Genomic DNA, 57,671 nt, shown 5'->3' on the forward strand with positions numbered 1-57,671 from the left:
GTATGGAAGGGCCATCGCTCAACGGATAAAAGGTACTCCGGGGATAACAGGCTGATACCGCCCAAGAGTTCATATCGACGGCGGTGTTTGGCACCTCGATGTCGGCTCATCACATCCTGGGGCTGAAGCCGGTCCCAAGGGTATGGCTGTTCGCCATTTAAAGTGGTACGCGAGCTGGGTTTAGAACGTCGTGAGACAGTTCGGTCCCTATCTGCCGTGGACGTTTGAGATTTGAGAGGGGCTGCTCCTAGTACGAGAGGACCGGAGTGGACGAACCTCTGGTGTTCCGGTTGTCACGCCAGTGGCATTGCCGGGTAGCTATGTTCGGAAAAGATAACCGCTGAAAGCATCTAAGCGGGAAACTTGCCTCAAGATGAGATCTCACTGGAACCTTGAGTTCCCTAAAGGGCCGTCGAAGACTACGACGTTGATAGGTTGGGTGTGTAAGCGCTGTGAGGCGTTGAGCTAACCAATACTAATTGCCCGTGAGGCTTGACCATATAACACCCAAGCAATTTGCGTCGAATGACCAGATTGCGGTGTTGTGAAGATGATACGCACCGAAAGTTTGCAGTTCACAAATACTGTCACATACCCGATTCGCTGGAATGCCTGTCAAAGGGCATCCTGGCTACAGAATTTCTTGACGACCATAGAGCATTGGAACCACCTGATCCCATCCCGAACTCAGCAGTGAAACGATGCATCGCCGATGGTAGTGTGGGGTTTCCCCATGTGAGAGTAGGTCATCGTCAAGATTAAATTCCGAAACCCCCAGTTGCGAAAGCAGCTGGGGGTTTTGTCTTTCTGGCATTCGTGACGGCCACACCGCGCACCATAAGGCTTACTGCACAGATCGCGCCCACAGCATTATCAGACCCTTCCGGATTCTGCCCCTCGCTCTACATCTGGTAAGGTTCCTACCTGTCCAAATACCCAGCCAAGGAATCGCCCATGTCGGCCCATCCCTCTCTTACCCCAGGCTTCATGGTGGTTCACGGCAACCGCCTTGATGAACTGCGCAGTCTGGTGGTCAGCTGGATGCGCCGCTACCCCCTGGCCCCGTTGGAAAACGAAATCGCCCTGGTGCAAAGCAACGGCATTGCCCAGTGGTTGAAGTTGGCCTTGGCTGAAGATGCGCTCGAAGACGACCAGGGTGGCTGCGGCATCGCTGCCGCCATCGACGTGCAGTTACCCGGCAGTTTCATGTGGCAGTTGTATCGCGGGGTGCTGGGCAAGGACGAAATTCCCCAGGCTTCGCTGCTCGACAAGGCCCCGTTGACGTGGCGCCTGATGCGCCTGCTGCCGCAACTGATCGATCAGCCCCATTTCGAGCCCCTGCAGCGCTTCCTGACTGACGACAAGGACCTGCGCAAGCGGTATCAGTTGGCCGAACGCCTTGCCGACCTGTACGACCAATACCAGGTGTACCGCGCCGACTGGCTGGAAGACTGGGCCGCCGGCCGTCATCAGCTGCGCAATGTCCGCGGTGAAGCGAAAGCGCTTCCCGAAGCCAATTGCTGGCAAGCCGAGTTGTGGCGCGCATTGCTGCACGACGTTGGCGAACGAGGCATGGCCCAGAGCCGTGCCGGCGTACACCAACGTTTCATCGAGTGCATCAACAGCCTGGAAGCTGCACCACCGGGGTTGCCCAACCGTGTCATCGTGTTCGGCATCTCTTCACTGCCTGCCCAGGCGCTGGAGGCTCTGGCTGGACTGGCGCGGTTCAGCCAAGTGCTGCTGTGCGTGCACAACCCTTGTCGCCACCATTGGTCTGACATCGTCGCCGACAAGGATCTGCTGCGCCATCAGTACAAGCGCCAGGCACGAAAGCAGGGGATGCCCGCCATCATCGACGGCGAAGCATTGCATCAGCATGCACATCCGTTGCTTGCGGCCTGGGGCAAGCAAGGTCGCGACTATATCAACCTGCTCGATAGCTACGATGACCCGAGCAGCTATCGCGCGGCGTTTCGCGAGGGGCGCATCGACCTGTTCAGCGAGAGCGAGCCCGACACCCTGCTGGCCCAATTGCAGGATGACATCCTCGAATTGCGCCCCCTGGCTGAAACCCGCGCCACCTGGCCTGCGGTCAATCCCACCAAGGATCGCTCGGTCCGCTTCCATGTGGCCCACAGCCCGCAACGTGAAGTGGAGATCCTCCATGACCAGTTGCTGGCCCGCTTCAGCGCCGACCCGCATCTGCGACCCCGTGACGTTATCGTCATGGTCCCCGACGTAGACAGCTACGCGCCGCATATTCGCGCCGTGTTTGGTCAGCTCGATCGCAACGATCCACGCTTCATTCCCTTCACGCTCACGGACCAGAACCAACGGGGTCGAGACCCCTTGCTGATTGCCATCGAGCATTTGCTCAAGTTGCCGGACAGCCGCTTTGCGGTCAGCGAGATCCTCGACCTCCTGGATGTTCCCGCTCTGCGAGCCCGCTTCGGTGTGCAGGAGGGGGACCTGCCGACGCTGCATCGCTGGATCGAAGGTGCTGGTATTCGCTGGGGGCTTCACGCCGCGCAGCGTGCCGGGCTGGGCCTGCCGGAACAACTGGAGCAGAACAGCTGGCGGTTCGGCTTGCGGCGCATGTTGCTGGGTTACGCCGTCGGGGGCGGCCAGGGGTATGGCGGCATCGAGCCGTATGATGAGATCGGTGGGTTGGACGCGGCCCTTATCGGGCCCCTGGTCGGCCTGCTCGACGCGCTCGAAGTGGCCCATCAGGTGCTGTCGCAATCGGCGCAGCCTCAGGAGTGGGGGAAGCGGCTTCAAGGCCTGACCCAGGTATTCTTCCAGGCCAGCAACGAACACGACGACTACCTGCTGGTACAACTCGAAGAACTGCGCGAGCAATGGCTGCAAACGTGCGAATCGGTCGGCCTCGATGATCCGTTACCGCTGACCGTGGTTCGCGAGGCGTGGCTGGCCGGGCTTGATCAGGGCAAGCTGTCCCAGCGCTTCCTGGCCGGTGCCGTGAACTTCTGCACGCTGATGCCCATGCGCGCCATTCCCTTCAAGGTTGTATGCCTGTTGGGCATGAACGATGGCGATTACCCGCGGGCCCAGCCACCGCTGGATTTCGACCTGATGGGCAGCGACTATCGCCCAGGTGACCGCTCACGCCGCGAAGACGACCGTTACCTGCTACTGGAGGCGGTGTTGTCGGCGCGTGAGCAGCTGTACATCAGTTGGGTCGGCCGCAGTATTCGAGACAACAGCGAACGCCCGGCGTCTGTGCTGATTGGCCAACTGCGCGACCATCTGGCCAGTGGCTGGCAGCTTCAGGGGGCCTCGCAGGGTACGTCGCTCAACCCTGGCGAGCAATTGGTGCATGGCTTGACCCTGGAGCACCCCCTGCAACCGTTCAGCAGCCGCTACTTCCACGAAGGCAGCGGCCTGTTCAGTTTCGCCTCCGAATGGCGGGTGCTGCACGCCGACCAGGAACCGTTGTTCCAGGACGACCCGCTGCCGCCCCACGAACAGGACGAGCCCTTGGCGCTCACCCAGTTGCAGGACTTCCTGCGCAACCCGGTGCGGCATTTCTTCAGTCAGCGTTTGAAGGTGTTCTTTGAAATGGCCGAAGCACCGTTGGCCGACGAAGAACCGTTCGTGCTGGACGCGCTGGAGCGCTACACCCTCAGCGACCAGTTGCTGAGCACTGCCATGGCCGAAGCCAGTGACGTCGATCGTGCATTACAGGAACAGGCACAACGCATGCAGGGCAGCGGCCTGCTGCCCATGGCCGGTTTTGGCGAAAGCCTCCAGCAGGAGTTGATCGAGCCTTTGCCCGACCTGCTGCAACGCTACCATCAGTTGCTGGTACTTTGGCCAACCCCCGTCATCGCTGCCAAGCCCGTCAACTTCGAATACCAGGGGTTGCGCCTGGACGGCTGGGTCAGTGGCCTGCACCTGCGTGCCGACGGCAATCTGCTGAGTGTCACGGCCATCGCCAACGCCATTGGCGGAGCCCGTTCGCGCAAATGGCACCGCCTCACCCGGGCCTGGGTCAACCACTTGGCCGCCTGCGCGGTAGGCCTGCCGCTGACCACCGCCGTGGTCGCCAGCGACGATACCCTGGTGCTGGCCAAGCTCGCGCCTGACCAGGCCCGCGAAGTATTGGGGCATCTGTTGCTGGCCTGGCAACAGGGCATGCGTCGGCCACTGCCGGTTGCGGTGAAGACCGCGTTCGCCTGGCTGGCACAAGGGGACCCGGTCAAGGCCGACGCGGCGGCGCGCAAAGCCTACGAAGGCGATGGCATCACCAGCGATGGGGAGCGCCGCGAAAGCGTGGCCCTGGCTCGCCAATTTCCCGATTTCAATGCGTTGGTCGACAGTGAAGAGTTCGAGGGCTGGTGCGATGCCCTGTATCGCCCGATGTTCGAAGCCGGCTGGCGTTCCATCGATGCCGACGAGGCCCGCTCATGAACGACGATCGCAAGATGCCCCTGGCACTGGCATTCCCCCTGCGTGGCAGCCAGCTGATCGAAGCCAGCGCCGGCACGGGCAAGACCTTCACCATTTCGGCGCTGTACCTGCGCCTGGTATTGGGCCACGGGGGCGAGAGCGCCGGCTTTGGCCGTGAACTGCTGCCGCCGCAGATTCTGGTGGTGACTTTCACCGACGCTGCCACCAAGGAGTTGCGCGACCGCATTCGTACCCGCCTGGCGCAAGCCGCGCGCTTTTTTCGCGATGAAATGCCCAGCCCCGATGGCCTGATCGGCCAATTGCGCGGCGAGTTCCCCGAGGAGCACTGGGGCGCGTGCGCCAATCGGCTGGATATCGCCGCGCAGTGGATGGACGAAGCCGCCGTCTCGACCATCCACAGTTGGTGCCAGCGCATGCTGCGAGAGCATGCGTTCGACAGCGGTAGCCTGTTCACCCAGACCCTGGAAACCGACCATAGCGACCTGCTCGGCGAAGTGGTGCGCGATTACTGGCGGCGCTTCTGCTACGTCATGGAGGGTGAAACCCTGGCCTGGGTGCGCAGCCATTGGGGCAGCCCGGCGTCGCTGCTACCGCGCGTGCGTGCTTTGTTCGGTACACCGCGGCGTGGTGACGACCAGCAGGAGCCGGCCGACCTCATTGCCGCAGCCCTGACGGAGCGCAAGCAGGTGTTGCAGCGACTCAAGGCCCCCTGGGCGCAATGGGCGCAGGAGTTGCGCGCCATCTGCCTGGAGGCGGTGGCGGCGAAAGCCGTGGACGGGCGCAAGATGCAGGCCCGCTATTTCGAACCCTGGTTCGACAAGCTGGCAGCCTGGGCCAGTGATGAAAGCCTGGTCGAACTCGACATAGGTACGGGCTTTACTCGCCTGACCCCCGACGGCATGGCCGAAGCCTGGAAGGGCGACCCGCCACGCCACCCCGCCCTTGAAGCCATGGTGGGTTTGGCTCACGCCCTGGGTAGCCTGCCCACCCCCGATGCCGCCGTGCTCGAGCATGCGGCCCGCTGGGTAGGGGCGCGCTTCGAGGAAGAGAAGCGCCGCCGCGCGGAGATGGGGTTCGACGACATGCTGCTGCGCCTGGATGCCGCGTTGCAGGGGCCTGGCGGTGAGCGCCTGGCCGGGCTGATCCGCGAGCAGTTTCCGGTGGCGCTGATCGACGAATTCCAGGACACGGACCCGGTGCAGTACCGGATTTTCGAGAGCATCTACCACATCGAGGCCAACCAGCCCGACAGTGGCCTGTTCCTGATCGGCGACCCCAAGCAGGCCATCTACGCTTTTCGGGGCGCCGACATTTTCACCTACCTGCGCGCCCGCCAGGCCACCACCGGCCGCCTGCATACCCTGGGCACCAACTTCCGTTCAAGCCACGCCATGGTCGAGGCGGTGAACCATGTCTTCAAGGTGGGAGAGCAGCGCGAACTGGGCCGCGGCGCCTTCCTGTTCCGCCAGGGCGACGACAACCCCGTGCCGTTCCTGCCGGTGCTGGCCCAGGGCCGCAAGGAGAGCCTGAGTGTCGACGGCCAGGTGCCGGCGGCACTCAACCTGTGGCAATTGCAGACTGAAGCACCGGTGTCCGGTGCGGTTTATCGCCAGCAGCTGGCAGCAGTGTGCGCCAGCGTCATCGTCGACTTGCTCAACGGCGGCCAGCAAGGCCGTGCGGGCTTCACCCAGGCCGGTGAGCTGATGCGCCCGGTGATGCCGGCCGACATCGCCATCCTGGTCCGTGACGGCAAGGAAGCCCAGGCGGTGCGTGGCGAACTGGCGGCCCGCGGGGTGCGCAGTGTGTACCTGTCCGACAAGGACTCGGTGTTCGCCGCCCAGGAAGCCCATGACCTGCTCAGCTGGCTCAAGGCCTGCGCCGAGCCGGACGCCGAGCGCCCGCTGCGCGGTGCGCTGGCCACCACCACCTTGAACCTGCCCCTGGCCGGCCTGGCGCAATTGAACCAGGACGAACTGGCCTGGGAGCAGCGGGTCATGCAGTTCCGTACCTACCGCCTGTTGTGGCGTACCCAGGGCGTGCTGCCGATGTTGCGCCGGCTGCTGCACGACTTCCGCCTGCCCCAGACCCTCATGCAGCGCAGTGACGGCGAGCGGGTACTGACCAACCTGCTGCACTTGTCCGAACTGTTGCAACAGGCGGCCGGCGAGCTGGACGGCGAGCAGGCGCTGATTCGTCATCTGTCCGAGCACCTGGCCACTTCCGGGCAGGCCGGCGAGGAGCAGATCCTGCGGCTGGAAAGCGACGAGCAACTGGTCAAGGTGGTGACCATCCACAAATCCAAGGGCCTGGAATACCCGCTGGTGTTCCTGCCCTTCATCTGCTCGGCCAAACCGGTGGATGGCAAGCGGCTGCCGCTATCCTTCCACGATGACCAGGGTAACGTGCACATGACGCTCAGCCCCACGGCCGAGCAAGTGGCGCAGGCGGATGACGAACGCCTGGCCGAGGACCTGCGCCTGCTGTACGTAGCCCTGACCCGGGCCCAGCACGCGTGCTGGCTGGGCGTTGCCGACCTCAAGCGGGGCAATACCAAGGAGTCGGTGCTGCACCGCTCGGCGCTGGGGTACCTGCTGGGCGGCGGTCAACCCCTGGGCGAATCCCAGGCGCTGGCTATCTGGCTGCGTGACCTGCAGGCCGGATGTTCAGCCATCAGCGCCCAGCCCATGCCTGAAGCAGATACGCGGCACTATGTGGCACCGCGCAACGAGGCCAGCCTCCTGGCCGCCAAAGTGCCCAAACGCCGCGCGGCGGAGAACTGGTGGATCGCTTCCTACAGCGCCCTGCGTATCAGTGATACCGTCACACCGGGCACCGAGCAGGCTCCGGACAGCCCCCAGGCGCAGAAGTTGTTCGACGATGAGCGCCTGGACCCCGCAGCGCCCCGTGAAGCACAGGCCACCAGCGGCGACATCCACCGTTTCCCCCGTGGCCCGAACCCCGGGACTTTCCTTCACGGGCTGTTAGAGTGGGCTGGGCGCGAGGGGTTCGGTACGGTCGGCGCGCAGCCCCAGCTGCTGGTCGATACGGTGGCGCGGCGCTGCAACCTGCGCGGCTGGAAAGGCTGGATTCCCACGCTGGATACCTGGCTGCGGCACCTGCTGCAGGTCCCGTTGCAACTGGCCGAGGATATCGCGCCGGTCCGCCTCGCCGACCTGCAGCAGTACCAGATCGAAATGGAATTCTGGTTCGCCAGCCATCGCGTGGACGTCACCCAACTCGATCACCTGGTGCGTGAGCACACCCACGCCGGTGCGGCCCGCGCGCCCGCCGAGGGGGCCATGCTCAATGGCATGTTCAAGGGCTTCATCGACCTGACGTTCGAGCACCAGGGCCGGTATTACGTGACCGATTACAAGTCCAACTGGTTGGGCCCCGACGAAAGCGCCTATACCCAGGCCGCCATGGCCCAGGCCATTCTCGACCACCGTTACGACTTGCAATATGTACTCTACCTGCTGGCGTTGCATCGCCAGCTCAAGGCACGTTTGCCCGAATACGATTACGACCAGCATGTAGGGGGTGCGGTGTTCATCTTCCTGCGTGGCGTCCATGCGCCCAGCCAGGGGCTGGTGTTCGCTCGCCCACCGCGGGCGTTGATCGAGCGGCTCGACGAGCTGTTTCGGGGCATCGTCCGCCAGCCCGAGCCCATGGGCGATCTGTTCGAAGGAGAACCGGCATGAGCCGCACATTTGCCGACCTGCTGCCCACGGCGCTGGAAGCCCGAACCCTCACTGATCTGGCGCCGCTGCAGCGCGTGGATGATTTGCTGGCACTGCTCGACCGCTGGGCCGAGCGCGGCTGGCTGAGGTCGCTGGACAAGGCCTTCGTGGCCTTTCTGGCTGAGCGCGAGCCGGGCACCGACCCACTGGTGCTGCTGGCGGCGGCGCTGACCAGCCATCAATTGGGGCACGGTCATGTTTGCCTTGACCTGGGGCGCACCCTGCAAGAGCCGGATTTCGCCTTGTCGCTGCCACCTGAAGGCGATGCGCTGGCTGGCCCGGTGCTGCTGCCTTCGCAGTTGCTCAAGGACCTGCACGCCGAGGCCTGGCAGGCCACCCTGGCCGCCAGCAGCCTGGTCGCCCTGGCTGCCGACGACAGCGGCGAGCGCCCGCTGGTCCTTGCCGGTGAACGCTTGTACCTGCGCCGCTACTGGGCCTATGAGCGGCGCATCGACATCGCCCTGCGCAAGCGCTTGGCCGAACAGGAGGTCACGCCCCCGGATCTGCGTGAGCGTCTCGAGCAGTTGTTCGGGGCGCCCTCGGGTGCGCGCATCGACTGGCAGAAGCTGGCCTGTGCCCTGGCCACCCGCAGCGCCTTCAGCATCGTCACCGGCGGGCCCGGTACTGGCAAGACCACCACGGTGGTGCGCCTGCTGGCGTTGTTGCAGGCCCCCGCAGTGGAGGCGGGCGCGCCCTTGCGCATTCGCTTGGCCGCGCCAACCGGCAAGGCTGCCGCGCGCCTCACCGAGTCGATCAGTGCCCAGGTCAAACAGCTGGAAGTCGAGGCTGGCGTGCGGGACAAGATCCCCACCGAAGTCACCACGGTGCACCGCCTGCTGGGCAGCCGCCCGGGCACCCGGCATTTTCGTCACAACGCCGCCAACCCGTTGCCACTGGATGTGCTGGTGGTGGACGAAGCATCGATGATCGACCTGGAAATGATGGCCAACCTGCTGGGCGCCATGCCCGCCCATGCGCGCCTGGTACTGTTGGGGGACAAGGACCAGTTGGCTTCCGTGGAAGCAGGGGCTGTGCTGGGTGATCTGTGCCGCGATGCCGAGCTGGGTTGCTACAGCCCACAGACCCTGGCCTGGCTGGAACAGGTCAGCGGCGAGCCGTTGTCGGAAAGCGGCCTGCAGGTTGGCAGCGCCGAGGCCAATCCGTTGGCGCAGCAGGTGGTCATGCTGCGCCATTCACGACGGTTTGGCGAAGGCAGTGGCATCGGTCAGTTGGCCTTGCGGGTCAACCGCCAGGATGCCGAACAAGCGCGGGAGTTGCTGGACAGCGGCCAGTATCAGGACATTTTCCACCTGCTTCAGCAAGGCGAGAAAAACACCCGGCTCGACCGTCTGTTGCTCAATGGCCACGGCAACGACGGCCCGCGAGGCTACCGGCACTACCTGGGTGTCCTGCAGTCCCGCCGGCCGGCTCCGCGCACCGCTCTGGACAGCCCCGAGTGGGCGCGCTGGGCCAATGAAGTGCTGCAGGCGTTCGAGTCGTTTCAGTTGTTATGTGCCGTGCGCAAGGGGCCCTGGGGTGTGGAGGGCCTGAATCAGCGCGCGACCCAGGCCCTGACGTCCGCGCGGCTGATCGAAGGCGACCAGCCCTGGTACGAGGGGCGCCCGGTGCTGATGACCCGCAACGACTATGGTCTGGGGCTGATGAACGGCGACATCGGTATTGCACTGCGCCTGCCTGAAGGCGGCGCCTGGGATCGCCAAGTGCTGCGCGTGGCATTCCCGCGCAATGACGGCCAAGGCGGCGTGCGTTTTGTGTTGCCCAGTCGCCTCAACGACGTGGAAACCGTCTTCGCCATGACCGTGCACAAGTCCCAGGGCTCGGAATTCGCCCATACCGCCTTGATCCTGCCCGACGCCTTGAACCCGGTGCTGACCAAGGAATTGATCTACACCGGCATCACCCGCGCCAAGCAGTGGTTCACCCTGATCGAAACCCGCAAGGGGGTGTTCGAGGAAGCGGTACAGCGCAAAGTCAAACGTCTCAGCGGGCTGATGCTGGAGTAGCCTGGTCATGTCGCAGGCCGGACGCGGCGCGCTGTTCCCGAGCTGCGCCCGGCCCCACAGCGTCAACCCCGCCGGCGCGGCGCTTCACGAATTGCTCGCCATCCGCGTTGGCGTGTCCTCCGCCATCCCCATGAACCGCCGTACCCGCTCGGCGTCCGGGCCGTGGCGGATACCCTCGGGTGTGGCGTCCAGTTGCACGACACCGTTCTCCATGAACACCACCCGGTCGGAAATGGACATCGCGAACTCCATCTCGTGGGTCACGATCACCATGGTCATGCCTTCCCTGGCCAGGTCGGCGATCACCTTCAGCACATCACCTACCAGCTCCGGGTCCAGCGCCGAGGTGGGTTCATCAAACAGCATCACTTGCGGCTCCATGGCCAGCGCCCGAGCGATCGCCACCCGTTGCTGTTGCCCACCGGATAGCTGGTGCGGGTATTTGTTGGCGTGCGCCAGTAACCCGACCTTGTCCAGCAGCACGAACGCCTGCTGGCGGGTCAGTTGCTTGTCGCCACCGTGGTAAAGCGGTGCCAGCGTGATGTTGTCCACCAGGTTCAGGTGCGGAAACAGGTTGAAACCCTGGAACACCATGCCAATGTGCCGCACGCCCCGGCGCATCTGCGGGTTGTTCGGGCTGTCGCCGGCATGGATGTAGCTTTCGCCGAACAGCACGATCTCGCCCTGGTCGATGCTCTCCAGGCCATTGATGGTGCGGATCAGCGACGTCTTGCCCGAGCCCGACGGGCCGATGATCGACACCACCTGGCCGCACGCGATGTTCAGGTCGATACCCTTGAGCACCAGATGATCACCGTAGCGTTTGTGCAGGTTCTGCAGCTGCAAGGCGGGTGCGGTGCCTGGCGGCAGCGGCGGGCGAGGCGATACGGAGCGAAGCGCCAGGTTCTGCCGAAGCTGCGCCAACGGGTTGGCCGCCAAGGTTTGAGGCGTGCGCTGGTTGAGGTCCAGGTACCGCTCCAGGCATTGCAACAGCCAGCCGAACACACTGACGATCAACACGTAATACACCGCCACCGCGGCCAGGGTTTCCATCACCAGGAAGTTCTGTGCGTACAGGCGCTGGCCTACGGTCAGCAGCTCGGTCAGGGAAATCACCGAAATCAGCGAAGTCAGTTTCACCACGGTGATGTATTCGTTGATCAGGGTGGGGAGCGAGATGCGAAAGGCCTGGGGAATGACGATCAACCGCTGCAGCCCTAACGTGCCGATACCCAAGGCCCGGCCTGCTTCTTTCTGCCCCTTGTGCACGGAAATCAGGCCGCCACGGTGGATCTCCGCCATGTAGGCCGCTTCCGTGACCACCAGGGCGAACAGCCCGCAGTAGAAGGGGTTGGACAGCACGCTGCCGGTGACCGGAAACAATTGCGGCAGGTTGTAGATGAACACCACCAGGACCAGCAGCGGAATACTGCGAAAAAACCAGATGTACACCCCGGCCGGCACCCTGAGCCAGCGTTGGCTGGAGAGCTTGGCGCTGGCGAGGCCGAACCCCAGCACCATGCCGATGGCCCAGGCCAGCGCACTCAGCTCCACCACGGTGATGCAGGCCTGCCAAAAGGCCGGCATGGAAAACAGCGAGATAAAGTAAGACCAGTCGAATTGCATGGGCACCTCCCGCAGCCAGCCCATGGGGCCGGCTGGCTTCAGGGTCAGTTGGAGGCTTCTTCCAGGTTGTACTTCTTCAGGATCGCTGCGTATTCACCCGATTGCTTGCTTTGCGCCACGGCCTTGAGCAGTGCCTGGTAGGTCTCCTCGTTACCCTTTTTCACGTAGATGCCCAGGGTTTGCGGATATACCAGGTCCTGGGAGGTCACCACCACGCGGCCCTTGGTTTTCTCGGCGATCATGTGCGCAGCCCCGGCAATCTCTACCTGTGCCTGAATGTTTTTCGACAGCAGCGCCTGGGTGACTTCGGGCGCGGAGGGGTATTCGCTTACGGTGATAGCCCCCTTGTTGTTCGGCACGCAGTAGTCGGTGGAGAGCTTCTGGAACTGCGCGACCCAGGTAGTGCCCTGTTCCAGGCCTATCTTCAGGCCGCACAAGTCTTCCGGCGCGCCGGGCTTGAGAGGGCTGCCGGCGGGTACCATGATTGCCGCGCCCGTGCGGGCATAAGGAATGGTCATGGCCTGGGCCTGGCGTTCGGGGGTGATGTACATGCCGGAAATGATCGCGTCGTAGTGCCCGGCATTCAGGCCCAGGATCAGATTGGGAAACTTGGTGTCGACGAACTCGGCCTTGGCGTCCAGTTGCTTGGCAAGGGCATGGGCCAACTCCGGGTCGGAGCCCACCACGTTCTTGTCATTGTCGTAGGACTCGAATGGCGGGTAGGTGATTTCCATGCCTACCTTCAGTTGGCCTGGGGTAGCGGTGGTCGAGGCCAGGGCGGCACCGGCGCTCATCAGGCAGGCGGCTAGCAAGGTCAGGCGGGTCAGGTTGAACATGTATGCGCTCCAGGGTGGGGGAAGAATGGGCCGGCAGCCGTGTCAGGACGGCTGAACCTGTTTTTTCAGATGACCGAAACTCGAAGGCTTGCGGGCCTTGGCGGGTAGCTGCAGCTCACCGCTTTGCACACGCTTGCGCAGGTACTGGTAGGTCTGCAGCGCCTGGCTGTACATGTGTTCGCCGATGGCGATCTCTTCGTAATCCTGGGTGCCTTTGGCGAAGCGCGGCAGGGGTTTGATCTGGGTGTGGTAGTCGCAGGCGTAGAACAACGGAAAGGAATAGCGCTCCTGGCCGACCTTGCGTACCCGGTGGGCGGTGGCCACGAACGTGCCGGCGGTCATCACTTCCAGCATGTCGCCGATGTTGACCACGAACGCATCAGGGACGGGCGGGGCGTCGACCCATTCACCCAGGTTATTCATCACTTCGAGGCCCGGCTGGTCGGCCTGCAAAATGGTGAAGCACTCGTAGTCGGTGTGGGCACCAATACCCGGTGCGTCCGCGGCCTCGGCGTCGAAGGGGTAGTGAATCAGGCGCAGCTTCGACGGTGGGCGTGTCACCAGTGGGTCGAAATAGCCTTCATCCAGGCCCAGCGCCAGGGCAAACCCGTCGAACAGCTTGCGGCCCAACGCGAACACTGCGGCGTAGTAGGCCTGAACCGCCGTCTTGAAGCCTGGCACCGCGGGCCAGTGGTTGGGCCCCAGCAGCGGGGTCCTGGCCAGTACCAGCGGATCATCGGCCGGCACCTCGAAGCCCACATCGAAGGCCTCCTTGTGGTCGGGCTTGCCCTTGGAATAGACCTCCTCGCCTTCGGGGACAAAACCCTTGTGGGTATCCGACGCGCCGATGTAGTGCTGCATCTTCGCGTCCAGCGGTTGGGCGAAATAGTCCTGGGCGGCCTGGCGCAGGTTGTGGATAAGTTCGCGGGCGATGCCGTGGCCGGTGATATACAGGAAGCCAACCTCACTGGCTGCCCGGCCCAGTTGCTCAGCGACCGCCAGGCGGTGCTCCAGTTCGACGCTGAACAGCCCGGCGATATTCACCACCGGAATACTCGTGAAATTGGCCTTGGGCTCGGTATTGTTCATCAGGATTCCTCAGCGATGGGCACTACGAAAACGCTCGAAGTGGGCCCGCTCGGTGTGGGCCATCCACACGTTGAGCGACCACAGGTCGGCGACCGGGACGTTGGTGAAAGGCAGGTGATGCAGGTAGCCGTCGGCGCCAAACTCCGGCGTCAGGGTGCTGACCGTGTACCCGCGCTGGCGCTGGGCCTGCCAGATGGCTTCCCAATGGGTTTGGTGGAAGGCGAGTTCGCGCGCGTATTCCGGCGCGCCAGGGTGGGGAACCTGGGGCCCCTGGTCATAGCCGACCCGCGCCTGGATATGGTGTACCCGTTCGACGAAGGCACTGAGGTCATCCGCGGGGTCGTCGAGCAGGCGCTCGCAGGTGACCACCCAGTGGCTGATATCGCTGGTGAAGCGAAGCGCCGGCAATTGCCGGATCAGTTCCAGAGTGATCCATGGGTTAAATAGCGAGCGCGAGCGGTGAGTTTCGAAACTGAGGAACTGGCCATGCTTGTGGCCCAGTTCCAACGCCTGACCGAAGAAGTCTACTTGCTGCGCCAGCGGCCAGCGGTCATTGCCGGCCAGCACGTTGATAAAGCGCGGCGCCAGTTCGCCCGCCCATGCCAGCTTGCGGTCCAGGTCGTTCAGGTGGTCGGCTGGCAGGGCGGACTGTTGGGGCAGTACGTCATAGGCGGTGAAAAGAGTACAAATGTAACCCAGCGAGTTGGCCCGCAAAAACGCGGCCAGTTCGCCACGCTCGCGGGCCGCCAGCGGCAACCGCGCTTCCAGGCCGTCGAAGCCGGCGGCCTGCAGTTCTTCCAGGGCCTGGGCCCTGCTCGCGGTGTAGCCCCACAGGGTGCGGAATACTTCCAGCTTCATCAATGCTCCTCGTGCTACTCACAGGGCCCCGACGGCACGGGCCGGGGCATCGTTGGTGTGGGCAGTAGCAAAAGGGCACGCGGGTGGCCGGTTCTCTGCTGGAACCGGTCCGGTTGGATGAGCTGATCTTATGCAGGTCGTCGCTGCGCGAAGAATAGGAAAGCTTAAATCGATAGTTCAGAATTTCCACAACCAATAGGCGACTATTGATGCCTGATCGTCACCAGGGGCCTTTGAACTCCGCAGGGGCTATCTTGGCGCTGAAGCGGGCGTCGTGCCCTGCACGGTCGCTCAGGTAGGGGAAACCGTCCTCGACCAGGCGTCGAACCTTGCCGCCGTCAGCGCTGACCAGCGAGAGGTTGTCCACCTGCGAACCCGGTTCGGGCCGGGTCGCCCCCAACCCGTGTATTTCCCACAGCGGCGCATTAAAGGGGTTGAGCGTGTAAAGCCCCAGGTAGCCGTTGCGGCTCTTGTCCAAGGTATGGAACTGGAAAGGGTTGTTGTGCGCTGGCGGCTGGAATACCCGCAGGTTATAGCGATATCGCGGCGCACCGCAGCCCGTATTGCTGCGGTGGCAGGCAAACCAGAAATACAGGCTCACCAGCCTGCCGGCCACCTCGTCGAGGCCTAGCGCGATGCGCTTCATGCCCGAAAAGGTATCGCCCGCACTGCAATAGACCCAGCCATTGTCCAGGGCGGTGGGGGCCTGATCCAGGTAGGTCGCGCTCAGGCCATGCGGCTCAGGTCGGCCGTTGGGCAGTGTCCAATGCAGCGATGCATAGAAACTGAGTTCGGGTATCAATTCTTCAGGCATGGAACGTTCCTTGTTCACGTTTGGGAGGCCCAGGCTAACGTAGGCAGCCGCAGCCGAAAGCCTAATTAGATATCCCGGTTCCTAGTCGGCAAACCGAAGCGTCGGGTTCTCCCCGAGCAGAAACGGTCCATTCAACTCAGTCACTTCCCGAATGTAATCCCACAACAGGTTGATCCGCTTCAACTTGCGCAGATCTTCCCGGCAATACATCCAGAACTGCCGCGTTACGCTGATCTCGCCCGCCAGCACGGGCACCAGTTCGTTGGCCTGGGCCGCCAGAAAGCACGGCAGTATCGCCATGCCCCGGCCCTGGCGTGCGGCGACGTACTGGGCGATGACGCTGGTGCTGCGCAGGTTGGCGCTGGCCTTGGGCAGCAGGTTGGCGAGGTACAGCAACTCGGCGCTGAACGCCAGGTCGTCGACATAACTGATGAAGCGGTGGCCCGCGAGGTCGCGGCTATGGCGGATCGGCGGGTGGCGGTCCAGGTAGTCCTGGGTGGCATACAGTTGCAGGCGGTAGTCGCACAGCTTGCAGCACACATAGGGGCCATGCTCTGGCCGTTCCAGGGCGATGACGATGTCTGCCTCGCGTTTGGACAGGCTGATGAAGTGCGGCAGCGGCAGGATATCGATGCTGATGGCTGGGTAGCGGTCGATGAAATGGCTCAGTTGCGGGGTAATGAAGAAGCTGCCAAAGCCTTCGGTGCAGCCCATGCGTATGTGCCCCGACAACGCTACCCCAGACCCCGAGACTTGTTCACAGGCCATGTGCAGGGTGCTTTCGATAGCCTCCGCGTAGCCCAACAGGCGCTGCCCTTCAGCCGTGAGAATGAAGCCGCTGGTGCGCGACTTCTCGAATAGCAGGGTGCCCAGCGCTGCCTCCAGCGAGGTGATGCGTCGCGACACGGTGGTGTAGTCCACGCCCAGGCGCTTGGCGGCATTGCTGGCTTTTCGGGTACGCGCCACTTCGAGGAAGAACTTCAGGTCATCCCAGTTCAGGGCGCCCAGGGAGGTGATGTTTTTTTGCATGTTGGACCGGCTTTTATCCGCGTTCTTGTTAGATGTTTGCACATCTATACTCCAAGACAGAGCCATCACGCCATGCACAAAAACAATTACGCGGAGGTCTTGATGAACGTTTCTGTAACTGCCGGTATCCAGACAGTCAAGCTGCTGATCGACGGCGAATGGGTTCAGTCCCAGGCCAGTGAATGGCGCGACATCGTCAACCCGGCCACCCAGCAGGTGCTGGCCAAGGTACCCTTCGCCACCCAGGCCGAAGTGGACGCGGCAGTGGCGGCGGCGCAAAAAGCCTACGTCGGTTGGCGCAATACCCCGGTGGGCGCGCGCATGCGCATCATGCTCAAGTTCCAGGCGCTGATCCGCGAGCACAGCAAGCGCATCGCCCAGACCCTCAGCGCTGAACAAGGCAAGACCCAGGCTGACGCCGAAGGCGATATTTTCCGCGGCCTGGAGGTGGTGGAGCACGCCTGCTCCATCGGCAGCTTGCAGATGGGCGAGTTCGTGGAGAACGTCGCTGGTGGTGTCGACACCTACACGCTGCGCCAGCCCATCGGCGTGTGCGCAGGGATCACGCCGTTCAATTTCCCGGCGATGATCCCGTTGTGGATGTTCCCCATGGCCATCGTCTGCGGCAACACCTTCGTGCTCAAGCCCTCCGAGCAAGACCCGCTGTCCACCGTGCAACTGGTGGAGCTGGCGCTGGAAGCCGGCGTCCCGCCGGGCGTGCTCAACGTGGTGCACGGCGGCAAGGATGTGGTGGATGCGCTGTGCACCCACGCCGACATCAAGGCGATTTCCTTTGTCGGTTCGACGGCGGTGGGCACCCACGTCTACAACCTGGCCGGCCAGCACGGCAAGCGCGTGCAGGCGATGATGGGGGCCAAGAACCATGCCGTGGTGCTGCCCGACGCCAACCGTGAACAAACCCTCAACGCGCTGGTGGGCGCGGCCTTCGGCGCGGCGGGCCAACGCTGCATGGCGACCTCGGTGGCGGTGCTGGTGGGTGCGGCCAAACAATGGTTGCCGGAGCTCAAGGCGCTGGCGCAGAAACTCAAGGTCAACGCTGGCAGTGAGCCGGGCACCGACGTCGGGCCGCTGATTTCACGCCAGGCCAAGCAGCGGGTGCTGGGCTTGATCGACAGCGGCGTGAAGGAGGGCGCCATTCTGGAGCTGGATGGCCGCGAGGTGAACGTACCGGGCTTCGAACACGGCAATTTTGTCGGGCCGACGCTGTTCTCGGGGGTGACCACGGACATGCAGATCTACACCCAGGAAATCTTCGGCCCAGTGCTGGTGGTGCTGACCGTCGATACCCTCGACGAGGCCATCGCCCTGGTCAACCGCAACCCCTTCGGCAACGGAACGGGTCTGTTCACCCAGAGCGGCGCCGCGGCGCGCAAGTTCCAGAGCGAGATCGATGTCGGCCAGGTGGGCATCAACATCCCGATTCCGGTGCCAGTACCGTTCTTCAGCTTTACCGGTTCGCGTGGCTCCAAGTTGGGCGACCTGGGCCCGTACGGCAAGCAGGTGGTGCAGTTCTACACCCAGACCAAGACGGTAACGGCGCGCTGGTTCGACGATGACAGCGTCAACGACGGCGTCAACACCACCATCAACCTGCGCTAGGAGTCGGCCATGAACATCGCATTTATCGGCCTGGGCAACATGGGCGCGCCCATGGCGCGCAACCTGCTCAAGGCAGGGCATCACCTGTACCTGTTCGACCTGAACAAGGCCGTGCTGGCGGAACTGGCCGCCATGGGCGGCACCATCAGCACCTCGCCCAAGGACGCCGCGCAAGCGGGGGACCTGGTCATCACCATGCTGCCGGCGGCCGCCCATGTGCGCAGCGTCTATCTGAATGAGGATGGCGTGCTGGCGGGGATCCGCGCCGGCACGCCAGCGGTGGATTGCAGCACCATCGACCCGCAGACAGCCCGCGATATCTCCACGGCGGCGGCGCAGCAGGGCGTGGACCTGGGCGATGCGCCGGTGTCCGGCGGCACCGGTGGCGCGGCGGCGGGCACGCTGACGTTCATGGTCGGTGCTTCGGCGGCGTTGTTCGACACCCTGCACCCGGTGCTGGCGCAAATGGGCCGCAACATCGTGCACTGTGGCGAAGTGGGCACGGGGCAGATCGCCAAGATCTGCAACAACCTGCTGCTGGGGATTTCGATGATCGGGGTGTCGGAGGCCATGGCCCTGGGCAATGCGCTGGGCATCGACACCGGCGTGCTGGCGGGGATCATCAACAGTTCTACGGGGCGGTGCTGGAGTTCGGACACCTATAACCCTTGGCCCGGCATCATCGACACCGCGCCGGCGGCACGGGGTTACACCGGGGGGTTCGGTGCCGAGTTGATGCTCAAGGACCTGGGCCTGGCCACTGAAGCCGCCCGCCAGGCCCACCAGCCGGTGATCCTCGGCGCGGTGGCCCAGCAGTTGTACCAGGCCATGAGCCTGCGCGGCGAAGGTGGCCTGGACTTCTCGGCCATCGTGAAGGGCTACCAGAAGCCCTCCTGAAACCCCTGTGATCCGTCAGGGCGCCAGGCAGTCCACCAGCGCCCGGGCATGGCCAGGCAACGTGTCGAAATCGGCGCTGCACAGTAACAACCGCCGCGCCGCCCAGGGTTCGCGCAGGGCCCGGCCGGAAAACCGCAGCGCCCCCTGACAGCGATGTACCGCCGCTTGCGGCACGATACCCACGCCGGCGCCGGCAGCAACCATGCGCACCACGCCATCGAAGCCTTCGGCGCGGACCCGCACCTGCAGGCGTCGGCCGCAGCGCAGCGCCTGCTCCTCGACCAGAATACCCAGGGCATTGGTCGCCGCCAGGGCCACATGGCCGTGGGCGAGGCTGTCGATGAAGGTGGCGTCGGGGCGCGCGGCCAGGGGGTGGTCGGGGGGCATGATCAGCATCAACGGGTCATCGCGAAACGGCCGGGTCTGCAAACCATCCGTGTTCACCGCGTCGGAGATGATGCCCAAGGGGGCGGCACCCTGGCGCAAGGCCTGGGTAATGCGCAGGCTGGGCCATTCCTCGACATCCAGGTCGACACTGGGGTGGCGCTTGAGGAAGTCGCCCAGCAGTTCGGGCAGGTATTCGGTCAAGGCGGCGGTGTTGCACAGCAGTCGGATCTGGCCTTGCAGGCCCTGGGCATACTGGGCCATGTCGAATTGAAGGTGGTCTACCTGGCGCAGCACCCGCCGGCTGTGTTCGCCCAGTGCCTGGCCGGCAGCGGTGGGCCGCACGCCACGGCGGTTGCGCTCGAACAGGGCGATGCCCAGCGACGCCTCCAGGGCACGAATACGCGCGCTGGCCGCGGCCAGGGACAGGTGGCTGCGCTGGGCACCGGCGGTCATGTTGCCGCTGTCCAGGGTATGCAGGAAAAGCCGCAGGTCAGTGAGGTCGAAGTGCATGTCAGGCTCCAGCCTCAATCCTTGCAAGAGGCTGAATCAGTATATGGCAGATTTTCAACCGCCTGGGCGCCGTGCACCATGACGGCATGAATACTTTGTTTGCGCTGTATCAGGAAATGGGCTGGGGCTTGTCGCTGCTGGTGCTGGCGACCTTCCTGCTGGCAGGCACCGTCAAGGGGGTGATAGGCCTGGGGCTGCCGACCGTGTCGATGGGTTTGCTCGGGCTGGCTATGGCTCCGGCGCAGGCTGCGGCCTTGCTCATCGTGCCGTCGACGTTCACCAACCTCTGGCAATTGATGCTGGGCGGCCACCTGCGCAGGCTGCTCCTGCGCCTATGGCCGATGCTGCTGGCGATATTCGTCGGCACTGCAGCGGGCAGCCTGTGGCTGGGCATCGATGGCGGCCCTTGGGTGGTTCGGGCGTTGGGCGCGGCGCTGGTCCTGTACTGCCTGTGCGGACTGTTCCTGCCCACCCTGCGGGTGCCGCGCAAGCATGAACGCTGGCTGGGACCGCTGTGCGGCGTGCTGACCGGTATCGTCACCGCTGCCACCGGGGTCTTCGTCATGCCGGCGGTGCCTTACCTTCAGGCCCTGGGCTTGAGCCGGGACGAACTGGTGCAGGCACTGGGCCTTTCCTTCACGGTCTCGACCGTGGCGCTGGCGCTGGGCTTGCTGTGGCACGGACAATTGGGTGGTGGCGCACTGGGCGCCTCGTTGCTGATGCTGCTGCCGGCCCTGCTGGGCATGCAGTTGGGGCAGTGGTTGCGCCAGCGCATCAGCGCCGTGGTATTCAAGCGGGTATTCTTCGTCGGTCTGGCGCTGCTGGGCACACACCTGCTCATCAATGGCTGAAGGCCTGCAGCGCCTGCCTGGGTGGTAGCGCTTACGCCACCGCGCTGGACGGGCTGAGCATTTCAATGCGCTGGAATTCGAAGTCCACTTCCAGGTATTCCATGCGCTGCTCGGCGAAGGCAGCCATGTGCGGCAGCGCCGAATGCACGTCCAGGTCCGCCTTGGTGGCCCAGATTTCATAGAACAGAAACAGGGTGGGGTCGTTCAGGTCGCGCAGCATGTGGTACTCGATGCAGCCGGGCTCACTCCGACTGGCCTGCACATGCCCCAGGAACAGTTGGTGGAAGGCGTCGGCCATGTGCGGCTTGGTCTTGGCCTTGACGATAAAACCATATTGCTCGGTCATGGGGTTTCTCCGGATAGGGTGGCCTATAGTCTACCGGCAATAATAAGTTCGCATTCGTGCATCCATGGCAAATGTATTTTGCCCTGGCGTGGCTTACTCCGCCCGCGTGAGGCCGGTAAAGTGCGCTCCATTCCTTTACCGAGACCTTTTCCATGAAAAAGATTCTGTTGCTCAATGGCGGCAAGCAATTCGCCCATTCCGCTGGCCGCTACAACACCACCCTGCACGAAGCCGCCGTGGCTGTGCTCGACCATGCCGGGTTCGACCTGAAGACCACTTTCATCGACGGTGGTTATGACGTTGGTGAAGAAGTGCAGAAATTCCTCTGGGCCGACGTGATCATCTATCAGATGCCGGGCTGGTGGATGGGCGCGCCGTGGACCGTGAAGAAGTACATCGACGAAGTCTTCACCGAAGGCCACGGCAGCCTGTACGCCAACGACGGCCGCACCCGCTCCGATGCCTCGCAAAAGTACGGCAGCGGTGGCCTGGTGCATGACAAGCGCTACATGCTGTCGCTGACCTGGAACGCCCCGCAGCAAGCGTTCGACGACCCTACCGACTTCTTCGAGGCCAAGGGCGTTGACGCGGTGTATTTCCCGTTCCACAAAGCCAACCAGTTCCTGGGCATGAGCGGCCTGCCGACCTTCCTGGCCGTGGACGTGATGAAGCGCCCGAACATCGAGGCCGACGTCGAGCGCTACAAGGCCCACTTGGCCCAAGTGCTGGGTTTCAACCTGTAAAAAGCCGGCCCACAGGGTAAAGTACATGACCAGTGTGGGCGCCGCCCTGTCGGCCAGCTTTTCAGGAAAAACCAGGTTGAAAGCCAGATCCGACGAACTCCAGGTATTCATCTCGGTCATCGAGTGCGGTTCCATCTCGGCGGCCGCCGAACAGGTCGGCCAGACCCCCTCGGCTATCAGCCGAACCCTGTCGCGGCTGGAAACCAAGCTCGATACCACCCTGATCAACCGAACGACCCGGCGCATGGACCTGACCGAAGAGGGCAAGTATTTCTTCGAGCGCGCCAAGCAGATCCTGCAGCAAATGGAATAGCTGGAAGAGCGCCTGGCCCTGCGTCATCAAACCCCTTCCGGCCGCCTGCGGGTCAATGCCGCCGCGCCGTTCATGCTGCATGCCATCGTTCCCCACATGGGGGAATTTCGCGCACGTTTCCCCGATATCAGCCTGGAGTTGAACACCGACGACCTGTTGATCGACCTGCTGGAGCAGAGCACGGACGTGGCCATCCGCATCGGCGTGCTGGCGGACTCCACCTTGCACGCTCGCCTGTTGGGCCGCAGCCCATTGAACATTCTCGCCAGCCCCGAGTACCTTCGCCGCCGAGGCACACCGCTGCAAGTAGAAGACCTTGATGAGCACAGCCTGCTGGGCTTCACCCAGCCCGACCACCTGAACCAGTGGCCGCTGCGCAATGCCGACGGCGACCGCTGGCCGGCCAGCCCGAGCCTGTCCGCTTCCAGCGGCGAGACCCTGCGCCAGCTGGCGCTGGCCGGCGAGGGCATCGCCTGCCTGTCCGACTTCATGACCCGCCATGACATCGACCAAGGCCGCCTGGTGCCGCTGCTGGCCCAAGCCAACAGTGGCTACCGCCAGCCGATCCACGCGGTGTACTACCGCAACTCGCAGTTGGCCCTGCGCATCCAGTGCTTCCTGGATTTCATGCAGGAAAAGCTGGCCCCCTATGCACACCCGCAAACGTGAACAGCGGTGCGTCTTTGCCAATGTAGGGGTTGAATCCTTGCCCTTCATGAGCCTAACTGTTGCCTCGAACCCATAACAACAGTAAGGACACCCGATGCGTATTGTGTTGTTCAAGACCCTTGCCCTGAGTGCCGCCATCTTCGCCAGCACCCCTTCCTGGGCCGCATTGCTGGACCATGGCGCGGTGGCGGCCCCCGACCAATACGGCGCCAAGGTAGCGGCGCAGATCCTCAAGAAAGGCGGTAACGCCGTCGACGCCGCGGTGGCCACGGCCTTCACGCTGGCCGTCACCTATCCCGAGGCCGGCAACCTGGGGGGCGGTGGGTTCATGACCCTCTACGTCAAGGGCAAACCCTACTTCCTCGACTACCGTGAGACCGCGCCAAAGGCCGCCAGCCGCGACATGTACCTGAACGAAAAAGGCGAGGTCATCGAAAACCTCAGCCTGGTGGGCGCCAAGGCCAGCGGCGTGCCCGGCACCGTGCTGGGGCTGTGGGAGGCGCACAAGCGCTTCGGCAAGTTGCCCTGGGCCGAGCTGCTGACCCCGGCCATCGGCTATGCCAAGGAAGGTTTCACCGTCGCCGACAAACAGTTCCAGTACCGCCAGGACGCGCTCAAGCTGTTCAGCGGCAAGACCAACTTCAACGACTACTTCGGCACCATGAAGCCCGGGCAGACCTTCCGCCAGCCAGAACTGGCGCAGACCCTGGAGCGTATCGCCGACCAGGGCGCCAAGGACTTCTACCAGGGCAAGACCGCCGACCTGCTGGTGGCGCAGATGCAGGCCGACCAAGGCCTGATTACCAAACAGGACCTGCAGGACTACAAGGTCAACTGGCGTGAGCCGCTGCACATCGATTGGCGCGGCAACATCATCTATACCGCGCCGCTGCCCAGTTCCGGCGGTATCGCCCTGGCCCAGTTGCTGGGCATCAAGGACATCCGCAAGGACGATTTCAAGGGCGTGGCCCTCAACTCCGCGCGCTATATCCACCTGCTGGCCGAAATCGAGAAGCGCGTATTCGCCGACCGCGCCAACTACCTGGGCGACCCGGACTTCAACGACGTCCCCGTCAACAAGCTGATCGCCCCGGCGTACCTGCTCAAGCGCGCGGATGAAGTCAATCCCACCGCCATCTCGGCCACCGATGACGTCAAGCCTGGCCTGGAAGCCCACCAGACCACGCACTTCTCCATCGTCGACCATGACGGCAACGCCGTCAGCAACACCTACACCCTCAACTGGGACTACGGCAGCGGCGTCGTGGTCAAGGGCGCGGGCTTCCTGCTCAACGACGAGATGGACGATTTCAGTTCCAAGCCAGGCGTGGCCAACTCGTTCGGTGTGGTAGGCGGCGACGCCAATGCCATCGAACCGGGCAAGCGCATGTTGTCCTCCATGAGCCCCACCCTGGTGACCCGTGACGGCCGGGTCACCCTGGTGGTCGGCACGCCGGGCGGCTCGCGGATCTTCACCTCCATTTTCCAGGTGCTCAACAACGTGTACGACTACCAGTTGCCGCTGACCAAGGCGGTGGCAGCCCAGCGCGTGCATCACCAGTTGTTGCCCAAGGACACCCTTTACTACGACAGCTTCGCGCCGTTGACCGGGCCGGTTGCCGATGAGCTCAAAGCCATGGGCTACACCCTGGAAGACCAGGGCTGGGAGATGGGCGACATCCAGGCCATCAAGGTCACCGGCAAGAAAGTCGAAACCGCGTCCGACCCGCGCGGCCGTGGCGTTGGCTTGCTGGCCAAGTAGGCAGCGGCTTCGCGCCGGGGCCGCGGCCCCGGCGGGAAGTTCATGAATTTCCCCCGGTACTAGCGGTAAGATGGCCCTTTTTCAGCCATTGGGCCGGGCAGTCAGCCGGCAAACCAGGAATGCCCATGAAACGCGTCGCCCTTGCCGTTGCCCTCGCAGCCATCGCTGCCTGCGCCCACCAGCCCGCGCCAGCGCCTGCTGCCCCCGTGGCCAAGGCCCAGCCGACGCTGAAGGTGCCCACACCCGTGGACAAAGGCAACCAGCTGATGTTCGACATGGTCAAGCGCACGCCGCTGAGCAACAGCGTGATGCGTGACGGCGACCAACTGAGCTTCATGGTGCTGCGCGCCAAGGACGATACCTTGCGCCAGGATATCGCCATGCAGATCCAGGCGTCTTGCGTCGAGCCATCGGCCAGGTTGATGTACATCGATGGCGGCAAGCGTTCCTACGTGAAAAGCCAGGACGGCCTGTACATGCCCGCTGTGCGGATGCGCAAGGACGTGGCCGAAGCGCTGCTGAAAAACCCTGATTTCGTCGAGGCCTGCCGCAACACGCCCAAGCCGGACTGGCGTGTGGTGCGCACCGCCGCCAACGGTCAGCAGACCCTGATCGACCGCAACAGTCTCAAACCCCAAGGCGACAGCCTGCGTTTCTGGACCGCCTGGGACGAGCCGGTGACCACCTTCGACCTGCCGTACTACGCGCCCATGGCGCAGAAACGTGAGTACGTGGCCGTGGACTGCAAGCAGCAGACCCTCAAGGTACTGTCCGGTTTTGACCTGGACGAGCGCAACCGCGTGACCGATGGCATCATCCACTTCGTGCCCCAGGCCGAACCGCTTGCCGGCGATGTGGATAACCGCGCCACCTACAAGGCCGTATGCGCCAGCCCCGAAGCGCTGGCGGAGCTACCCGTGTTCAGCCCGCGCCTGAAGGCGCCCCTGGCCGGTCCATACCCTGGCGTGATGGCCTTGCCGCTGGCCGCCATCAAAGCGCTGAACATGCCGGCCGCGCACAAGGCGCTGAACTACCTGGCCGAAACGGGTACCGCCAACGGCCCCAACGGCCCCGTGCCGCTGGACGTCGAAACCTTCCTGCAACGCGACGCTGCCAGCGGGCAGTTGGCCGTGCGCTCGCGCAGCGACAGCTTCGACAGTAGCGAGATTTCCTTTCGTGGCCTGTTCTCGTTGGCCAGCAAGACCACGTTCCATGGCCTGGACACCGTGTTTGAAAGCAGCGCAGTGATCGACGCGCAGTTCCATGGCGACTGGCGGGCGATGCCGGTGGGCGGCACCCTGGGCCTGAACCTGGACACCAGCGCCGTCAGTGCCAACGCCGGCGCCGTCATCACCCGCACCACGGTGCAATGCGCCATCAAGGGCGAGGGCAGCGCCAGCAAGGTCAACCCGCGCTTGAGCGGCCAGGCCAAACTGTTGCGCTGCACCGTGGACAGCGACAAGCATCAGAGCGTCGATACCCTTTACTACTTGGAAGACTACGGTTACTTCTATCAGTCGGGTACCGACAAGAACGACCATTACTACAGCGAGCGCCAACTGCGCACGGTGCATTGATCTGTAGCGGCCCCCACAGGTGCTTCATGGAGAGAATACCTATGCAACGTCTGCCCCTGGCGCTGCTCGTCACCCTCGTGGCCGGGTGCGCGCAGCAAGCGCCGCAACCTGAAGCGCCCAAGGCCCACGAGCCGAGCGAAGCGCAGAAAATGCTTAGCGACACCCTGGCCCTGCCGCCGGTGCCCGAATCGATAATGCGTGAAGGCGACACGCTCAGCTACCTGGTGGTACCACCGGTTACCGCGCAGCAGCCTTATCCATTCGCGACCCAGGTGGCGGCGTCGTGTACCACGTTCGACGCCAGCCTTGCCTACGTTCAAGGCGAGAAACGCGTGTACTTCGGCAGCAGCAATGGCCGCTACATGCCGGCGCGCAGTGTGCCCGAGGAGCTGGCCGAGCCGCTGAAAACCAATGCTGCCTTCAAGGCTGCCTGCCAGGCCACGGCCAAGCCCGATTGGAAGGTGGTCAAGGGCGGCACGGATGTGTTCTGGGTGTTGCTGGACCGCAACAGCCTCACGCCCCAGGGTAGCGAAATTCGCTTCTGGGCGGCGCTGGACGAACCTGCCATCACCCTGGGCCGGCCATACGGCGCGCCCAGCGCGCAAAAGCGCGAACACTATGCCGTGGATTGCGCCAAACAGAGCTATCGCCTGTTGATGGGCTATGACGTGGATGAGCGCAACCAGGTAACTGACGGCAAGCTGTTCAAGGACCCACAGCCCCAGCCCATCAGCAGCGGCGTGGCGCAATACCAGACGCTCTTTCGCACGGTGTGTGGCGGCACCGATGGCGTGGCTGCCCTTGCTGCCTACACCCCGCGCACCAAAGCGCCGCTTGACGCGCCCTTGCCAGCAGTAGGGGCGGTACCGCTCACGGCCATCAAGCACCTGAACCTGACGCCGCCGGCCAAGCAGCTCAAGCAAACCCTGGAAACCGGCATGGCCAATACGGCCAAGAGCAACCTGCCGATTCGCGAGGAACGCTTCATTCAGGTAGACAAGGCCAGCGGCCAACTGGGGGTGCGCGTGCGCGCCGACAGCTATGAAGGCAGCGAAGTGAGTTTTCGTGGGCTGATCTCGCTGGCGCAGAAAACCCGATTCTTCGGCAAGACGCCGATGAGCGAAGAAGCCATGCTCACCAACCTGACCTTCACCGGTGACTGGCAGCAGATGCCCGTTGGCAAGGAGCTGACCTACACCACCCAGGGCAAGCGCAAGAACTCGATGATGGGTGACCTGGGCGAAAGCCGGCAAGTGGTCAAGTGCCAGGTGGACAGCGAGGCACCGGCGGCGCAGATCAATGCCAGCCTCAGCGGGCAGGCGAAGAAACTGCGTTGCAGCGGCGAAGGGGACAAGTACAACCGCGTGGACACGGTGTGGTACCTGGAGGACTACGGGTATTTCTTCAAGCAGGGCACCGACAAGAATGCGCTCTACTACGATGAGCGCACGCTCGAGACGGTCCAGTAACCCCCTTCCCGCGCTTCGCCCGGCCGGGCGAAGCGCGGGAAAAGGCCGCCGCTGTCTACACGCGGAAGTGGCTGACCATCATCTGCAACTGCCCACCCAGGCGTGCCAGCTCGACGCTGGACGCTGCGGTTTCTTCGCTGGCCGCGGCGGTCTGTTCCGATACATCGCGCACGTTGATGATGCTGCGGCTGATCTCTTCGGCCACCGAGCTCTGTTGCTCGGCCGCCGCGGCGATCTGCTGGTTCATCAGCTGGATGTTGGACACGGTGCGGGTGATGTTTTCCAGTGATACACCGGCCTGGCGGGTCAGGGCCACGCTGCTGTCGGTCAGCTCGCGGCTGCTGAGCATCACGTTGGCGACTTGCTGGGTACCGGTCTGCAGGCCGGCTACCAGGCCTTCGATTTCCTCGGTGGACTTCTGCGTGCGCTGGGCCAGGCCCCGCACTTCGTCGGCCACCACGGCAAAGCCCCGGCCAGCCTCGCCGGCGCGGGCCGCTTCGATGGCGGCGTTCAACGCCAGCAGGTTGGTCTGCTCGGCCACGGCCTTGATCACGTCCATGACCTTGCCGATCTTGTCGCTTTCCTTCTGCAACTCCCCCATGGCTTCGGTGGAGCGCTTGACCTCACTGGCCAGGCGCTCGATCTGGTCGATGGCCTGGTTGACCACCTTGTCACCGTCACGGGCCTGGCCGTCGGCGTCGGTGGCGGCCATGGAAGCCTGCTCGGCATTGCGCGCCACTTCCTGCACGGTCGCGGTCATTTCATGCATGGCCGTGGCCACCTGGTCGGTCTCCACTTTCTGATTGTTGACCCCGGCGCTGGTCTGCTCGGTCACGGCGGACAGCTCTTCCGCCGCGCTGGCGATCTGGGTCACGCCGTCGCGGATGCTGGTGATCAGCTCGCGCAAGGTGGTGCCCATGTTCTGGATGCCTTGTTGCAGCACGCCCAGCTCGTCCTTGCGGGTCACCCGCAATGTCTCGGTCAGGTCGCCGTCGGCGATACGCTTGACCGCTATCAGGGTGTCCTGAAGTGGCCGGGTGATCTGGCGGGTGATGATCAGGGCTGCGGCAATCCCGAAGAACAGCGCCAGCAGGGTGGCAATGGTCTGCACGGTACGGGCCTGGGCGCTTTCGCTGTCGCGGCGGTCGAGCTGGATCTGGTACAGGGCATCGCTCAGGCGCACGATTTCACTACCCTGATCGGTCATTTCCTTGCGCGCCTGGACGATGTCGGCATTGGCGCTCTTGAAGCTGGTCAGCGCCTGGCGATAACTGGCGACCGAGGTTTCGTACTGGCGCAGGTTCTCCGGTTGCGAGGCCAGCGCGGCCTGGAGCGCCGGCAGCCCGGCCTGTGCGGCATCCAGGCGGGCAAACGCAGCCTGCTCGTTGGCGGCGCTGGCATCGGCCAGGTAGCCGCGCACTTCATAGCGCACCACCAGCAGCAATTCCTTGGCCTTGTCCACGGCCAGTACTTCATCCAGGCGGCGGTCGGCCTGGACGCCCTGGCTGATCTTGTCCAGCGCCGCGAAGGCGCTGGCAGCGGTGTCGTTCAGGCCTTGGCGCGCAGCGTTGCTGGTGCGGTAGGCGGCACGCATCTTGTTCAGCGAAACCTTGTAGGCTTCCAGCTGACCGTTCTGCTCCTTGAGCAGCTTGATGTTCTCCGGGCTCTTGAACGTGCCGAGGATTTTCTGCTGTTGGGCTTCGAAGCCGTCCAGGGTGGTTTGCACCAGTTGCGCGGCCGTGTCGTCGCCGTTGGCGAGCATGTATTGCAAACGCGCCACGCGCAGTTTGGTCAGGGCAGAGTTGAGCTGGGTGATGTCACTCATCCAGTTGCTGCGGTCGATGAGCCCGCCCATGCTGTTCCAGCCTGTCAGGGCCAGCAGGGTCGTCAGGACCAGCACCAGGCCGAAGCCCAGGCCGAGTTTTTTGTTCACGCTGATGTTGGCAAACCAACTGTTCATGCATTCCCTCCAGAAACGTTTGTGCGCTACTTGATCGTTGGTTGCTGGGGTGCATTTTCTTATCGTTGGCGGCCAGCAGATTTTTTCTTCTTAGGCACGGAGTATCGGCGGCGGGAGGGGAAACATGAAAATTTAGTCATGACCGTTGGGCGGACAATCGAATCGCTGCCCCCCTTCAACAGGGGGGCAGGGCGTTCAGGCGAATTCTTGCAGAGCGTCGTTCACGGCGCCGAGGAAATACGCGTGGGAGGCGCGGTCGAAGAGGATCTGGAAGGTGGGCACGGTATCGCCGCCGAGATTGATCACGATCACGTTGATTCGCGCCGCCGAAGTCTGCGCCACCGCACCGGGGCCGAAGGCCTCGGGCCGCAGGTCGACGCCGCACAGCTTGGCCATCAGCGCCGGCAACTGATGGCCACTGAGCTGTATCCAGGCATGGCTGTCGTGGCGCGGCAGCAGGTAGTTGGCGCTGTGGTCCAGCTCCCAGCGGGCTTCTTCGTCGGCGATGCGCTGGCCCGCGTCGGCCAGGCTGCCGAGCAGAAAGTATTCGGTGGAGGAGAGCCGCGCTATGTGGCTGCCATCGGCTTGGGTGACCGCACGGTTGGGAGCATCGGGTAGCACGAAGCCACGCTGGCGCAGATAGTCGGCACTCTGGGCACCACGAAAACCGACCCTCGGCACGTCGGTGAGGTCGAGAAGAACGCAGCGTTGCAGGGCCGGTTGGCCGATGTACGTTTCAGCTTTCAGACTGGACATGGCTTACAGCTCCTGGCGCAGGTTGTCAGGGTCGAAGAAGGGCAGTTTCACTACGGTGGCCTGGACCATGATGCCGCCTTCCACACGGATGGGAATGTGTTGGCCAGGCTGGCTCTGGTCAAAGCCCGCATAGGCGAGGCCGATGACCTGCCCCAGGGTTTCGGAGTATTCGCATGAGGTGACGTTGCCGCTGATGTCCGGCCCGCTCAGTACCAGGTGACCTTCCAGCGGCTGCACACTGCCCTTGGGCAGGGTGAAGCCCACCAGCTTGCGGGTCATGGGCTGGGCTTCCAGGATGTCCACCGAGCGGCGGCCGATGAAAAACGGCTTGTTGCGGCTGACCGCCCAACCCATGTCGATCTCGGCAGGGTGGGTCATGCCATCGGTGTCCTGGCTGATGATCACATGGCCTTTTTCCAGGCGCAGCAGGCGCTGGGTTTCGACGCCGAAGGGGCGAATGTCGAAGGCCTTGCCGGCGTCCATCAACGCGTCCCACAGTGCCAGCGCGTGGCGGGCGGGCACGTGGATTTCATAGCCCAGCTCGCCGACGAAGCCTACCCGCAACAGCCGCGCCTTGATCCCGGCCACGGTGCCCTGACGCACGGCCAGGTAAGGGAAACCGGCGGGCGACAGGTCCAGGTCGGTGCACACTTTTTCCAGGACTTTGCGCGCATCCGGCCCCGCCACGTTCACCGCCGAAATGGCTGCCGTGACGTTGGCGATGTCGACGTTCAGCCGCCACTGCGCATTCCACTTGAGCATCTGCTGGTAGATGCGGTCGACACCGCTGGTGGTGGCGGTGACGTAGAAGTGGTTCTCAGCGAAGCGTGCGCACACACCATCATCGATTACTACGCCGTGCTCGTTGGTCATCAGTGCGTAGCGCGAACGGCCCACAGGCTGCTTGAGGAACGCGAAGGTGTACATGCGGTTGAGCAGTTCGGCGGCGTCCGGGCCGCGCACGTCCAGGCCGCCCAGGGTCGACACATCGATGATGCCGACCTTGTTGCGCACATGCAGCGCTTCGGCCTGCATGCACTGCTCGCGTTGCGAAGCCTTGCCGTAAAACGCCGGCCGCTGCCAGATACCGGCAGGCATCATTTTCGCCCCGGCTTCCAAATGGCGGCGGTGCAGGGGCGTCTGGCGGTAGGGGTCGAAGGCACGGCCGGCGACATGGGCGAGTTTCTCCGCCACGAACGGCGGCCGCGCGGTGGTGACCCCCGTTTCACTGATGTTGCGCTGGGTGGCCTGCGCCACCAGCCGCGCCGTGGGCAGGGCCGAATGACGGCCCTGGGACGGCCCCATGCCGACGGTGGAGTAGCGCTTCACCAGTTGCACGTCACGGTAGCCGATCTTGGTGGCGTTGATGATGTCCTGCACTTGCAGGTCTTCATCGAAGTCGACGAAGTCCTTGCCCTTGGGGTGCGGGAAAATCGGCCAGGGGAAGTTGACCCGCGCTTCGGGCGCCAGGTTGACACGCGCCTGTGCGTTCCGGCCCAGGGCGGTGACGATATCGGCGGCGCAGTTGGTGGCGTCGCTGAGCACGTTGTCCAGGCTGTGGCAGCCGTTCACCGAGCCGGCCACATGCACAATCCTCGGCAGGCCGCTGAGGGTGAATTCGGCCAGTTGATCGTCATAGGCCAGCTTGCCCCCGGCCTGGCACAGCAGTTGGTAGACGGGCATGTAGCCGCCGGACATGCATAGCAGGTCGCAATCCAGTTTCAGCGCGCTGCTGGCCACCTGGCCCTGGCCGGTGATCTTGCGCAGCTCTACGCCGTTCACGTGGCGCATGCCGCTTTCGTGCAGGGCTTCGAACACCGTGGTGTCGACATGCAAGGTGATGGCACGCTGCTCCAGTGCGCGCAGCAGGGCGCGGTCGGCGGGGCCGTTGCGCAGGTCGACCACGGCGGCCACTTTCACGCCCTGCTCGTGCAGGTCCAGGGCGGCCAGGTAGCCGTCATCGTTGCCGGTCAGCACCACGGCGGTGTTGCCCGGTTTTACCGCATACAGCTTCATCAGCCGTTGGGCGGCGCTGGTCAGCATCACCCCGGGCAGGTCGTTGTTGCGGAAAACCACCGGCTGGTCGAACGAGCCGCTGGCGATCAGGCAGTGGCTGGCGCGAACTTTATACAGGCGCTTGCCCTGAATCACCGGCAGGTAGTTGTCGGTGAACCAGGCGTTGCAGGTGGCCTGTTTGAGCACCTGGATGTTGGCGTGGTTCTCCACGGCGGTGACCAGTTCGCGGCGCAGGCTTTCGCCGCGTACGCCCTCGATGTCGAAGCGCGCATAGGTCAGCGAGCCACCGAGGATCGGGCTTTGCTCGATCAGCAGCACCTTGGCCCCGGCATTGGCCGCACTGAGGGCAGCTTGCAGGCCGGCGGGCCCGGCACCGATCACGGCCAGGTCGGTGAACAGGTAGGCCTTGTCGTAATACTCGGGCTGGAACTTGAGGTCCAGCACGCCTAGCCCGGCCTTTTTGCGAATGATCGGCTCCCACACCTTCCACATGCCCTTGGGCTTGTAGAACGAGCGGTAGTAGAAGCCCACCGGCATGAACTTGGAGAACTTGCCCAGCCAGGCGTCCTTGTCGTTATCCAGAGTGCCGTTGAAGTTCTGCCCGGTGGCGGCCAGGCCCTGTACCAGCGGCTGCATGTCGGCCAGTACATTGGGCTCACTCGGCAGTTGTACCAGGCTGTTGGCGTCCTGGCCGGCCATGCTCAGCGGGCCGCGCGGGCGGTGGTATTTGAACGAGCGCGACAGCAGGAAGCGCCCGTTGGCCAGCAGCGCGCTGGCGATGCTGTCGCCGGCGAACCCCTGGTAGGGCTTGTCGTCGAAACTGAAGGTCAGCGGCTGGTCGCGGTCGATCAGCAGGCCCATGGGGGCGGGGAGGCGGCTCATCCTGCGATCTCCTTGGCGGCGAATTCCACGCGGGTGGTGAAGACTTCCTGCGGGTCGAAGGTCCGGATGATCTCGTCAGTGACCGTGTGGCGCTCTGCCAGGAACCAGTAGCTGGACGGCGTGTGCATCCACCATTCGCGCACCACGCCGGCGATGTTGTCGCAGTTGAACACGTAGTCGGCCCATTGCGCGTCAGTGCAGGTGACGGGGTCGGGCATGGCCTTGAACTCGCCGCCGTAGGTGAATTCGCTGATGTTGCGCGGCCCGTTGAGCGGGCAAATCATGATTTTCATCGTCCGGTCCTCAGTGGCTGGCCGCGGTGGCGCCCATTTCGTTGACTTGCTTGAAGGTGCTGAAGCGGGCCAGGCCGAAGGGCTTGATCAGCTCCGGCACCTTGCCGCCGCTGGCCACCAGTTCGGCCATGGTCTTGCCGCAGATGGGCGTGGCCTTGAAACCCCAGGTGCCCCAACCCGCGTCCAGGTAATAGTTCTTCACCGGTGACAGGCCCATGATCGGGCTGTAGTCCGGGGTCATGTCGGTGATGCCCGCCCATTGCCGCATCAGCTTGGCGTTGGCCAGGAACGGGAACATCTCGATGGCATGGGCCAGCAGGCTTTCCTTCAGGTCCAGGGTAGAGCGGGTATTGAACAGCGGGTAAGGGTCGGAGCCGCCGCCGAACACCACCTCGCCACGGCTGGTTTGCTGCACGTAGCAGTGCAGCGCCGAAGAACTCACCAGCGGGTCGAGGAACGGCTTGAACGGCTGGGTTACCATGGCCTGCAACGGGAAGGTCTGGATGGGGGAGCGGATGCCGGCCTTGGCCATCATCAGCGAACTGTGCCCGGCGATAGCCTGCACCGCGCAGCCGCACCGGATGGTGCCGCGGTTGGTTTTCACGGCGGTGATGGCGCCGTTCTCGATCACCAGTTCCTGCACTTCGGTGAGCTGGTGGATCTCCACCCCGCGCTTGGCGGCCTGCTTGGCATAGCCCCAGGCCACGGCGTCGTGGCGGGCGGTGGCACCGTCCATGTGCCACAGCCCGGCCAGCACTGGCAGGTGGCCGGGGTCCAGGTTGAGGCTGGGCACCAGTTCGCGGATCTGCTGGCGGTCGATCATTTCGGTGCGCCCGCCAAAGTGCTTGTTCACCTCGGCGCGCTGGCGGAACGAGCGCACGGTGGCGTCGGTGTGCGCCAGGGTCAACTGGCCCCGGTGCGAATACATGATGTTGAAATCGAACTCGTTGGACAGGCCTTCGAACAGCCGTACCGACTCGGCATAGAACTTCACGCCTTCGCTGGTCAGGTAGTTGGAGCGGATCACGGCCGTGTTGCGCGCGGTGTTGCCGCCACCCAGGTAGGCCTTTTCCAGCACGGCAATGTTGGTGATGCCATGGTACTTGGCCAGGTAATAGGCCGTGGCCAGGCCATGGCCGCCACCGCCGATGATGACCACGTCATAGGAGGGCTTGAGTTCCTTGGGCGCAGGCAGGTCGACCTCGACCGGGTACTCCGAGCTGAGCCCGTATTTCAGCAGGTTGAAGGGCATGGGGCCTCCGGCAGACTGCGTGGGGTGGCCTGCTGCAGCGCAGCGGTCAAGGTGTTTTTCATCAGAAAGGCGATGGTCATGGGCCCTACGCCCCCGGGTACCGGGGTGATGGCGCTGGCCACGGGCAGGGCGCTGTCGAAGTCGACGTCGCCCACCAGGCGGCTGCGGCCCTGGTCTTCGATGCGGTTGATGCCCACGTCGATGACCACGCACCCGGGCTTCAGCCAACTGGCGTCGATCATGCGCGGGCGGCCCACGGCGGCGATGACGATGTCGGCCTGGCGGCACAGTTGCGCGGCGTTCTGGCTGCGCGAATGCAGCACGGTGACCGAGCAATGGGCCTGCAAGAGCAGGGCGGCCATGGGCTTGCCGACGATGTTGGAACGGCCGATGACCACGGCATGCCTGCCGCTCAGGTCGCCGAGGGTGTCGTGCAGCAACTGCATGCAGCCGCTGGGCGTGCACGGGGTCAGCACCTCGCGGCCCTGGCTCAGGCCGCCGACGTTTTCACTGTGGAAACCGTCCACGTCCTTGCCGGGGGCGATGGCCTGCAGCACGCGGTTTTCATCTATATGGGCCGGCAGCGGCAATTGCAGCAGGATGCCATTGACCTGGGCATCGGCATTCAAGCGTGCGATCAGCGCCAGCAACGAGGCCTGGCCGGTGTCGGCCGGCAGGCGGTATTCCAGCGAGCGGATGCCGGTCTCTTCGGCGCGCAGCACCTTGTTGCGCACATACACCTGGCTGGCGGGATCATCGCCCACCAGGATCACCGCCAATCCCGGCTGGATGCCCAGTGCGGCGATATCGTGCTTGACCTGCAATAACACGCGGGCTGCGGCGGCCTTGCCGTCGATCACTTTGAGGCTGTTCACCGGAAGATCACCGTGCGGTCCTGGTTGAGGAACACCCGGTGCTGCAGGTGGTATTTCACCGCCTTGGACAGGGCCACGGTTTCAGTGTCGCGGCCGATGGCCACCAGGTCGTCGGGCAGGTAGGCGTGGTCCACGCGCTGAACTTCCTGCTCGATGATCGGGCCTTCGTCCAGGTCGCTGGTGACGTAGTGGGCCGTGGCGCCAATCAGTTTCACGCCGCGCTGGTAGGCCTGGTGGTAGGGCTTGGCGCCCTTGAAGCCGGGCAGGAACGAGTGGTGGATGTTGATGGCCCGCCCCGACAGTTGCCGGCACAGGTCGTCGGACAGAATCTGCATGTACCGCGCCAGCACCACCAGGTCGGTGCGGGTGTCGTCCACTACCTTCATCAGCTCGGCTTCCTGCTGGGCCTTGGTGTCTTTGGTCACGGGCAGGTAGATGAAGCGAATGCCCTCGCGTTCGGCCATGGGCCGCAGTTCCAGGTGGTTCGAGACGATGGCGGTGATGGTCATGTCCATCTCGCCTTTGTGGTAGCGGTACAGCAGGTCGGTGAGGCAGTGGTCGAACTTGCTCACCATCAGAAGCACGCGCATGGGCTGGCTGTTGTCGTGCAGCTCCCAGTCCATGTCGAACTTGCCCGCCACGTCGACAAAGCCGGCCTTGAGCTGGGCGATATCCCCTGCATGGCCATCGTTGAAGCGGAACACCGCCCGCATGAAAAACCGCCCGCTCAGTTCGTCGTCGAACTGCGCCATCTCGCCGATGTAGCACGCGTTGCCCGCCAGGTACGACGTCACGGCGGCCACGATGCCCGACGTGGCTGGGCAGCTGATCTTGAGAATGAATTGGTGTTTTTCGTGTTGCATGGCTTGTCCTCGGAGAAGGTGGCGGCAGCGCATCGCAGGGCGAAAAGAAGCATTCCGCAGGAAATTGCCTGCGGGGAATAAAATATTCTTGGATGGGATTTATAGGGGAAAGCGAGGAGGGCGTCCAGAGGTTCTGGAAACTTTTTTAACTGACAGGAATTTTTTGCTTTTTCGGCGCTTGTGGATCGGGCGAAGCTCGGAAAGAAAACCCCACGGTCTGGCTGTAGATCAGCGGTGTTCTTTTCCCGAGCTTCGCCCGGTCCCACAGAGGGGGGCGGCGGTGTGCCGGCTAGGGGGTGTCGGTGCCGTAATTCATGATCGACAACAGCTTGATCGGCACCTGCACCAATTGCTCGGGGCCATGGGGTATCTCGCCATCGAAGGTCAGGCTGTCACCCGCCTCCATGCGGTACAGCTGGTTGCCGTGCCGGTAAATCAGTTCGCCTTCCAACAGGTGCAGAAACTCGGTACCCGGGTGCGAGAAGGTCGGGAACTCCTCGCTGGCGTCGTCCATGCTGACCATGTACGCCTCGAAGCTCTTCTTCGGCCCGCGAGTATGGTTAAGCAAGTGGTAGGTGTGGCCCTTCTCGGTGCCCCGGCGTACCACCTCCAGGCCTTCATCGGCCTTGACCAGCAGCGCGCTGCTGCCTTGCTGGTCGTATTGGCTGAAGAGCTTGGACATGGGCATGCCCAGCACATCGCACAGGCGGCTGAGGGTGTCGAGGCTGGTGGACACCTGGGCGTTCTCGATCTTGCTCAGCATGCCCTGGCTGATGCCGGCGATACGCGCTACATCCGCCAGTTTGAGTTCCTGCGCCTGGCGCTGGCGCTTGATCTGCATCCCCAGGTATTGCTCGAGCTTGAGGCGGGGTTGGGGCTCGATAGGCATATTCATAAAGGCCTGCACGGTTTCTGTTCGTTAATAATAGTTTCGCACCAGGAATGTGCAAAAAGGGGAGCGCCGCCGTTCGGCGTTTGCTGGTATTCCCCACGGGAAAACTATATTCCCATATAGACAGCGCAAAAAGCTTCTTTTTACCGGCTTGCTCCTCGCCCTGGAAAACTGGCAAGCCACTTGCATTCCCATTGGGAAAGTAAGTTTCTTTAGCGGAATAAACGATCAGCCAGCCAGTTGCGAGGAGTGAAGTGCACATGTTGCCAGAAGAAACCCAGCGCATTATCGAGCAGCACGGGATCAAGTACGTGCTGGCGCAGTTCGTCGATATCCACGGTGCCGCCAAGACCAAGTCGGTACCGGTGTGTGGCCTCAAGACCGTGGCCGAGGAAGGCGCGGGTTTCGCCGGCTTCGCCATCTGCGGCATGGGCATGGAACCCCACGGCCCGGACTTCATGGCCCGTGGCGACCTGTCCACCCTGACCCCGGTGCCATGGCAGCCAGGCTACGGCCGGGTGGTGTGCATCGGCCACGTGGAAGGCAAGCCTCACCCCTATGACAGCCGCTATGTACTGCAACAGCAAGTGCAGCGCCTGGCTGACAAAGGCTGGACCCTGAACACCGGCCTGGAGCCGGAATTCAACCTGATGCGCCGCGACGCCAGCGGCAAGTTGCAACTGGTGGACGCCAGCGACAACCTCGACAAGCCTTGCTACGACTATAAGGGCCTGTCCCGCTCGCGCGAGTTCCTGGAGCGCTTGACCGAAGCGTTGCAGAAAGTCGATTTCGAGATCTACCAGATCGACCATGAGGACGCCAACGGCCAGTTCGAGATCAACTACACCTACAGCGACGCCATGACCTCGGCCGACCGCTTCACCTTCTTCCGCATGGCCGCCGGCGAGATCGCCAACGACCTGGGCATGATCTGCTCGTTCATGCCCAAGCCGGACCCCAAGCGCGCCGGCAATGGCATGCACTTTCACCTGTCCATCGCCAGCGCCGACAACAAGAACCTCTTCCACGACGCCAGTGATCCCAGCGGCATGGGCCTGTCGAAGCTGGCCTACCACTTCGCCGCAGGCCTGCTGGCCCACGGCCCGGCGCTGTGTGCCTTTGCTGCGCCCACGGTCAACTCCTACAAGCGCCTGGTGGTGGGCAACTCGTTGTCCGGCGCAACCTGGGCGCCGGCCTTCATTGCCTTCGGTTCCAACAACCGTTCGGCCATGGTCCGCGTGCCTTACGGCCGCCTGGAATTTCGCCTGCCGGATGCCGGGTGCAACCCGTACCTGGTCACCGCCGCCATCATTGCCGCTGGCCTGGACGGCATCGACCGCCAGTTGATGCCCGACCAGGTGTGCAACGAAAACCTCTACAAGCTGAGCCTGGAAGAAATCGCCGCGCGCGGCATCAAGACCTTGCCGCAGTCGCTGAAGGAAGCCTGCGACGCGCTGGAAGCCGACCCGTTGTTCAGCGAGGTGCTGGGCCAGGAAATCGTCGGCGAGTTCATCAAGCTCAAGCGCATGGAGTGGGTGGAATACAGCCGCCACGTCTCCGACTGGGAGATCCAGCGCTACACCGAATTCTTTTGATTCTTTCCCTTCAATAAAGCGCTGGCGGCGCCTGTGCCGCACAGTGAAGGAGACCTGTTATGTGTGGAATCGTGGGGCTGTACCTGAAGAACCCGCAACTCGAAGCCCAGCTGGGCAAGCTGTTTGAACCCATGCTGGAGGCCATGACCGACCGCGGCCCGGACAGCGCCGGCTTTGCCATCTACGGCGACGAAGTGGCCGATGGCTGGGTCAAGCTGACCTTGCAGAGCACCACCGACGGTTTCGATTTTCACGCGCTGATGAGCGCCCTTGAAGGGCAGTTGGGTTGCTCGCTGGACTGGTTCCAGAACGCTACCGCCGCCGTGCTCAAGGTCAACACCGACGAGGCCAGCGTCCGCGCCGCCCTGGCCGAGCTGGCGCCTGAACTGCGCATCATGAGTGCCGGGCAGAGCATCGAAATCCTCAAGGGCATGGGCCTGCCACGGGAAATTTCCCAACGTTTCGGCCTGGCCGGCATGAAGGGCAGCCACATCATCGGCCATACCCGCATGGCCACCGAAAGCGCGGTGACCATGGAAGGCAGTCACCCGTTTTCCACCGGTGCCGACTTGTGCCTGGTGCACAACGGCTCGCTGTCCAACCACTTCCGCCTGCGCCAGGAACTCAAGCGCGAAGGCATCACGTTCGAGACCGACAACGACACCGAAGTGGCGGCCGGTTACCTCACCTGGCGCCTGCAGCAAGGCGACTCGCTGAAAGAAGCGCTGGATAACTCGCTGGAAAACCTCGACGGCTTCTACACCTTCGCCATCGGCACCCGCAACGGTTTCGCGGTGATCCGCGACCCGATCGCGTGCAAACCGGCCATCCTCGCCGAGACCGATGACTACGTGGCCATGGCCTCGGAGTATCAGGCGCTGTCGAGCCTGCCGGGCATCGAAAACGCGAAAATCTGGGAGCCGGCGCCGGCCACCCTTTACGTCTGGGAACGCGAGTCGGCCTAAGGAGCACGCACATGAAAACCATCGATCTTTCCATTGCCAGCGTGCGCGACCTCAACCAGGCGCTGCATGACCAGGTCAACAACGTTGAAGACCGCGAGTGGGTCGTCACCCATTCCAACGGAAAGCACAACCTCGCCGTGGGGGTGAACGAAGCGGTGTCCATCGATATCCAGGGCCATGCCGGCTATTACTGCGCGGGCATGAACCAGAAGGCCTCGATCACCGTGCATGGCAACGTCGGTGTCGGCTGCGCCGAGAACATGATGAGCGGCTATGTGCGGGTCAAGGGCAGCGCGTCCCAGGCGGCCGGTGCCACGGCCCATGGCGGCCTGCTGGTGATCGAAGGCGATGCCGGCGCGCGTTGCGGCATCTCCATGAAGGGCATCGACATTGTCGTCGGTGGCAGCATCGGCCACATGAGCTGCTTCATGGGCCAGGCCGGGCGCCTGGTGGTGTGCGGCGATGCCGGGGATGCCCTGGGCGACTCGCTGTACGAAACCCACATCTACGTGAAGGGCAAGGTCGAGTCCCTGGGCTCGGACTGCATCGAGAAAGAGATGCGCGCCGAGCACCTGGAAGAGCTGCAGGAACTGCTCAACCGCGCGGGGTTTGCCCACCAGGCCAGCGATTTCAAGCGCTACGGCTCAGCCCGTCAGTTGTACAACTTCAAAGTCGATAACGCGTCCGCGTACTGAGGAGCATTGATATGAGCGAGAAGAACCCTCCGGTGCTGCGCGAGTCCGCCACCTTCGACCGCCTGACCATCCAGGAAATCCAGCGTGCTGCCGAGACCGGCATCTATGACATTCGCGGCGGTGGCACCAAGCGCAAGGTCCCGCACTTCGATGACCTGTTGCTGCTGGGCGCCAGCGTGTCGCGTTACCCGCTGGAAGGCTACCGGGAGAAATGTGGCACCGACGTGATCCTGGGCAACCGTTTCGCCAAGAAACCCATCCACCTGAAGATCCCGGTGACCATCGCCGGCATGAGCTTCGGCGCACTGTCGGCCAACGCCAAGGAAGCCCTGGGCCGTGGCGCCACCATCGCCGGTACCAGCACCACCACCGGCGACGGCGGCATGACCCCGGAAGAGCGCGGCCAGTCCCAGCACCTGGTGTATCAGTACCTGCCTTCGCGCTATGGAATGAACCCGGACGACCTGCGCAAGGCCGACGCCATCGAGATCGTGCTCGGGCAAGGGGCGAAACCAGGGGGCGGTGGCATGTTGCTGGGCATGAAAGTCACCGAACGGGTGGCGGGCATGCGCACCCTGCCCATCGGCGTCGACCAGCGCTCGGCCTGCCGTCACCCGGACTGGACCGGGCCGGATGACCTCGCCATCAAGATCGCCGAGATCCGCGAGATCACTGACTGGGAAAAGCCTATCTACGTGAAGATCGGCGCCAGCCGCCCTTACTACGATGTGAAACTGGCCGTAAAGGCCGGTGCTGACGTGATTGTCCTCGACGGTATGCAGGGCGGCACCGCGGCCACCCAGGAAGTGTTCATCGAGCACGTGGGCATCCCCATTCTGCCGGCCATCCCACAGGCGGTACAGGCTTTGCAGGAGATGGGCATGCACCGCAAGGTGCAGTTGATCGTCTCCGGTGGCATTCGCAACGGCGCCGACGTGGCCAAGGCCATGGCGCTGGGGGCTGATGCGGTGGCAATCGGTACCGCCGCGTTGATCGCGTTGGGTGACAACCACCCGCGTCTGGACGAGGAACTGAAGAAGATCGGCTCGGCTGCCGGTTTCTATGATGACTGGCAGAACGGCCGCGACCCGGCGGGCATCACCACCCAGGACCCGGAGCTGTCCAAGCGCCTGGACCCGGTGGAAGGCGGCCGGCGGTTGGCCAACTACTTGCGTGTGCTGGTGCTGGAAGCCCAGACCATGGCCCGCGCCTGTGGCAAGTCGCACCTGCACAACCTGGACCCCGAGGACCTGGTGGCGTTAACCGTTGAAGCGGCGGCCATGGCCCGTGTGCCGCTGGCGGGCACCAGCTGGGTTCCTGGTTCAGGCTATTAAAGGCACTGAACCAACCCTGTGGGACCGGGCGAAGCTCGGGAAGCAGGCACCGCGCAGTATCTGATACTACGCGGTGCGCCGTTCCCGAGCTTCGCCCGTTCCCACAGGTTTTGCGTCATCCGACGGTTGTCGGTTCCATTCCAAGAGGCCATGCATGGCCCAGCGCTTCACCCCATTTCGCTTGCTGCCAGACAACCTTCCATTCCTCGCAGGAGCTTTGAAAATGGTCAACCGTCTCCCCGGCATTTCCCTCCTTGCATTGACCCTGTTATCTCCCTTGGCCAACGCCGCCGACACGCCCACGCTGAACCTGGGCAGCACCGCGTGGATGATCACGGCCGCCGTGCTGGTGCTGTTCATGTGCCTGCCCGGCCTGGCCCTGTTCTACGGCGGCCTGGTGCGGGCCAAGAACATGCTCTCGCTGTTCACCCAATGCTTCGGCATCGCCGGGGTGGTGGGCGTTTTGTGGGTGATCTACGGCTACAGCATGGTGGTCGACACCACCAACATGGTCGATGGCCAGGTCACCTTCAACAGCTTCGTCGGCGGCCTGAGCCGCGTATTTCTGGCAGGCATGAACGCCGACAGCCTCGTCGGCGATATCCCGGAAGGGGTGTTCGTGACCTTCCAGATGACCTTCGCCATCATCACCCCGGCGCTGATCGCGGGCGCGTTCGCCGAGCGCATGAAATTCTCCGCGGCGCTGATCTTCATGGCCGTGTGGTTCACCCTGGTCTATGCGCCTATCGCCCACATGGTGTGGGGCGGGGCCGGGGCCTTGATGCACAACTGGGGCACCCTGGACTACGCCGGTGGCACCGCCGTGCACATCAATGCCGGGGTTGCCGCACTGGCGGCATGCATCCTGCTGGGCAAGCGCAAGGGCTACCCGCACACGCCCATGCCCGCCCATAACCTGAGCCTGACCATGGTCGGCGCGGCCATGCTGTGGGTGGGCTGGTTCGGTTTCAATATCGGGTCGGGCGGCGGCCTCAGCGGCCTGTCGGGCATCGTCATGGTCAACACCCAACTGGGCGCCTGCTCCGGCATCATCGGTTGGATGTTCACCGAATGGTTCAAGGCCGGCCGCCCCAGCGCACTGGGTTTGGCCAGTGGCGCCTTGGCGGGCCTGGTCGGTATCACGCCTGCGTGCGCCTACGTCGGCACGGGTGGCGCGTTGGCCATCGGCCTGCTGTGCGGGGTGATCTGCTACCTGGGGGCCACCAGCCTCAAGCGCCGCTTCGGTTATGACGACAGCCTGGACGTGTTTGGCCTGCATGGCATCGGCGGTATCGTCGGGGCGCTACTGACGGGGGTGTTCTGCGTGCCGTCGTTGGGCGGGTATGTGCCGAACGTCACCATCGCCGGGCAACTGCTGGCGCAATTCAAGGGCGTGGCGTTCACCTTCGTGTATTGCTTTGCGGTGAGCTGGATCATCCTGAAGGTGATCAAGGTGGTGATCGGCTTGCGGGCGGATGAAGCGACGGAGGAGTTGGGGCTGGATCTGGGTGAGCATAACGAGAGTGCTTACAATCACTGATCGACAATCGCAGTGACTGCTTCCCGAGCTTCGCCCGGTCCCACAAGTGGGCATCTTATAGACCGGGCGAAGCTCGCTATCAGTTATCCCCAAACGGCCCCGCCGCCACAAAAGCGCCGCCTTGGTAAACCATGGTCGGGTCATCGGCAGGCGGCATGGGTTGTGCCTCGACCTTCTCGCGGAACTGCTCGGCGCTGTCCTGCGGCTGATAGCCCAGGTGCGCGGCGTAGCGGTTGTCCCACCAGTTCGGCGTGTTGTTCGACGCGCCGTACACCACGGTGTGGCCGATGGCATCGGTGTAGAGGCCGCGGGCAATCAATTGGGTGAGGTCGTCGAAGCTCAACCAGGTGCTGAGCATGCGGCGGTTTTGTGGCTCGGCGAAGGAGGAGCCGATGCGGATAGTCAGGGTTTCGATGCCGTAGCGGTCGAAGTAGAAGCTGGCGGTGTCTTCGCCGTAGCACTTGCTCAGGCCGTAGTAGCTATCGGGGCGGCGCGGGCTGAGGGCGTCGAGTACTTCGGTCTGTTTGTGGAAGCCGATCACGTGGTTGGAGCTGGCGAAGATCACCCGCTTCACGCCGTGGCGGCGCGCCGCTTCATAGATGTGGAACACCCCGCAGATGTTGGCGCCGAGGATTTCCTCGAACGGGCGCTCTACCGATACCCCACCGAAATGCACGATGGCGTCCACGCCATCCACCAGGTGGTGCACCGCCTGTTTGTCGGAAAGGTCGCACAACTGGATTTCTTCCTGATTGTCGTCCGCCGGGGTGATGTTGGCGATGTCAGACAGGCGCAAGGTGTTGCAGAAGGGTTTCAGGCGCTGACGCAATTCCTTGCCCAGGCCGCCGGCGGCACCGGTCAGCAGCAGGCGATTGAAGGGTTTGGCGGGGGAAGTCATGGGCACGGGCCTCGTTTTTTGGATTATTGTTCGCGCGATGTCATCGTACAACTTGAAACAAATTATCAAGATCATGGCGGCCTGCTGTCAATCAACAAAGCACCAAACGGCCATTGACACCTAAACGCCAGTATCGTTATAAGGTGGTTATACGACAACGTATGACTAATTGTTTCAAAGCGCGACTCCTTCCGTGGGTAACGCTCACCTAACAAAAATACAATCAAGGTGAAGTGATGAAGATTAAAGGCATCCGTTGGTGGATGGTGGCCCTGGTCATGGGCGGCCTGATCGTCAACTACCTGGCCCGTAACACCCTGTCGGTCGCAGCGCCCACGATGATGAGCGAACTGACCATCTCCACTGAGCAGTACTCCCACATCGTCGTCGCCTGGCAGATTTGCTACGCGCTGATGCAGCCGATTGCCGGTTACATCCTGGATGCCATCGGCACCAAGATGGGCTTCGCGATCTTCGCCATCGCCTGGTCACTCGCGTGTGCGGGCGCAGCGGCGGCCACCGGCTGGCAGAGCCTGGCGTTCCTGCGTGGCCTGCTGGGCCTGACCGAGGCCGCTGGCCTGCCGGCAGGCGTCAAGGCCACCACCGAGTGGTTTCCGGCCAAGGAGCGTTCGGTCGCCATTGGCTGGTTCAACATCGGCTCGTCAGTCGGCGCGTTGCTGGCACCACCGCTGGTGGTCTGGGCCATCCTGCACAGTGGCTGGCAGTTGGCATTCCTGATCGTCGGCGCCGCCGGCATCGTCTGGAGCGTGGGCTGGCTGTTTCTCTACAAGCACCCGCGTGACCAGAAGCGCCTGAGCGAAGAAGAGCGCGAGTACATCCTCAGCGGCCAGGAAGCGCACTTCAAGGAAGAGCCCAAACAACGCGGCAGCTGGAAAAAGATCGTCGCCAGCCGCAACTTCTACGCCATCGCCTCGGCGCGCATCCTCTCGGAGCCGGCCTGGCAGACCTTCAACGCCTGGATCCCGCTGTACCTGATGACCGAACGGCACATGAACATCAAGGAGATCGCGATGTTCGCCTGGCTGCCGTTCCTGGCCGCTGACCTAGGCTGCGTGCTGGGCGGCTACCTGAGCCCGCTGTTCCATCGCTACTGCAAGGTGTCGCTGTTCACGTCGCGTAAAATGGTCATGCTGTTCGGTTGTTCCTGCATGATCGGCCCGGCCTGCATCGGCCTGGTTGACAGCCCGTACATGGCCATCGCCCTGCTGTGCGTGGGCGGCTTCGCTCACCAGACGTTGTCAGGTGCGCTGTACGCCATCACCTCGGACTCCTTCGGCAAGAATGAAGTGGCCACGGCTACCGGCGCAGGCGGCATGTTCGGCTTCCTCGGCGCCGCAGCGTTTACCGCCGTGTTTGGTGTGCTGGTGACGCAGGTGGGTTACAGCCCGCTCTTCGTGGTACTGGCTATTTTCGACATCGTCGCGGCGATCATTGTCTGGACGGTGGCGCGGGAAGTGGTGCGGATCAAGCCGGTAGAGGATGCAGGCACCCCTGTGGGTACCGGCATTGTCGCGGGTTCTTGAGGTAGGGCATGAAGGGTAACGAGGAGCCGGCCGCTGAGGGCGGCTCCTCCTGGGCTGGCCACAACCGCGTACCAGCGGACCTGGCCGCGTCTGCTTGACGCGGCGCATCAAGCAATACGCGGCATCCCGGCCGCGGTCAGCGAAACGCCGGAACCACCTGTTCGATGAACAGCGCCAGGGACTTCTTCTTCTCCTCGTGGGGCAGGCTGTTGTCACACCAGAAGCTGAACTCGTCCACCCCCAATTCCTGGTAATGCTTGATCCGCGCCACGATCTCTTCGGGGGTGCCGATCATGGTGTTCTTGCGGATGTTTTCCAGCTGGAACTCCGGCCGCTCGGCGAATTTCTCTTCCGGGCTTGGGTCGAGGAAACCGTTCACCGGCACGGTCTTGTTACCGAACCAGGCATCGAACGTGCGGTAGAAGCGCGAGATGGCCTTGGCGCCCACTTGCCAGCCGTCCGGGTCGTCCTTGGCGTGCACGTGGGTGTGGCGCAGCACCATCAGTTGCGGGCGCGGGATGCTGGGGTTGTTGGCCAGCGCCGCTTCGAACTTGTTCTTCAGGTCCACCACTTCCTCGTCGCCCTTCATCAACGGCGTGACCATCACGTTGCAGCCATTGGCGACGGCGAAGTTGTGCGAGTCAGGGTCGCGGGCGGCGATCCAGATGGGCGGGGTACGCACCGGTTTCGGTACGCTGGTGGAGGTGGGGAATTTCCAGATCTCGCCGTCGTGGGCGTAGTCGCCTTCCCACAGCTTGCGCACCACCGGCACCATTTCACGCAAGGCGTTGCCGCCGCTGCTGGCCGGCATGCCGCCGGCCATGCGGTCGAATTCGACCTGGTAGGCACCACGGGCCAGGCCCACTTCCATGCGGCCATTGCTGATCACATCCAGCAGGGCACATTCACCCGCTACCCGCAGTGGGTGCCAGAACGGCGCGATGATGGTGCCGGCACCCAGGTGGATGGTGGTGGTCTTACCGGCCAGGTACGCCAGCAACGGCATCGGGCTCGGCGAAATGGTGTATTCCATGGCGTGGTGTTCGCCGATCCAGACGGTGCTGAAGCCGCCTTTTTCAGCCATCAGGGTGAGCTCGGTCAGGTCCTCGAACAGTTGCCGGTGGCTGACTTGCTCATCCCAGCGTTCCATATGCACGAACAGGGAAAACTTCATGACGCGTACCTCGGATCTTTTGTTTTTGGCCCGCCGAAAGCGGGCCTGATGCGGTAGGAGCGCTAGGCGCTGCGGTCGTGATTATTGGTATACCATAATACCAATAATCTGCAATGGATTTATGCCAGGGCCGGCAGTGCGCCCATCTTGCCGCGGCAGTACACCAGGGGGCTGTTGCCTTGCTGCGGCACGATCAGGTTCTTCACCGCACCGACCATGATCGCGTGGTCGCCACCTTCATACTCGCGCCACAACTCGCATTCGATGATCGCCACGGCGTTGGCTAGCAGCGGGTTGCCCAACTCGCTGAGGGTCCACTCGATACCGGCGGCCTTGTCCTTGCCCTTGCGCGCGAAGGCATAGGCTTCGGCCTGTTGCTGGCCAGACAGCAGGTGGATGGCGAAGCGCTTGTTCTTGATCAGCACAGGGTAGGAGTCCGAGCTGTAGTTGGGGCAGAACAGCACCAGGGCAGGGTCGATGGACAGCGAACTGAAGGCGCTGGCGGTGAGGCCCACGACCTGGCCGTCGTCGTCCAGCGTGGTGATCACGGTCACGCCCGAGGGGAAGGAGCCCATGACGTTCTTGTAGACGGTGGCGTCGATCATTGCGTGTTCCTCGGTGAGCAGCTGAATTGGTTTTATGCGGCTTTGTTTGTCTGATGGTATACCGAGTTTTGGCTTGTGAAAAGTTTGGAATACCATAATATGGTGTTCGTTCGAGAGGGCGTCGATGAACGGCCCCCGAATTGCATTTCCATACAAAGACAAGAACAGAGAATCGAGTGCACCCATGTCCGAAAAGACCGAACAAACGCAGCTGATCGAAAACCATACGGTGGATTACGTACCGTTAGCTGAGCGCCATGGGAAGGCGCGCGATCTCTTTACCCTGTGGTTCAGTACCAACATTGCGCCACTGCCTATCGTCACCGGGGCCATGGTGGTCCAGGTGTTTCACCTCAATCTGCTGTGGGGGCTGGTGGCCATCGTCCTGGGCCACCTGATCGGCGGGGTGGTCATTGCCCTGGCCTCGGCCCAGGGGCCGCGCATGGGCATCCCGCAAATGGTGCAGAGCCGGGGCCAGTTCGGCCGCTATGGTGCCCTGCTGATCGTGTTCTTCGCGGCGATTATCTACGTGGGCTTCTTCATCTCCAATATCGTCCTGGCAGGTGAATCGATTCACGGCATGGTCAACGCCGTGCCGCTGCCCGCGGGCATCATCATCGGCGCCCTGAGCGCCACCGCCATCGGAGTGATTGGTTATCGGTTTATCCACACCCTCAATCGCATCGGCACCTGGGTGATGGGGAGCGCGCTGCTGGCAGGCTTCTTCATGATCTTCAGCCACGACCTGCCGCTGGACTTCTTCAGCCGTGGCGCCTTCAACCTCTCGGGGTTTCTGGCCACGGTGTCGCTGGGGATCATCTGGCAGATCAGCTTTTCGCCTTACGTGTCGGATTATTCGCGTTACCTGCCGGTAGATATTGGTATTGCCCGGCCGTTCCTGGCTACCTACGCAGGGGCTTGCTTGGGCACCATCCTGTCATTCAGCTTCGGCGCCGTGGCGGTACTGGCCACGCCGGAAGGCACTGAGGCCATGGCGGCGGTGAAGCAGGCGACCGGTGGCCTGGGGCCGGTGCTGATGGTGCTGTTCCTGCTCAACATCATCAGCCACAACGCCCTGAACCTGTACGGCGCCACGCTTTCCATCGTCACCTCGATCCAGACGTTTGCCGGTAGTTGGACGCCGAGCATCAAGGTGCGCGTGGTGTTGTCGGCCATCGTGTTGACCGGCTGCTGCTTCATGGCCCTGGGTGCGTCATCGAACTTCATCTCGCACTTCATCGGCCTGATTCTGGCGTTGTTGCTGGTGCTGGTGCCGTGGGCGTCGATCAACCTGATCGACTTCTACCTGATCAAGCGTGGCAGCTATGACATTGCCTCGATTTTCGCGGCGGATGGCGGCATCTACGGGCGCTTCAACCCCCATGCGATCGTGGCCTATTTCATCGGCATTCTTGTGCAACTGCCGTTTGCCAACACGTCGCTGTACGTGGGGCCATGGGCCAACCTGATCGATGGCGTGGACTTGTCGTGGCTGATGGGCCTGGCGGTGACATGCCCGCTGTACTGGTGCCTGGCGACGCGAAACGCCCCGGTATGCGCTGGCGTGAGGGGGCGTGCGGCCGTTACGCGCAATACCTGATTTTAGCGTGGCATCTGTGAGGACTGAGATCGAGCACCGCACGGGCGGCGCTCGATCTCAAGGGGACTGGAACGACAACAGCATGCAGCAAGGGTATCAATGCACCCCAGCGCCCTTGCTCAAATCACTCTCCGCCCACTCGGTATAAACACAGGCATCCGCCGCCGCCCACCGTACCCGCACGGCATCACCCGCCTGGAGCGGCATGCCGGCGGCGCTGAGCGCCTTGACGGTCATCGGCGTACCGCCGGTGGTGACCACGCTGCACGTTTGGCTCTCGCCCAGGAACAGCACTTCGGTTACCTTGGCTGCCACTTCATTCCACCCTGGTTGCAGGGGCGACGCAGCCGCCTGGTCCACGCTCAATGCCTGGGCCTTTTCCGGGCGGATCATCAGCAGAATGTCCTGGTCCGTGTGCAGCCCGGCGGTGAGCCGGATGGCCAATGGCTGGTTGCCGAAGTGCGCCGTGGCGTTGCCCTGGGCCTTGAGCTTGAGGAAGTTGGAGTTACCCAGGAACGACGCCACGAAGGCATTTGGCGGGTTCTGGTAAAGGTCGTAGCCGGTGCCCAAGCCGACGATCTTGCCGTGGCTGAAGATGGCGATACGCTGGGACAAGCGCATGGCTTCTTCCTGGTCATGGGTGACATAGACGATGGTGATGCCCAGGCGCCGATGCAACTGGCGCAGTTCGTCCTGCAGGTCTTCGCGCAGTTTCTTGTCCAGCGCGCCTAAAGGCTCATCCATCAGCAGAATGCGCGGCTCATACACCAGCGCCCGGGCGATGGCCACGCGCTGTTGCTGGCCGCCGGACATCTGCGAAGGGCGACGGTGGGCAAAGGCTTCAAGTTGCACCAGCTTGAGCATGGCATCCACGCGTTTCTTCACTTCGTCGGCCGAGTGTTTGCGGATGCTCAGCGGGAAGCCGATGTTGTCGCGCACCGACAGGTGCGGGAACAATGAATAGCGCTGGAACACCATGCCGATGTCGCGCTTGTGCGGCGGCACGTTCACCAGCGACTGGCCTTGTACCAGGATCTCGCCACTGCTGGGCGTCTCGAAGCCCGCGAGCATCGACAGGGTGGTGCTTTTGCCCGAGCCGCTGGAGCCCAGGAAGGTCAGAAACTCGCCGTCCTTGATGTCCAGGGAAATGTTATCCACAGCGGCGAAGTCGCCGTAATGCTTGTTCAGGTTGCGCAGGCTGACCAGGGTCTTGCCTGGCTGCGCGGTTTCGTTGATCACGGCACTCATTTGGCAACTCCCAGACGCATTTCATTGCGCCGACGCAGGGCGGCGGCGATGACCATCACCAGCACCGACAGGGCAATCAGCAACGTCGAAGCGACGGCGATCACCGGGGTCAGGTCCTGGCGCAGGGTGGTCCACATTTTCACGGGCAAGGTTTGCAGGGTAGGGCTGGCCATCATCACGCTCAGCACCACTTCGTCCCACGAGACCAGGAAAGCGAAGAGGGCGCCGGCCACCATGCCCGGGCGGATGCCGGGGAAGGTCACCTTGAACACGGCCTGCAGCCGCGACGCACCGCAGATCACCGCAGCGTCTTCGATGGACTGGTCGAACAGCTTCAGCGAGTTGATGATGGAAATGATGGTGAACGGCAGCGCGACGATCACGTGGCTGACCACGAAGGCGAACAGCGTGCCGGTGTAGCCCAGCTTCAGGAACAGCGCGTACACCGCCACGGCGATGATCACCAGCGGCACGATCATGGGCAGGGTGAACAGCCCATAGAGCATCTCGCGGCCGGGGAAGCGCCCGCGCACCAGGGCGAACGCCGTGGGCAGGCCCAGGGCCACCGAGAAGATCGTGGTCAGAATCGCTACCTTGAGGCTCGACAGGGCAGCGTCCATCCAGTCGGCGTTGGAGAAGAACTGCACGTACCATTTGGTGGTCCAGCCCGGTGGCGGGAACACCAGCCACTGGGACGAACCGAACGACAGCAGCACGATGAACACGATCGGCAGCAACAGGAACAGCGCGATCAGGCCCGTGGTGGTGTAGAGCCCGAAACGCATGCGTGCGCTCATGGCATTGGGGGTCAGCAGCATGTCGGCTTACCTCGCGTTGCTGGAGCCGACCGGGCTTTCCGGTTGCAGCTTCAGGTAGAAGTAGAACAACACCAGGGTGATGACGATCAGCAATGCGGCCGCCGCGCTGGCCAGGCCCCAGTTGAGGAACGACTGCACCTGCTGGATGATGAACTCGGGGAGCATCATGTTCTGCGCACCGCCCAGCAGCGCCGGCGTCACGTAGTAACCCAACGACATCACGAAGACCATCAGCGCACCGGAAAACAGCCCCGGCCGACACAGCGGCAGGAACACCCGGAAGAAGTTGGTCCACGGGCTGGCGCCACAGATGGAGCCGGCCTGCAGCACCATCGGGTCGATGGCCTGCATGGTTGCCTGCAACGGCAGCACGATGAACGGGATCATGATGTAGCTCATGCCGATCACCACGCCGGTGAGGTTATGCACCATTTCCAGCGGCTGATCGATGATGCCCATGGCCATCAGCGCCTTGTTGATCACGCCACTGGCCTGCAACAGCACCAACCATGAATAGGTACGCGCCAGCAGGCTGGTCCACATGGACAGCAGTACGATGTTCAGCAGCCAGCGGCCCCAACCGCGCGGCACCAGGGTAATGACCCAGGCCAGGGGGAAGCCCAGGAGCACGCTGAACAGGGTCACCAGGCCCGCCACCGAGAAGGTGTTGAACAGCACCCGGGCGTAAGCCGAATTGGCGAACAGCTCCTGGTAATTGCCCAGGCCTGGCACCGGCTCCAGCACGCCGCGCAGCAGCAGGCCGATCAGCGGGGCGAAGAAGAACAGGCCCAGGAACAGCAGCGCCGGCAGCAAGTTGCGGCTGCCGCGCCAGCGCTGGGCCAGGGTAGGCGTGTTGTTCATGACGGCCGCCTTGGCGTTGGCGTGGGTGGCGCTGGCAGCGCTGGGAGCGCTGCCGGTGCCCTGGCGGTGTGTGACCGCCGACATCTTCATTTGACCAGCCATTCGTTCCACCGTGTCGCGATAGCCGGGCCGTTTTTGGCCCAGTAGGCGAAGTCGAGGGTGATCTGATCCTTAGCGTAGGCAGTGGGCAGGTTCGGCGCGAGCTCAGGCTTGAGCAGGCTCACGCTGTCCTTGTTCACCGGGGCATAGGCGGTGAGGTTGGCGAAGTCCGCCTGGCCTTTGGCCGAGCTGGAGTTGGCCAGGAACTTCATCGCCGCATCCTTGTTTTTCGAGCCCTTGGGGATTACCAGGAAGTCGGCCATGACCAGGTTCTGCTTCCAGCTCACGCCCACGGGTGCGCCGTCTTGTTGCAGGGCGTAGATGCGGCCATTCCAGAACTGGCCGATGCTGGCTTCACCCGACGCCAGCAGTTGCTGCGATTGAGCGCCGCCGCCCCACCACACGATGTCTTTCTTGATGGTGTCGAGTTTCTTGAAGGCGCGGTCCAGGTCCAGCGGGTAGAGCTTGTCGGCGGCGACGCCGTCTGCCAGCAGGGCCAGTTCCAGCACACCCGGGCTGGGCCATTTGTAGAGGGCGCGCTTGCCGGGGTAGGTCTTGGTGTCGAACAGGGCGCTCCAGTCCTGCGGTTTTCCCGCGCCCAGCTTACCTTCGTTGTAACCCAGCACGAACGAGAAGTAGAACGAGCCGACACCGTGGTCGCCGACGAAGCGCGGGTCGATCTTGTCGCGGTCGATGACCTTGAAGTCCAGCGGTTCCAGCAGGCCCTCGGCGGCGGCGCGCAGGGCGAAGTCGGCTTCCACGTCGACCACGTCCCACTGCACGTTGCCGCTGTCGACCATGGCCTTGAGCTTGCCGTAGTCGGTGGGGCCGTCCTGCACCACCTTGATGTCGCTGGCCTTGCTGAACGGCTCGGCCCATGCGGCCTTCTGCGCGTCCTGGGTCGTGCCGCCCCAGCTCACGAAGCTCATGCTATCGGCGGCAAATGCAACGCTCGTGGATACGGCCAGAATGCTGGCGGCAAGGACCGCGGTAGCACCTTTGTTGAACACCATTTGTACGCCCTCATTTGTTGTGTTTTGAGCGGGCTTTACATCGCCCGCCTTTCGGGAGCAGTGGGTCCAGGGGACCTGGTAATGGTCGACCGCGTCAGGGCTTGTTGTTTGTGCTGTCCCTGGCGGGCGCACCTGACACATTCATTCGGTCTACTGGAATATCATATTATGGTATTCCAAGATTTGTACAAGAGTTTCCCTGTACCGGCTATCTGCAGGGGGAGTGATTCAGCCCTGCAGAGGAAAGCTGTATCAGGCTTGGAAGGGGATGCTCTCCACGACCTCCAGGTCGTAGCCGGTCAGGCCTGCGTACTTGAGCGGCGGGCCGAGATGGCGCAGCTTGCCCACGCCGATGTCCTGCAATATCTGCGCCCCGGTGCCCACCTCCGAATAGATGCGCGACTGCGAGCGGCTGTACTGGCGCGGCGGCTGGGTCAACTGCGGCACCCGTTCCAGCAATGCCTGGGAAGATTCATGGTTGGCCAGCACCACCACCACGCCGCGGCCTTCCTCGGCCACCCGTTGCAGCGCGGCCCACAGGGTCCAGTTGCTGGGCCCGCTGTATTCGGCGCCCACCAGGTCACGCAACGGGTCGATCACGTGCACACGCACCAGGGTCGGGTCGTCTCGACGGATGTCGCCCATCACCATGGCCATGTGCACGCCGCCTTCGATGCGGTCTTCGTAGGTGATCAGGCGGAAGGTGCCGTGCACCGTGGGCAGCTCGCGCTCGCCATTGCGCACCACGGTGTGCTCGGTACTCAGGCGGTAGTGGATGAGATCGGCGATGGTCCCGATCTTGATGCCGTGCTTACGGGCAAATACTTCCAGGTCCGGGTGCCGAGCCATGGTGCCGTCGTCGTTCATGACCTCGACAATGACGGCCGCCGGGGTGAAGCCGGCCAGGCGCGCCAGGTCGCATCCGGCTTCCGTGTGCCCGGCGCGGGTCAGCACACCGCCTTCGCGCGCCCGCAAGGGGAAAATATGCCCAGGCTGGACGATATCGTGCGCAGTGGCGCCAGGGGCAACCGCGGCCTGCACGGTGCGAGCACGGTCCGCGGCGGAGATACCGGTCGTCACCCCGGTGGCAGCCTCGATGGACACGGTGAAGGCAGTCGCGAACACGCTGCCATTGGCGGGCACCATCTGCTCTAGCCCGAGGCGTTGGCAGTGTTCGTCGGTCAGCGTCAGGCAGATCAGGCCACGGGCCTCGCGGGCCATGAAACTGATGTCGGTGGCGGTGCAGCGGTCGGCTGCCAGCAGCAGGTCGCCTTCGTTTTCTCTATCCTCATCGTCGACCAGCAATACCATCTTGCCCTGGCGGAAGTCTTCGATGATTTCTTCGGTGCTATTGAAGGCCATGTGTTGTCTCACTTAGTGCTGGCAGGCGTTATTACAGTTCTGGTATACCATAATACAACTTGAACCGAACCGTCGAGGTAGTAATGAAGGCTTATTGGATCGCCCAGGTCGATGTCACGGACCCCGAGCAATACACGGAGTACACCCAGCGCGCGCCCACCGCGTTCGCGCTGTATGGCGCCAAGTTTCTAGCCCGGGGTGGGCGCAGCATAGCCATGGAAGGACGCGAGACACCGCAACGCAGCGTGGTGATCGAGTTTCCCTCGTACCAGCACGCCATCGATTGCTACAACTCGCCCGAGTATCAGCAGGCCAAGGCTCAGCGCGAAGGCGTGGCTACGGCAGAAATCATCATAGTTGAGGGTGCCCCACTGGGTGAGGACGGGGTGTGATCAGCGCATGAAGTGGATTTTGCCGCTGTCGTCATTGCCCATGTAGATACCGTATACCCCGGCCCGGCGCTCCTCGATATAGCGCTCGAGTATTTGCCGTATGGCCGGGTAGTAGATGGCGCCCCAGGGAATGTCTTCGGGGGCGAAGAAGCGGTAGTCGAGGGTTTCCGGGCCGAAGGCACCGGTGATTTCCACGGCCAGGGCGCGGAAGACGATGTACACCTCGCTTATGCGCGGCACGCTGAAGATCGAGTAGGGCGAGATGATCTCGGCGCGCACGCCAGTCTCTTCCCAGACTTCGCGCACGGCGGCCTGCTCGGTGGTCTCGCCGGCCTCCATGAAGCCGGCCGGCAAGGTCCAGGTGCCCGGGCGCGGGGGGATGGCGCGCTGGCACAGCAGGTATTTGCCGTCCTGCTCGATGATGCAGCCGGCGATGATCTTCGGGTTGATGTAGTGAATGTAGCCGCAGCCCGTGCACATCAGCCGCTCATGGGTATCGCCGTCGGGCACCTGGTGAACCAGGTAGGCGGAACCGCATTGGGGGCAGAAGCGCGGGCTGGGCATGGTCAACTCACTATGCGGGGTTCTTTCTGGACGATGGGCGTGGCGATCTCACGCAATTTGCTGCTGTCGTTCTGCTTCAGGCGCAGGTATTCCAGTGCCACCTTGGCGGCGGCGCGCACGTGGTCCACGGACGCCTGGTGGGCGGCCTGCGGGTCACCGCTCTTGATGGCGGCCACGATCCGCTCCATTTCCTGATTGCTGGAGCCGCGGCGGTTTTCCTGGGACACCGAGGTGGCGCGCAGGTAGCTGATGCGTGCCTGCAACTGGCGCAGTTGCGCGGCGGCGACGCGGTTGCCCGAGCCTTCCAGCAGCACGTCGTAGAAACCTTGCACCGACTCCAGCACCTGGGTCAGCTCGCCTTCGGCCAGGGCCTTGCGGTTCTCGTCCAGGGCTTTTTCCAGGGCGCGGATGTCCTTGGCCTTGGCGTTGAGCGTGAACAGTTGCACGATCAGGCCTTCGAGCACGCAGCGCAGCTCGTAGATGTCGCGGGCGTCTTCAAGGGTGATGATGGCCACGCGGGGACCCTTGGCGTCGGCGAATTCCACCAGGCCTTCGGATTCCAGATGGCGCAGGGCCTCGCGCACCGAGGTGCGGCTGACACCCAGGCGGTCGCACAGGTCGCGCTCCACCAGGCGGTCGCCGGGCAGCAGCTGGAAATTCATGATGGCGCTGCGCAGTTTATCCAGCACGATTTCGCGCAGGGTGACCGGGTTGCGATTGACCTTGAAGCTGTCGTCGAGTGGCAGGCGTTTCATTGGGTCCGCTCTGATGAGTTGGGGAGGTACCTCAGGGCCGGGATGGGGGCCGGACAAGGGCCGAAAATCATGGGCGAGTTTATCATGCAAACAGCTGTATTGAATGGGCCGGCCTCTTCCCGAGCTTCGCCCAGGCCCACAAGGGTTTGCCTATCCGATAGGGGACCGGGCGAAGCTCGGGAAAGGTTTCACACAATAGTCGGCAATGCCCCCAACTTGCCCTTGTGATAAACCATGGGCGTCACCGGCTCGGCCGGCAATATCAGGTTCTTCACCGCGCCGACGATGATGGCATGGTCGCCGCCGTCGTATTCACGCCACAACTCGCACTCGATGATCGCCGTAGCCTTGGTCAGCAGCGGGTTGCCCAGCTCGCTCAGGTGCCATTCGATGCCCTGGGCCTTGTCCTTGCCCTTGCCGGCGAACGCATAGGCTTCGGTTTTCTGGTCGGCGGACAGCAGGTGGATCGCGAAGCGCTTGCTGTCGCGCAGCACCGGGTAGGTGTCCGAGGCGTAGTTGGGGCAGAACAGCACCAGTGCCGGGTCGATGGACAGGGCGCTGAAAGCGCTGGCGGTGATGCCGACGATGCCGCCGTCCGGGTCCAGGGTGGTGACCACCGTGACACCGGACGGGAACGACGCCATCACTTCTTTATAGATGCCGGGTTCGATCATGGCAGCAACACTCCTAACGCATCACAAAGGGGTCGGGCATGGGCGCCTGCGAGAGGTTGATCCATACCGTTTTGAGTTCGGTATAGGCCAGCACCGAATCGATGCCGCTCTCGCGGCCGTAGCCGCTGTTCTTGAAACCGCCGATCGGGGCCATGGCCGAGACCGCGCGGTAGGTGTTGACCCAGATGATGCCCGAACGCACATCGCGCGCCAAACGGTGCGCGCGCCCCAGGTCGCGGGTCCAGATGCCGGCGGCCAGGCCGAACTGCGAGTCGTTGGCGATGGCCAGCGCCTGGGCCTCGTCCTTGAAGCGGATCACCGAAGCCACGGGGCCGAACACTTCTTCCTGCATGATCTTCATGGAGTTGCTGTCGCATTCGAACAGGGTCGGCTCGTAGTACCAACCGTCGCTGCCGGTCTGCGCACGCTTGCCGCCGGTGCGCAGGGTCGCGCCCTCGGCCACTGCCGCCGCGACCAGGCCTTCGACCACGGCCAATTGCTGCGCGGTGGCCATGGGGCCCATTTCGCTGGTTTCATCCTGGGGGTTGCCAATGC

Annotated in this window: 46 protein-coding genes, 2 rRNA genes and 2 pseudogenes (2 of these 50 only partly in view); 21 read left to right on the plus strand and 29 right to left on the minus strand. The window is 63.3% G+C overall.

Annotation, left to right across the window (positions count from 1 at the left end):
- The 5 genes from HWQ56_RS04075 to recD form a co-directional block, all read left to right on the plus strand.
- Window positions 1-500: ribosomal RNA gene (locus HWQ56_RS04075) — 23S ribosomal RNA — on the plus strand (it extends 2,393 nt beyond the left edge of the window).
- Between the two features lie 142 nt (window positions 501-642).
- Window positions 643-758: ribosomal RNA gene (gene rrf, locus HWQ56_RS04080) — 5S ribosomal RNA — on the plus strand.
- A 196-nt stretch (window positions 759-954) separates the two neighbouring features.
- On the plus strand, window positions 955-4,431 hold the full coding sequence (recC, locus tag HWQ56_RS04085) for an exodeoxyribonuclease V subunit gamma (protein ID WP_176569845.1): 3,477 nt from the start codon (window positions 955-957) through the stop codon (window positions 4,429-4,431).
- A complete protein-coding gene (gene recB / locus HWQ56_RS04090; RefSeq protein ID WP_176569846.1) occupies window positions 4,428-8,132 on the plus strand; it encodes an exodeoxyribonuclease V subunit beta in 3,705 nt (1,234 codons plus the stop codon). The genes recC and recB overlap by 4 nt, the downstream gene beginning before the upstream one ends.
- A complete protein-coding gene (gene recD / locus HWQ56_RS04095) occupies window positions 8,129-10,195 on the plus strand; it encodes an exodeoxyribonuclease V subunit alpha (RefSeq protein ID WP_176569847.1) in 2,067 nt (688 codons plus the stop codon). The genes recB and recD overlap by 4 nt, the downstream gene beginning before the upstream one ends.
- 84 nt (window positions 10,196-10,279) lie before the next feature.
- Here recD and HWQ56_RS04100 read toward each other — a convergent pair whose 3' ends face one another.
- The 6 genes from HWQ56_RS04100 to HWQ56_RS04125 form a co-directional block, all read right to left on the minus strand.
- On the minus strand, window positions 10,280-11,821 hold the full coding sequence (locus tag HWQ56_RS04100) for an amino acid ABC transporter permease/ATP-binding protein (protein ID WP_176569848.1): 1,542 nt from the start codon (window positions 11,819-11,821) through the stop codon (window positions 10,280-10,282).
- 44 nt (window positions 11,822-11,865) lie between these two features.
- Window positions 11,866-12,657: an ABC transporter substrate-binding protein gene (locus tag HWQ56_RS04105; protein ID WP_176569849.1), complete on the minus strand. Its 792-nt coding sequence runs from the start codon at window positions 12,655-12,657 to the stop codon at window positions 11,866-11,868.
- A gap of 42 nt (window positions 12,658-12,699) precedes the next feature.
- Entirely contained in the window at window positions 12,700-13,746 is a 1,047-nt protein-coding gene (locus HWQ56_RS04110; RefSeq protein ID WP_176569850.1) for an isopenicillin N synthase family dioxygenase, read from the minus strand.
- Between the two features lie 9 nt (window positions 13,747-13,755).
- Window positions 13,756-14,604, minus strand: coding sequence for a sugar phosphate isomerase/epimerase family protein (locus tag HWQ56_RS04115; RefSeq protein WP_176569851.1), 849 nt, complete (start codon window positions 14,602-14,604; stop codon window positions 13,756-13,758).
- A 220-nt stretch (window positions 14,605-14,824) separates the two neighbouring features.
- Entirely contained in the window at window positions 14,825-15,418 is a 594-nt protein-coding gene (locus HWQ56_RS04120) for a hypothetical protein (protein ID WP_158153588.1), read from the minus strand.
- 81 nt (window positions 15,419-15,499) lie between these two features.
- A complete protein-coding gene (locus HWQ56_RS04125; RefSeq protein ID WP_209008699.1) occupies window positions 15,500-16,447 on the minus strand; it encodes a LysR family transcriptional regulator in 948 nt (315 codons plus the stop codon).
- 102 nt (window positions 16,448-16,549) lie between these two features.
- On the opposite strand from HWQ56_RS04125, the gene HWQ56_RS04130 reads away from it, so the two are divergent.
- Together HWQ56_RS04130 and mmsB are read left to right on the plus strand one after the other, a co-directional pair.
- Entirely contained in the window at window positions 16,550-18,067 is a 1,518-nt protein-coding gene (locus HWQ56_RS04130; RefSeq protein ID WP_176569853.1) for a CoA-acylating methylmalonate-semialdehyde dehydrogenase, read from the plus strand.
- A gap of 9 nt (window positions 18,068-18,076) precedes the next feature.
- Window positions 18,077-18,964, plus strand: coding sequence for a 3-hydroxyisobutyrate dehydrogenase (mmsB, locus tag HWQ56_RS04135; protein WP_176569854.1), 888 nt, complete (start codon window positions 18,077-18,079; stop codon window positions 18,962-18,964).
- Window positions 18,965-18,979: 15 nt separating this feature from the next.
- Here mmsB and HWQ56_RS04140 read toward each other — a convergent pair whose 3' ends face one another.
- On the minus strand, window positions 18,980-19,861 hold the full coding sequence (locus HWQ56_RS04140; protein ID WP_176569855.1) for a LysR family transcriptional regulator: 882 nt from the start codon (window positions 19,859-19,861) through the stop codon (window positions 18,980-18,982).
- Between the two features lie 86 nt (window positions 19,862-19,947).
- On the opposite strand from HWQ56_RS04140, the gene HWQ56_RS04145 reads away from it, so the two are divergent.
- Window positions 19,948-20,712 carry a sulfite exporter TauE/SafE family protein gene (locus HWQ56_RS04145; RefSeq protein ID WP_176569856.1) on the plus strand — a complete coding sequence of 255 codons (765 nt, stop codon included), beginning with the start codon at window positions 19,948-19,950 and terminating at the stop codon, window positions 20,710-20,712.
- A gap of 31 nt (window positions 20,713-20,743) precedes the next feature.
- Here HWQ56_RS04145 and HWQ56_RS04150 read toward each other — a convergent pair whose 3' ends face one another.
- On the minus strand, window positions 20,744-21,058 hold the full coding sequence (locus HWQ56_RS04150; protein WP_176569857.1) for a putative quinol monooxygenase: 315 nt from the start codon (window positions 21,056-21,058) through the stop codon (window positions 20,744-20,746).
- 152 nt (window positions 21,059-21,210) lie between these two features.
- Here HWQ56_RS04150 and mdaB point away from each other — a divergent pair, with 152 nt between their 5' ends.
- The 5 genes and pseudogenes from mdaB to HWQ56_RS04175 all read left to right on the plus strand — a co-directional run bounded on the left by mdaB (window position 21,211) and on the right by HWQ56_RS04175 (window position 27,591).
- Window positions 21,211-21,801 carry an NADPH:quinone oxidoreductase MdaB gene (gene mdaB, locus HWQ56_RS04155; protein WP_176569858.1) on the plus strand — a complete coding sequence of 197 codons (591 nt, stop codon included), beginning with the start codon at window positions 21,211-21,213 and terminating at the stop codon, window positions 21,799-21,801.
- Window positions 21,802-21,877: 76 nt separating this feature from the next.
- Window positions 21,878-22,783: pseudogene (locus tag HWQ56_RS04160) on the plus strand (LysR substrate-binding domain-containing protein).
- 94 nt (window positions 22,784-22,877) lie between these two features.
- Complete coding sequence (ggt, locus tag HWQ56_RS04165; protein WP_158154084.1) at window positions 22,878-24,545, plus strand: gamma-glutamyltransferase; 1,668 nt, start codon at window positions 22,878-22,880, stop codon at window positions 24,543-24,545.
- Window positions 24,546-24,670: 125 nt separating this feature from the next.
- Complete coding sequence (locus HWQ56_RS04170; RefSeq protein WP_176569859.1) at window positions 24,671-26,122, plus strand: hypothetical protein; 1,452 nt, start codon at window positions 24,671-24,673, stop codon at window positions 26,120-26,122.
- 41 nt (window positions 26,123-26,163) lie between these two features.
- Window positions 26,164-27,591, plus strand: coding sequence for a hypothetical protein (locus HWQ56_RS04175; protein ID WP_176569860.1), 1,428 nt, complete (start codon window positions 26,164-26,166; stop codon window positions 27,589-27,591).
- Between the two features lie 55 nt (window positions 27,592-27,646).
- Here HWQ56_RS04175 and HWQ56_RS29375 read toward each other — a convergent pair whose 3' ends face one another.
- The 9 genes and pseudogenes from HWQ56_RS29375 to HWQ56_RS04215 all read right to left on the minus strand — a co-directional run bounded on the left by HWQ56_RS29375 (window position 27,647) and on the right by HWQ56_RS04215 (window position 37,383).
- Window positions 27,647-28,510, minus strand: coding sequence for a methyl-accepting chemotaxis protein (locus HWQ56_RS29375; RefSeq protein WP_425331952.1), 864 nt, complete (start codon window positions 28,508-28,510; stop codon window positions 27,647-27,649).
- Between the two features lie 39 nt (window positions 28,511-28,549).
- A pseudogene (locus HWQ56_RS29380) lies at window positions 28,550-29,551 on the minus strand (methyl-accepting chemotaxis protein); the annotation flags it as partial.
- A gap of 195 nt (window positions 29,552-29,746) precedes the next feature.
- Window positions 29,747-30,307, minus strand: coding sequence for a sarcosine oxidase subunit gamma (locus HWQ56_RS04185; protein WP_176569861.1), 561 nt, complete (start codon window positions 30,305-30,307; stop codon window positions 29,747-29,749).
- 3 nt (window positions 30,308-30,310) lie between these two features.
- Window positions 30,311-33,205, minus strand: coding sequence for a 2Fe-2S iron-sulfur cluster-binding protein (locus HWQ56_RS04190; protein WP_176569862.1), 2,895 nt, complete (start codon window positions 33,203-33,205; stop codon window positions 30,311-30,313).
- Window positions 33,202-33,498: a sarcosine oxidase subunit delta gene (locus tag HWQ56_RS04195; RefSeq protein WP_158154078.1), complete on the minus strand. Its 297-nt coding sequence runs from the start codon at window positions 33,496-33,498 to the stop codon at window positions 33,202-33,204. The genes HWQ56_RS04190 and HWQ56_RS04195 overlap by 4 nt, the downstream gene beginning before the upstream one ends.
- Before the next feature lie 10 nt (window positions 33,499-33,508).
- On the minus strand, window positions 33,509-34,750 hold the full coding sequence (locus HWQ56_RS04200; RefSeq protein WP_176569863.1) for an FAD-dependent oxidoreductase: 1,242 nt from the start codon (window positions 34,748-34,750) through the stop codon (window positions 33,509-33,511).
- Window positions 34,732-35,625 (minus strand): bifunctional methylenetetrahydrofolate dehydrogenase/methenyltetrahydrofolate cyclohydrolase FolD, encoded by an 894-nt coding sequence (gene folD, locus HWQ56_RS04205; protein WP_176569864.1) that lies wholly within the window; start codon window positions 35,623-35,625, stop codon window positions 34,732-34,734. The genes HWQ56_RS04200 and folD overlap by 19 nt, the downstream gene beginning before the upstream one ends.
- On the minus strand, window positions 35,622-36,488 hold the full coding sequence (gene purU, locus HWQ56_RS04210; RefSeq protein WP_176569865.1) for a formyltetrahydrofolate deformylase: 867 nt from the start codon (window positions 36,486-36,488) through the stop codon (window positions 35,622-35,624). The genes folD and purU overlap by 4 nt, the downstream gene beginning before the upstream one ends.
- A 289-nt stretch (window positions 36,489-36,777) precedes the next feature.
- Complete coding sequence (locus HWQ56_RS04215; protein WP_158154074.1) at window positions 36,778-37,383, minus strand: helix-turn-helix domain-containing protein; 606 nt, start codon at window positions 37,381-37,383, stop codon at window positions 36,778-36,780.
- A gap of 257 nt (window positions 37,384-37,640) precedes the next feature.
- On the opposite strand from HWQ56_RS04215, the gene glnT reads away from it, so the two are divergent.
- The 5 genes from glnT (at window position 37,641) to HWQ56_RS04240 (ending at window position 43,509) form a co-directional block, all read left to right on the plus strand.
- On the plus strand, window positions 37,641-38,975 hold the full coding sequence (gene glnT / locus HWQ56_RS04220) for a type III glutamate--ammonia ligase (RefSeq protein WP_176569866.1): 1,335 nt from the start codon (window positions 37,641-37,643) through the stop codon (window positions 38,973-38,975).
- Window positions 38,976-39,034: 59 nt separating this feature from the next.
- A complete protein-coding gene (locus HWQ56_RS04225) occupies window positions 39,035-39,940 on the plus strand; it encodes a class II glutamine amidotransferase (RefSeq protein WP_176569867.1) in 906 nt (301 codons plus the stop codon).
- Between the two features lie 11 nt (window positions 39,941-39,951).
- Entirely contained in the window at window positions 39,952-40,635 is a 684-nt protein-coding gene (locus tag HWQ56_RS04230; RefSeq protein ID WP_158154071.1) for a GltB/FmdC/FwdC-like GXGXG domain-containing protein, read from the plus strand.
- An 11-nt stretch (window positions 40,636-40,646) separates the two neighbouring features.
- On the plus strand, window positions 40,647-41,969 hold the full coding sequence (locus HWQ56_RS04235; RefSeq protein WP_176569868.1) for an FMN-binding glutamate synthase family protein: 1,323 nt from the start codon (window positions 40,647-40,649) through the stop codon (window positions 41,967-41,969).
- A gap of 223 nt (window positions 41,970-42,192) precedes the next feature.
- Window positions 42,193-43,509: an ammonium transporter gene (locus HWQ56_RS04240; RefSeq protein ID WP_176569869.1), complete on the plus strand. Its 1,317-nt coding sequence runs from the start codon at window positions 42,193-42,195 to the stop codon at window positions 43,507-43,509.
- Window positions 43,510-43,588: 79 nt separating this feature from the next.
- Here HWQ56_RS04240 and HWQ56_RS04245 read toward each other — a convergent pair whose 3' ends face one another.
- Window positions 43,589-44,407, minus strand: coding sequence for an NAD-dependent epimerase/dehydratase family protein (locus HWQ56_RS04245; protein WP_158158705.1), 819 nt, complete (start codon window positions 44,405-44,407; stop codon window positions 43,589-43,591).
- A gap of 236 nt (window positions 44,408-44,643) precedes the next feature.
- Between HWQ56_RS04245 and HWQ56_RS04250 the strand changes: the two genes are divergently transcribed.
- Window positions 44,644-45,951 (plus strand): MFS transporter, encoded by a 1,308-nt coding sequence (locus HWQ56_RS04250; protein WP_176569870.1) that lies wholly within the window; start codon window positions 44,644-44,646, stop codon window positions 45,949-45,951.
- Between the two features lie 136 nt (window positions 45,952-46,087).
- On the opposite strand, the gene HWQ56_RS04255 is transcribed toward HWQ56_RS04250, so the two are convergent.
- Together HWQ56_RS04255 and HWQ56_RS04260 are read right to left on the minus strand one after the other, a co-directional pair.
- Window positions 46,088-47,125, minus strand: a complete 1,038-nt coding sequence (locus HWQ56_RS04255; RefSeq protein WP_158158707.1) for an LLM class flavin-dependent oxidoreductase — start codon at window positions 47,123-47,125, stop codon at window positions 46,088-46,090.
- A 119-nt stretch (window positions 47,126-47,244) separates the two neighbouring features.
- Window positions 47,245-47,730 (minus strand): flavin reductase family protein, encoded by a 486-nt coding sequence (locus tag HWQ56_RS04260; RefSeq protein ID WP_158158708.1) that lies wholly within the window; start codon window positions 47,728-47,730, stop codon window positions 47,245-47,247.
- Window positions 47,731-47,914: 184 nt separating this feature from the next.
- On the opposite strand from HWQ56_RS04260, the gene HWQ56_RS04265 reads away from it, so the two are divergent.
- Window positions 47,915-49,330 (plus strand): purine-cytosine permease family protein, encoded by a 1,416-nt coding sequence (locus HWQ56_RS04265; protein ID WP_176569871.1) that lies wholly within the window; start codon window positions 47,915-47,917, stop codon window positions 49,328-49,330.
- Between the two features lie 96 nt (window positions 49,331-49,426).
- Here HWQ56_RS04265 and HWQ56_RS04270 read toward each other — a convergent pair whose 3' ends face one another.
- The 5 genes from HWQ56_RS04270 to ribBA all read right to left on the minus strand — a co-directional run bounded on the left by HWQ56_RS04270 (window position 49,427) and on the right by ribBA (window position 54,731).
- Entirely contained in the window at window positions 49,427-50,578 is a 1,152-nt protein-coding gene (locus HWQ56_RS04270) for an ABC transporter ATP-binding protein (RefSeq protein WP_176569872.1), read from the minus strand.
- Complete coding sequence (locus HWQ56_RS04275) at window positions 50,575-51,396, minus strand: ABC transporter permease (RefSeq protein WP_158158711.1); 822 nt, start codon at window positions 51,394-51,396, stop codon at window positions 50,575-50,577. Before HWQ56_RS04275 ends, HWQ56_RS04270 begins: the two co-directional genes overlap by 4 nt.
- 6 nt (window positions 51,397-51,402) lie before the next feature.
- Entirely contained in the window at window positions 51,403-52,359 is a 957-nt protein-coding gene (locus HWQ56_RS04280) for an ABC transporter permease (protein ID WP_158158712.1), read from the minus strand.
- On the minus strand, window positions 52,344-53,369 hold the full coding sequence (locus HWQ56_RS04285) for an ABC transporter substrate-binding protein (protein WP_158158713.1): 1,026 nt from the start codon (window positions 53,367-53,369) through the stop codon (window positions 52,344-52,346). The genes HWQ56_RS04280 and HWQ56_RS04285 overlap by 16 nt, the downstream gene beginning before the upstream one ends.
- Before the next feature lie 252 nt (window positions 53,370-53,621).
- Window positions 53,622-54,731: a bifunctional 3,4-dihydroxy-2-butanone-4-phosphate synthase/GTP cyclohydrolase II gene (gene ribBA, locus HWQ56_RS04290; protein ID WP_176569873.1), complete on the minus strand. Its 1,110-nt coding sequence runs from the start codon at window positions 54,729-54,731 to the stop codon at window positions 53,622-53,624.
- Between the two features lie 83 nt (window positions 54,732-54,814).
- Here ribBA and HWQ56_RS04295 point away from each other — a divergent pair, with 83 nt between their 5' ends.
- The gene (locus HWQ56_RS04295) at window positions 54,815-55,123 is read left to right on the plus strand and encodes a DUF1330 domain-containing protein (protein WP_158158715.1); all 309 of its coding nucleotides are present in this window, start codon (window positions 54,815-54,817) and stop codon (window positions 55,121-55,123) included.
- Here the strand turns inward: HWQ56_RS04295 and HWQ56_RS04300 are convergent, their stop codons facing one another.
- The 4 genes from HWQ56_RS04300 to HWQ56_RS04315 all read right to left on the minus strand — a co-directional run.
- Window positions 55,124-55,687 (minus strand): NUDIX hydrolase, encoded by a 564-nt coding sequence (locus HWQ56_RS04300; protein WP_176569874.1) that lies wholly within the window; start codon window positions 55,685-55,687, stop codon window positions 55,124-55,126.
- A gap of 2 nt (window positions 55,688-55,689) precedes the next feature.
- Window positions 55,690-56,442, minus strand: a complete 753-nt coding sequence (locus HWQ56_RS04305; protein ID WP_158158717.1) for a GntR family transcriptional regulator — start codon at window positions 56,440-56,442, stop codon at window positions 55,690-55,692.
- A gap of 188 nt (window positions 56,443-56,630) precedes the next feature.
- On the minus strand, window positions 56,631-57,116 hold the full coding sequence (locus tag HWQ56_RS04310; RefSeq protein ID WP_158158718.1) for a flavin reductase family protein: 486 nt from the start codon (window positions 57,114-57,116) through the stop codon (window positions 56,631-56,633).
- A 13-nt stretch (window positions 57,117-57,129) separates the two neighbouring features.
- Window positions 57,130-57,671, minus strand: partial view of an aldehyde dehydrogenase gene (locus HWQ56_RS04315; RefSeq protein WP_176569875.1) — the 3' end only. Its footprint extends 940 nt past the window's final position; the window shows 542 of its 1,482 coding nt (coding positions 941-1,482); its start codon lies off the right edge, out of view; it ends in the stop codon at window positions 57,130-57,132.

This window comes from Pseudomonas eucalypticola, from assembly GCF_013374995.1.
GTDB classification, from domain to species: Bacteria; Pseudomonadota; Gammaproteobacteria; order Pseudomonadales; family Pseudomonadaceae; genus Aquipseudomonas; species Aquipseudomonas eucalypticola.

Coding starts and splice junctions, on each gene's coding strand:
- HWQ56_RS04185 (WP_176569861.1), bottom strand. CDS start 30,307: ATGTCCAGTCTGAAAGCTGAAACGTACATCGGCCAACCGGCCCTGCAA.
- HWQ56_RS04110 (WP_176569850.1), bottom strand. CDS start 13,746: ATGAACAATACCGAGCCCAAGGCCAATTTCACGAGTATTCCGGTGGTG.
- HWQ56_RS04170 (WP_176569859.1), top strand. CDS start 24,671: ATGAAACGCGTCGCCCTTGCCGTTGCCCTCGCAGCCATCGCTGCCTGC.
- HWQ56_RS04260 (WP_158158708.1), bottom strand. CDS start 47,730: ATGATCGACGCCACCGTCTACAAGAACGTCATGGGCTCCTTCCCCTCG.
- HWQ56_RS04140 (WP_176569855.1), bottom strand. CDS start 19,861: ATGCACTTCGACCTCACTGACCTGCGGCTTTTCCTGCATACCCTGGAC.
- HWQ56_RS04300 (WP_176569874.1), bottom strand. CDS start 55,687: ATGCCCAGCCCGCGCTTCTGCCCCCAATGCGGTTCCGCCTACCTGGTT.
- ggt (WP_158154084.1), top strand. CDS start 22,878: ATGCGTATTGTGTTGTTCAAGACCCTTGCCCTGAGTGCCGCCATCTTC.
- recC (WP_176569845.1), top strand. CDS start 955: ATGTCGGCCCATCCCTCTCTTACCCCAGGCTTCATGGTGGTTCACGGC.
- recB (WP_176569846.1), top strand. CDS start 4,428: ATGAACGACGATCGCAAGATGCCCCTGGCACTGGCATTCCCCCTGCGT.
- HWQ56_RS04125 (WP_209008699.1), bottom strand. CDS start 16,447: ATGCAAAAAAACATCACCTCCCTGGGCGCCCTGAACTGGGATGACCTG.
- HWQ56_RS04265 (WP_176569871.1), top strand. CDS start 47,915: ATGTCCGAAAAGACCGAACAAACGCAGCTGATCGAAAACCATACGGTG.
- HWQ56_RS04310 (WP_158158718.1), bottom strand. CDS start 57,116: ATGATCGAACCCGGCATCTATAAAGAAGTGATGGCGTCGTTCCCGTCC.
- HWQ56_RS04270 (WP_176569872.1), bottom strand. CDS start 50,578: ATGAGTGCCGTGATCAACGAAACCGCGCAGCCAGGCAAGACCCTGGTC.
- HWQ56_RS04255 (WP_158158707.1), bottom strand. CDS start 47,125: ATGAAGTTTTCCCTGTTCGTGCATATGGAACGCTGGGATGAGCAAGTC.
- HWQ56_RS04295 (WP_158158715.1), top strand. CDS start 54,815: ATGAAGGCTTATTGGATCGCCCAGGTCGATGTCACGGACCCCGAGCAA.
- glnT (WP_176569866.1), top strand. CDS start 37,641: ATGTTGCCAGAAGAAACCCAGCGCATTATCGAGCAGCACGGGATCAAG.
- HWQ56_RS04175 (WP_176569860.1), top strand. CDS start 26,164: ATGCAACGTCTGCCCCTGGCGCTGCTCGTCACCCTCGTGGCCGGGTGC.
- HWQ56_RS04190 (WP_176569862.1), bottom strand. CDS start 33,205: ATGAGCCGCCTCCCCGCCCCCATGGGCCTGCTGATCGACCGCGACCAG.
- HWQ56_RS04120 (WP_158153588.1), bottom strand. CDS start 15,418: ATGCCTGAAGAATTGATACCCGAACTCAGTTTCTATGCATCGCTGCAT.
- HWQ56_RS04240 (WP_176569869.1), top strand. CDS start 42,193: ATGGTCAACCGTCTCCCCGGCATTTCCCTCCTTGCATTGACCCTGTTA.
- HWQ56_RS04150 (WP_176569857.1), bottom strand. CDS start 21,058: ATGACCGAGCAATATGGTTTTATCGTCAAGGCCAAGACCAAGCCGCAC.
- HWQ56_RS04235 (WP_176569868.1), top strand. CDS start 40,647: ATGAGCGAGAAGAACCCTCCGGTGCTGCGCGAGTCCGCCACCTTCGAC.
- HWQ56_RS04105 (WP_176569849.1), bottom strand. CDS start 12,657: ATGTTCAACCTGACCCGCCTGACCTTGCTAGCCGCCTGCCTGATGAGC.
- HWQ56_RS04305 (WP_158158717.1), bottom strand. CDS start 56,442: ATGAAACGCCTGCCACTCGACGACAGCTTCAAGGTCAATCGCAACCCG.
- HWQ56_RS04100 (WP_176569848.1), bottom strand. CDS start 11,821: ATGCAATTCGACTGGTCTTACTTTATCTCGCTGTTTTCCATGCCGGCC.
- HWQ56_RS04245 (WP_158158705.1), bottom strand. CDS start 44,407: ATGACTTCCCCCGCCAAACCCTTCAATCGCCTGCTGCTGACCGGTGCC.
- HWQ56_RS04200 (WP_176569863.1), bottom strand. CDS start 34,750: ATGCCCTTCAACCTGCTGAAATACGGGCTCAGCTCGGAGTACCCGGTC.
- HWQ56_RS04230 (WP_158154071.1), top strand. CDS start 39,952: ATGAAAACCATCGATCTTTCCATTGCCAGCGTGCGCGACCTCAACCAG.
- recD (WP_176569847.1), top strand. CDS start 8,129: ATGAGCCGCACATTTGCCGACCTGCTGCCCACGGCGCTGGAAGCCCGA.
- HWQ56_RS04250 (WP_176569870.1), top strand. CDS start 44,644: ATGAAGATTAAAGGCATCCGTTGGTGGATGGTGGCCCTGGTCATGGGC.
- mdaB (WP_176569858.1), top strand. CDS start 21,211: ATGAAAAAGATTCTGTTGCTCAATGGCGGCAAGCAATTCGCCCATTCC.
- HWQ56_RS04145 (WP_176569856.1), top strand. CDS start 19,948: ATGAATACTTTGTTTGCGCTGTATCAGGAAATGGGCTGGGGCTTGTCG.
- HWQ56_RS04275 (WP_158158711.1), bottom strand. CDS start 51,396: ATGCTGCTGACCCCCAATGCCATGAGCGCACGCATGCGTTTCGGGCTC.
- HWQ56_RS04285 (WP_158158713.1), bottom strand. CDS start 53,369: ATGGTGTTCAACAAAGGTGCTACCGCGGTCCTTGCCGCCAGCATTCTG.
- HWQ56_RS04115 (WP_176569851.1), bottom strand. CDS start 14,604: ATGAAGCTGGAAGTATTCCGCACCCTGTGGGGCTACACCGCGAGCAGG.
- HWQ56_RS04225 (WP_176569867.1), top strand. CDS start 39,035: ATGTGTGGAATCGTGGGGCTGTACCTGAAGAACCCGCAACTCGAAGCC.
- purU (WP_176569865.1), bottom strand. CDS start 36,488: ATGCAACACGAAAAACACCAATTCATTCTCAAGATCAGCTGCCCAGCC.
- HWQ56_RS04280 (WP_158158712.1), bottom strand. CDS start 52,359: ATGGCTGGTCAAATGAAGATGTCGGCGGTCACACACCGCCAGGGCACC.
- HWQ56_RS04195 (WP_158154078.1), bottom strand. CDS start 33,498: ATGAAAATCATGATTTGCCCGCTCAACGGGCCGCGCAACATCAGCGAA.
- HWQ56_RS04130 (WP_176569853.1), top strand. CDS start 16,550: ATGAACGTTTCTGTAACTGCCGGTATCCAGACAGTCAAGCTGCTGATC.
- mmsB (WP_176569854.1), top strand. CDS start 18,077: ATGAACATCGCATTTATCGGCCTGGGCAACATGGGCGCGCCCATGGCG.
- HWQ56_RS04215 (WP_158154074.1), bottom strand. CDS start 37,383: ATGAATATGCCTATCGAGCCCCAACCCCGCCTCAAGCTCGAGCAATAC.
- HWQ56_RS29375 (WP_425331952.1), bottom strand. CDS start 28,510: ATGGGCACCACCTTGCGCGAGCTGATCACCAGCATCCGCGACGGCGTG.
- ribBA (WP_176569873.1), bottom strand. CDS start 54,731: ATGGCCTTCAATAGCACCGAAGAAATCATCGAAGACTTCCGCCAGGGC.